General features: G+C 70.5%; 51 protein-coding genes, 7 tRNA genes and 3 pseudogenes (2 of these 61 cut by a window edge). 44 read left to right on the top strand and 17 right to left on the bottom strand.

Going from position 1 to position 55912, the window contains the following annotated elements; translation table 11 throughout:
- The 4 genes from cbiE to ACWD2L_RS16885 form a co-directional block, all read left to right on the top strand.
- Window positions 1-1035: the 3' portion of a precorrin-6y C5,15-methyltransferase (decarboxylating) subunit CbiE gene (gene cbiE, locus ACWD2L_RS16900; RefSeq protein ID WP_351342998.1), read on the top strand. 180 nt of this gene lie to the left of the window's left edge; only the last 1035 of its 1215 coding nucleotides appear in the window; its start codon lies off the left edge, out of view; the stop codon is at window positions 1033-1035.
- Window positions 1036-1410: 375 nt separating this feature from the next.
- Window positions 1411-5151, top strand: a complete 3741-nt coding sequence (gene cobT, locus ACWD2L_RS16895; protein WP_451189965.1) for a nicotinate-nucleotide--dimethylbenzimidazole phosphoribosyltransferase — start codon at window positions 1411-1413, stop codon at window positions 5149-5151.
- Window positions 5152-5333: 182 nt separating this feature from the next.
- Complete coding sequence (gene cobA, locus ACWD2L_RS16890) at window positions 5334-6560, top strand: uroporphyrinogen-III C-methyltransferase (protein WP_351341297.1); 1227 nt, start codon at window positions 5334-5336, stop codon at window positions 6558-6560.
- Window positions 6561-6624: 64 nt separating this feature from the next.
- Complete coding sequence (locus tag ACWD2L_RS16885) at window positions 6625-7458, top strand: TrmH family RNA methyltransferase (protein WP_351341294.1); 834 nt, start codon at window positions 6625-6627, stop codon at window positions 7456-7458.
- A 7-nt stretch (window positions 7459-7465) separates the two neighbouring features.
- On the opposite strand, the gene ACWD2L_RS16880 is transcribed toward ACWD2L_RS16885, so the two are convergent.
- Window positions 7466-8770, bottom strand: coding sequence for a serine/threonine-protein kinase (locus ACWD2L_RS16880; protein ID WP_351341307.1), 1305 nt, complete (start codon window positions 8768-8770; stop codon window positions 7466-7468).
- 199 nt (window positions 8771-8969) lie between these two features.
- On the opposite strand from ACWD2L_RS16880, the gene ACWD2L_RS16875 reads away from it, so the two are divergent.
- The 4 genes from ACWD2L_RS16875 (at window position 8970) to ACWD2L_RS16860 (ending at window position 11183) form a co-directional block, all read left to right on the top strand.
- Window positions 8970-9248, top strand: coding sequence for a hypothetical protein (locus ACWD2L_RS16875; RefSeq protein ID WP_351341292.1), 279 nt, complete (start codon window positions 8970-8972; stop codon window positions 9246-9248).
- A gap of 232 nt (window positions 9249-9480) precedes the next feature.
- Window positions 9481-9687: a hypothetical protein gene (locus tag ACWD2L_RS16870; protein WP_351341290.1), complete on the top strand. Its 207-nt coding sequence runs from the start codon at window positions 9481-9483 to the stop codon at window positions 9685-9687.
- Between the two features lie 179 nt (window positions 9688-9866).
- On the top strand, window positions 9867-10826 hold the full coding sequence (locus tag ACWD2L_RS16865) for an aminoglycoside phosphotransferase family protein (protein ID WP_351341287.1): 960 nt from the start codon (window positions 9867-9869) through the stop codon (window positions 10824-10826).
- A gap of 69 nt (window positions 10827-10895) precedes the next feature.
- The gene (locus ACWD2L_RS16860) at window positions 10896-11183 is read left to right on the top strand and encodes a TFIIB-type zinc ribbon-containing protein (protein ID WP_351341284.1); all 288 of its coding nucleotides are present in this window, start codon (window positions 10896-10898) and stop codon (window positions 11181-11183) included.
- A 53-nt stretch (window positions 11184-11236) separates the two neighbouring features.
- Here ACWD2L_RS16860 and ACWD2L_RS16855 read toward each other — a convergent pair.
- The 5 genes from ACWD2L_RS16855 to ACWD2L_RS16835 all read right to left on the bottom strand — a co-directional run bounded on the left by ACWD2L_RS16855 (window position 11237) and on the right by ACWD2L_RS16835 (window position 11683).
- Window positions 11237-11311, bottom strand: a tRNA-Val gene (locus ACWD2L_RS16855).
- Between the two features lie 19 nt (window positions 11312-11330).
- Window positions 11331-11402: transfer RNA gene (locus ACWD2L_RS16850), tRNA-Val, on the bottom strand.
- Between the two features lie 24 nt (window positions 11403-11426).
- Window positions 11427-11498: transfer RNA gene (locus tag ACWD2L_RS16845), tRNA-Val, on the bottom strand.
- A 1-nt stretch (window position 11499) separates the two neighbouring features.
- Window positions 11500-11573 (bottom strand) — tRNA-Cys (locus tag ACWD2L_RS16840).
- Window positions 11574-11610: 37 nt separating this feature from the next.
- Window positions 11611-11683, bottom strand: a tRNA-Gly gene (locus ACWD2L_RS16835).
- A gap of 155 nt (window positions 11684-11838) precedes the next feature.
- Between ACWD2L_RS16835 and ACWD2L_RS16830 the strand changes: the two genes are divergently transcribed.
- The 3 genes from ACWD2L_RS16830 (at window position 11839) to ACWD2L_RS16820 (ending at window position 14678) form a co-directional block, all read left to right on the top strand.
- Entirely contained in the window at window positions 11839-12876 is a 1038-nt protein-coding gene (locus ACWD2L_RS16830; protein ID WP_351341281.1) for a chorismate-binding protein, read from the top strand.
- Between the two features lie 13 nt (window positions 12877-12889).
- Window positions 12890-13714, top strand: a complete 825-nt coding sequence (locus ACWD2L_RS16825; protein ID WP_351341278.1) for an aminotransferase class IV — start codon at window positions 12890-12892, stop codon at window positions 13712-13714.
- Window positions 13715-13853: 139 nt separating this feature from the next.
- Window positions 13854-14678, top strand: a complete 825-nt coding sequence (locus ACWD2L_RS16820; protein ID WP_351341276.1) for a GNAT family N-acetyltransferase — start codon at window positions 13854-13856, stop codon at window positions 14676-14678.
- A gap of 3 nt (window positions 14679-14681) precedes the next feature.
- Here ACWD2L_RS16820 and ACWD2L_RS16815 read toward each other — a convergent pair whose 3' ends face one another.
- Window positions 14682-15191 (bottom strand): DsbA family protein, encoded by a 510-nt coding sequence (locus tag ACWD2L_RS16815; protein ID WP_351341274.1) that lies wholly within the window; start codon window positions 15189-15191, stop codon window positions 14682-14684.
- A 177-nt stretch (window positions 15192-15368) separates the two neighbouring features.
- Here ACWD2L_RS16815 and ACWD2L_RS16810 point away from each other — a divergent pair, with 177 nt between their 5' ends.
- Window positions 15369-15794, top strand: a complete 426-nt coding sequence (locus ACWD2L_RS16810) for a hypothetical protein (protein ID WP_351341271.1) — start codon at window positions 15369-15371, stop codon at window positions 15792-15794.
- Window positions 15795-15935: 141 nt separating this feature from the next.
- The gene (locus ACWD2L_RS16805; protein ID WP_351341269.1) at window positions 15936-16154 is read left to right on the top strand and encodes a hypothetical protein; all 219 of its coding nucleotides are present in this window, start codon (window positions 15936-15938) and stop codon (window positions 16152-16154) included.
- A 6-nt stretch (window positions 16155-16160) separates the two neighbouring features.
- Here ACWD2L_RS16805 and ACWD2L_RS16800 read toward each other — a convergent pair whose 3' ends face one another.
- Window positions 16161-16721: a CGNR zinc finger domain-containing protein gene (locus tag ACWD2L_RS16800; protein WP_351341267.1), complete on the bottom strand. Its 561-nt coding sequence runs from the start codon at window positions 16719-16721 to the stop codon at window positions 16161-16163.
- 244 nt (window positions 16722-16965) lie between these two features.
- Window positions 16966-17379: an SsgA family sporulation/cell division regulator gene (locus tag ACWD2L_RS16795; RefSeq protein ID WP_257850025.1), complete on the bottom strand. Its 414-nt coding sequence runs from the start codon at window positions 17377-17379 to the stop codon at window positions 16966-16968.
- A 190-nt stretch (window positions 17380-17569) separates the two neighbouring features.
- On the opposite strand from ACWD2L_RS16795, the gene ACWD2L_RS16790 reads away from it, so the two are divergent.
- From ACWD2L_RS16790 to ACWD2L_RS16760, 7 genes and pseudogenes are all read left to right on the top strand, one after another.
- Window positions 17570-18049, top strand: coding sequence for a TIGR02611 family protein (locus ACWD2L_RS16790; protein ID WP_351341264.1), 480 nt, complete (start codon window positions 17570-17572; stop codon window positions 18047-18049).
- A gap of 75 nt (window positions 18050-18124) precedes the next feature.
- Window positions 18125-18196: transfer RNA gene (locus tag ACWD2L_RS16785), tRNA-Val, on the top strand.
- A gap of 123 nt (window positions 18197-18319) precedes the next feature.
- Window positions 18320-18744 (top strand): annotated as a pseudogene (locus ACWD2L_RS16780) (extracellular solute-binding protein); the annotation flags it as partial.
- A 21-nt stretch (window positions 18745-18765) separates the two neighbouring features.
- Window positions 18766-19374: pseudogene (locus ACWD2L_RS16775) on the top strand (transposase); the annotation flags it as partial.
- Window positions 19375-19704: 330 nt separating this feature from the next.
- A pseudogene (locus tag ACWD2L_RS16770) lies at window positions 19705-20140 on the top strand (exo-rhamnogalacturonan lyase family protein); the annotation flags it as partial.
- An 18-nt stretch (window positions 20141-20158) separates the two neighbouring features.
- Complete coding sequence (locus ACWD2L_RS16765; protein WP_351341261.1) at window positions 20159-20614, top strand: SRPBCC family protein; 456 nt, start codon at window positions 20159-20161, stop codon at window positions 20612-20614.
- Window positions 20615-20696: 82 nt separating this feature from the next.
- Window positions 20697-20768: transfer RNA gene (locus tag ACWD2L_RS16760), tRNA-Val, on the top strand.
- Between the two features lie 76 nt (window positions 20769-20844).
- Here ACWD2L_RS16760 and ACWD2L_RS16755 read toward each other — a convergent pair.
- Window positions 20845-21570 carry a 3'-5' exonuclease gene (locus ACWD2L_RS16755; protein WP_351341258.1) on the bottom strand — a complete coding sequence of 242 codons (726 nt, stop codon included), beginning with the start codon at window positions 21568-21570 and terminating at the stop codon, window positions 20845-20847.
- 219 nt (window positions 21571-21789) lie between these two features.
- Between ACWD2L_RS16755 and ACWD2L_RS16750 the strand changes: the two genes are divergently transcribed.
- On the top strand, window positions 21790-22356 hold the full coding sequence (locus ACWD2L_RS16750; protein WP_351341302.1) for a DUF4365 domain-containing protein: 567 nt from the start codon (window positions 21790-21792) through the stop codon (window positions 22354-22356).
- A 36-nt stretch (window positions 22357-22392) separates the two neighbouring features.
- The gene (locus ACWD2L_RS16745; RefSeq protein ID WP_351341256.1) at window positions 22393-23610 is read left to right on the top strand and encodes a hypothetical protein; all 1218 of its coding nucleotides are present in this window, start codon (window positions 22393-22395) and stop codon (window positions 23608-23610) included.
- On the opposite strand, the gene ACWD2L_RS16740 is transcribed toward ACWD2L_RS16745, so the two are convergent.
- On the bottom strand, window positions 23607-24173 hold the full coding sequence (locus ACWD2L_RS16740) for a DinB family protein (protein WP_351341254.1): 567 nt from the start codon (window positions 24171-24173) through the stop codon (window positions 23607-23609). The two genes, ACWD2L_RS16745 and ACWD2L_RS16740, sit on opposite strands and share 4 nt — an antisense overlap.
- A 148-nt stretch (window positions 24174-24321) precedes the next feature.
- Between ACWD2L_RS16740 and thrS the strand changes: the two genes are divergently transcribed.
- Window positions 24322-26301, top strand: a complete 1980-nt coding sequence (thrS, locus tag ACWD2L_RS16735) for a threonine--tRNA ligase (protein WP_351341251.1) — start codon at window positions 24322-24324, stop codon at window positions 26299-26301.
- Between the two features lie 13 nt (window positions 26302-26314).
- Here thrS and ACWD2L_RS16730 read toward each other — a convergent pair whose 3' ends face one another.
- Entirely contained in the window at window positions 26315-27007 is a 693-nt protein-coding gene (locus ACWD2L_RS16730) for a potassium channel family protein (RefSeq protein WP_351341248.1), read from the bottom strand.
- Window positions 27008-27074: 67 nt separating this feature from the next.
- Here ACWD2L_RS16730 and ACWD2L_RS16725 point away from each other — a divergent pair, with 67 nt between their 5' ends.
- A complete protein-coding gene (locus ACWD2L_RS16725; protein WP_351341245.1) occupies window positions 27075-27638 on the top strand; it encodes an HIT family protein in 564 nt (187 codons plus the stop codon).
- A 9-nt stretch (window positions 27639-27647) separates the two neighbouring features.
- Here the strand turns inward: ACWD2L_RS16725 and ACWD2L_RS16720 are convergent, their stop codons facing one another.
- Entirely contained in the window at window positions 27648-29396 is a 1749-nt protein-coding gene (locus ACWD2L_RS16720; protein WP_451190010.1) for a hypothetical protein, read from the bottom strand.
- Between the two features lie 186 nt (window positions 29397-29582).
- Window positions 29583-31799, bottom strand: coding sequence for an elongation factor G-like protein EF-G2 (locus tag ACWD2L_RS16715; RefSeq protein WP_351341240.1), 2217 nt, complete (start codon window positions 31797-31799; stop codon window positions 29583-29585).
- Window positions 31800-32007: 208 nt separating this feature from the next.
- Here ACWD2L_RS16715 and pgsA point away from each other — a divergent pair, with 208 nt between their 5' ends.
- The 15 genes from pgsA (at window position 32008) to ACWD2L_RS16640 (ending at window position 47288) form a co-directional block, all read left to right on the top strand.
- Window positions 32008-32721 carry a phosphatidylinositol phosphate synthase gene (gene pgsA, locus ACWD2L_RS16710; RefSeq protein ID WP_351341299.1) on the top strand — a complete coding sequence of 238 codons (714 nt, stop codon included), beginning with the start codon at window positions 32008-32010 and terminating at the stop codon, window positions 32719-32721.
- Entirely contained in the window at window positions 32718-33632 is a 915-nt protein-coding gene (locus ACWD2L_RS16705; RefSeq protein ID WP_351341238.1) for a phosphatidylinositol mannoside acyltransferase, read from the top strand. The genes pgsA and ACWD2L_RS16705 overlap by 4 nt, the downstream gene beginning before the upstream one ends.
- Window positions 33629-34789 carry a glycosyltransferase family 4 protein gene (locus tag ACWD2L_RS16700; protein ID WP_351341235.1) on the top strand — a complete coding sequence of 387 codons (1161 nt, stop codon included), beginning with the start codon at window positions 33629-33631 and terminating at the stop codon, window positions 34787-34789. The genes ACWD2L_RS16705 and ACWD2L_RS16700 overlap by 4 nt, the downstream gene beginning before the upstream one ends.
- Window positions 34790-34824: 35 nt before the next feature.
- Window positions 34825-35370 carry a LemA family protein gene (locus tag ACWD2L_RS16695; RefSeq protein ID WP_351341233.1) on the top strand — a complete coding sequence of 182 codons (546 nt, stop codon included), beginning with the start codon at window positions 34825-34827 and terminating at the stop codon, window positions 35368-35370.
- 108 nt (window positions 35371-35478) lie between these two features.
- The gene (gene pdxS / locus ACWD2L_RS16690; protein WP_351341230.1) at window positions 35479-36378 is read left to right on the top strand and encodes a pyridoxal 5'-phosphate synthase lyase subunit PdxS; all 900 of its coding nucleotides are present in this window, start codon (window positions 35479-35481) and stop codon (window positions 36376-36378) included.
- Window positions 36378-36983: a pyridoxal 5'-phosphate synthase glutaminase subunit PdxT gene (gene pdxT, locus ACWD2L_RS16685; protein WP_351341227.1), complete on the top strand. Its 606-nt coding sequence runs from the start codon at window positions 36378-36380 to the stop codon at window positions 36981-36983. The genes pdxS and pdxT overlap by 1 nt, the downstream gene beginning before the upstream one ends.
- Window positions 36984-37032: 49 nt before the next feature.
- Complete coding sequence (locus tag ACWD2L_RS16680; protein ID WP_351341224.1) at window positions 37033-37785, top strand: YebC/PmpR family DNA-binding transcriptional regulator; 753 nt, start codon at window positions 37033-37035, stop codon at window positions 37783-37785.
- Between the two features lie 115 nt (window positions 37786-37900).
- Window positions 37901-38455: a crossover junction endodeoxyribonuclease RuvC gene (ruvC, locus tag ACWD2L_RS16675; protein ID WP_351335466.1), complete on the top strand. Its 555-nt coding sequence runs from the start codon at window positions 37901-37903 to the stop codon at window positions 38453-38455.
- Window positions 38452-39063 (top strand): Holliday junction branch migration protein RuvA, encoded by a 612-nt coding sequence (gene ruvA / locus ACWD2L_RS16670; protein WP_351335469.1) that lies wholly within the window; start codon window positions 38452-38454, stop codon window positions 39061-39063. The genes ruvC and ruvA overlap by 4 nt, the downstream gene beginning before the upstream one ends.
- A gap of 47 nt (window positions 39064-39110) precedes the next feature.
- Window positions 39111-40205, top strand: coding sequence for a Holliday junction branch migration DNA helicase RuvB (gene ruvB, locus ACWD2L_RS16665; RefSeq protein ID WP_351335471.1), 1095 nt, complete (start codon window positions 39111-39113; stop codon window positions 40203-40205).
- A gap of 163 nt (window positions 40206-40368) precedes the next feature.
- Window positions 40369-40878 carry a preprotein translocase subunit YajC gene (gene yajC / locus ACWD2L_RS16660; RefSeq protein ID WP_351335473.1) on the top strand — a complete coding sequence of 170 codons (510 nt, stop codon included), beginning with the start codon at window positions 40369-40371 and terminating at the stop codon, window positions 40876-40878.
- Between the two features lie 140 nt (window positions 40879-41018).
- A complete protein-coding gene (gene secD, locus ACWD2L_RS16655) occupies window positions 41019-42773 on the top strand; it encodes a protein translocase subunit SecD (protein WP_351335476.1) in 1755 nt (584 codons plus the stop codon).
- A gap of 1 nt (window position 42774) precedes the next feature.
- Window positions 42775-43905, top strand: a complete 1131-nt coding sequence (gene secF / locus ACWD2L_RS16650; protein WP_351335479.1) for a protein translocase subunit SecF — start codon at window positions 42775-42777, stop codon at window positions 43903-43905.
- Between the two features lie 150 nt (window positions 43906-44055).
- A complete protein-coding gene (locus ACWD2L_RS16645; RefSeq protein ID WP_351335481.1) occupies window positions 44056-44595 on the top strand; it encodes an adenine phosphoribosyltransferase in 540 nt (179 codons plus the stop codon).
- 170 nt (window positions 44596-44765) lie between these two features.
- A complete protein-coding gene (locus ACWD2L_RS16640; protein WP_351335484.1) occupies window positions 44766-47288 on the top strand; it encodes a RelA/SpoT family protein in 2523 nt (840 codons plus the stop codon).
- Window positions 47289-47443: 155 nt separating this feature from the next.
- On the opposite strand, the gene ACWD2L_RS16635 is transcribed toward ACWD2L_RS16640, so the two are convergent.
- A complete protein-coding gene (locus ACWD2L_RS16635; RefSeq protein WP_351335486.1) occupies window positions 47444-48676 on the bottom strand; it encodes a DUF349 domain-containing protein in 1233 nt (410 codons plus the stop codon).
- A 202-nt stretch (window positions 48677-48878) separates the two neighbouring features.
- A complete protein-coding gene (locus tag ACWD2L_RS16630; RefSeq protein WP_351335489.1) occupies window positions 48879-49658 on the bottom strand; it encodes a peptidylprolyl isomerase in 780 nt (259 codons plus the stop codon).
- A 151-nt stretch (window positions 49659-49809) separates the two neighbouring features.
- Here ACWD2L_RS16630 and ACWD2L_RS16625 point away from each other — a divergent pair, with 151 nt between their 5' ends.
- The 5 genes from ACWD2L_RS16625 (at window position 49810) to rpsD (ending at window position 55016) form a co-directional block, all read left to right on the top strand.
- Window positions 49810-50520: an MBL fold metallo-hydrolase gene (locus tag ACWD2L_RS16625; RefSeq protein WP_351335492.1), complete on the top strand. Its 711-nt coding sequence runs from the start codon at window positions 49810-49812 to the stop codon at window positions 50518-50520.
- A gap of 12 nt (window positions 50521-50532) precedes the next feature.
- Complete coding sequence (hisS, locus tag ACWD2L_RS16620; protein ID WP_351335495.1) at window positions 50533-51795, top strand: histidine--tRNA ligase; 1263 nt, start codon at window positions 50533-50535, stop codon at window positions 51793-51795.
- 174 nt (window positions 51796-51969) lie between these two features.
- Complete coding sequence (locus ACWD2L_RS16615; protein WP_351335497.1) at window positions 51970-52611, top strand: vitamin K epoxide reductase family protein; 642 nt, start codon at window positions 51970-51972, stop codon at window positions 52609-52611.
- Between the two features lie 60 nt (window positions 52612-52671).
- A complete protein-coding gene (locus ACWD2L_RS16610; RefSeq protein WP_351335500.1) occupies window positions 52672-54039 on the top strand; it encodes a replication-associated recombination protein A in 1368 nt (455 codons plus the stop codon).
- A gap of 362 nt (window positions 54040-54401) precedes the next feature.
- On the top strand, window positions 54402-55016 hold the full coding sequence (gene rpsD, locus ACWD2L_RS16605) for a 30S ribosomal protein S4 (RefSeq protein ID WP_351335503.1): 615 nt from the start codon (window positions 54402-54404) through the stop codon (window positions 55014-55016).
- A 39-nt stretch (window positions 55017-55055) separates the two neighbouring features.
- On the opposite strand, the gene ACWD2L_RS16600 is transcribed toward rpsD, so the two are convergent.
- A protein-coding gene (locus tag ACWD2L_RS16600) for an ATP-binding protein (protein WP_351335505.1) crosses the window boundary here: on the bottom strand, window positions 55056-55912 show its 3' portion. Its footprint extends 1414 nt past the window's final position; the window shows 857 of its 2271 coding nt (coding positions 1415-2271); the start codon falls outside the window, past its right edge; the stop codon is at window positions 55056-55058.

The following is a 55912-nucleotide window of genomic DNA, read 5'->3' as shown; positions in this document are numbered from 1 at the left end:
GCGGGCCACCGCGGCACGGCCGTCGTGTTCGCGGACGGTGACCCCGGCTTCTTCGGCGTCGTACGCACCCTGCGCGCGCCCGAGTACGGCCTTGAGGTCGAGGTCGTACCCGCCGTGTCCTCGGTCGCCCAGGCGTTCGCCCGCGCGGGCATGCCATGGGACGACGCACAGGTGGTCGTCGCACACCGCCGCACCCTGCGACGCGCGGTGAATGTGTGCCGCGCCCACGCCAAGGTCGCCGTCCTCACCTCGCCGGGCGCGGGCCCCGCCGAACTGGGTCTGCTGCTGGAGGGCGTCCACCGCACCTTCGTCATCTGCGAGGAGCTCGGCACCGACCGCGAACAGGTCACCGTCGTCACCTCCGACAAGGCCGCCGACCACGCGTGGCGCGACCCCAATGTCGTCATCGTCATCGGGGGGCCCGTCACCGGCGCCCCGGGGAGCGGCAACTGGCTGGCAGGCGGCGACCCCGACGCGGGCCCGCGCGGCTGGGCGCTCCCGGCGGGGGAGTACGCGGGCCCCTTCGGTGAAGGCGAGACGGAACAACTCCGCTCCGCCCAACTCGCCCGCCTCGGGCCGCGCGCGGGCGACCTCGTGTGGGACATCGGCTGCGGCAGCGGAGCGTTCACGGCGGAGGCCGGGCGGTTCGGCTCCGCCGTCATCGCCGTCGACCGGAACGCCGACGCCTGCGCCCGCACCCTCGCCGTCGCCCGCCGCTTCGGCGTCCAGGTCCAGATCGTGAACGGCACCGCCCCGTACGCCCTCGAAGACCTCCCGGAGCCCGACGTCGTCCGCGTCGGGGGCGGGGGAGCGGCCGTCGTCTCGGCCGTCGCGGACCGGCGCCCCGCCCGGATCGTCACGCACGCCGCGACACGCGACGACGCCGAACTCATCGGCAGGGACCTGACGGAGCACGGATACGACGTCGAATGCGCCCTCCTGCAATCCGTCGAACTGGACACTCGCGCCTGGACGGAGAAGGAGCGGAACGTGGGGTTCCTCCTCTCCGGGCGGCTGCCCGTACGCCACCCGTGACCCTGGCGGCACGCCGCGCGCGGTAGGCTGACCGATCGTTGTACCGCACCGGGAAGTCGGTTTCTTCGTACGCCAATGTCCCGAAAACGCCCCACTTTTGAGGTGCGTGTGGTACGGCAGCGACCGGAGGACGCGCAACGTGGCGCAGTCCACAGAAGGCCATGGTCGAACTACGTTCCGTGGCCGCGGTCCGACCGGGACAATGCCTGTTGTCCGGAGCGGTTCGTGCCGCGCGGCGCGCACGCTCGTTCTTGTTGACGGGCGGTCGACGCGTCGCCCCCGGACAGCGAAACAGTGGATCGTGAAGCTGCTCGCAGTTCCGGCGGACGGCCGGGGGCGGCCAGGAAGTTCTCATTCGATGGGCGAGGGGTAGGCATGACCGACACCGGTCAAGTTCCGGGCGAAGGGCTGCCGGAGGATGCAGGCACGGCGGAGCCGCCGGGCGTTCCCGCACCCGGCGCGTACACCTACCTCGACCCCGCGGACGCCACGGCCGAGGAGGACGAGATCCTCCTGATGCCCGGTTCGCAGGGGGCCTGGGGCCAGCCGCAGGCGCAGTCGGCGGACCAGGGCCACAGCCAGGGGCAGGGCCAGCAGTACGCCCCGGCCCAGCCCCGGCGTCCGCTGCACATGGGTCCTGCTGTCCCCGACACCAACGGCAGCCCCGTCCGCTCGCTCGCCGACCGCGGCCCCGCCCAGCAGACCCCGATGCCGGCCCGCCAGTCGGGCCCGCCCACCACGGGACCGGAGTACCTGGACATTCCGCCGCAGGGCGCGGCCCCGTGGCAGCCGGCCCAGGCGCAGCAGCAGCCGCCGGCGGCCGCAGAAACGGTCGCTCCGCAGTACGCGCAGCCGGAAACGCCCGCGCACGCCCAGGAGTTCGCTCAGGTCGGCGCGTACGCCGCGCACGATCAGGGCCAGGGCGGCCACAGCTACCCGCAGCCGTCGGACTACGCGTCGTACGGCTATGCCCAGCAGCCCGCCGCGGACCAGACACTCGGCCAGTTCATCCCGGTGGACGGCATCGTCCCCACGACCCCGCACCTGGCGCCGACCCCGCCGCAGGCGATGGTGGTCCCCCCGCTCCCGGAGGAGCAGGACGCCGGGGCCGACCAGCCGGGTGCCGTGGGGCCGCAGGACGCCCCTGACGGGCAGACCGGCGCCGACCACGAGCCCGTGGCCGTGCAGCAGGCCCCCCACACGGAGCCCGGCAACGATCAGCAGAACGCTGCGGTGCAGCAGGCTGCCGCTGCCGAGCAGGAGGGCGCGACCACTGGTCAGGGCGCTGCGGACCAGCAGGGCGTACCCGGTCAGCAGGCCACCGGCGGCCGGCAAGTTGTTGACGACCACCACGTCGTGGCCGATCCGCAGGCCGCTGCCGATCAGCAGGTTGTTGGCGACGGGCAAGGTGTGGCCGACTCGCAGGTCGTCGCCGACCAGGAGGCAGCGGGCGACCCTCGCGTCGCGGCCGACTCGCAGGTCGCTGCCGGTCAGCAGGTTGTTGGCGGCGCGCAAGGTGTGGCCGACTCGCAGGTCGTCGCCGACCAGGAGGCAGTGGGCGACCCTCGCGTCGCGGCCGACTCGCAGGTCGCTGCCGGTCAGCAGGTTGTTGGCGACGCGCAAAGTGTGGCCGACTCGCAGGCCGCTACCGGTCAGCAAGTCGTAGGCGACGGGCAAGGTGTGGCCGACCAGGAAACCGCAGGCGACCACCACGTCGTGGCCGACCCGCAGGGTCCGCACGGCATGGCCGAACCCCAGCCCGCCGAACACACCGCTACCGGGTGGCAGGCCGTTGACGACCAGCAGGTCTCGTCCGGCCACCAGGCGGTGGCGGCCGATCACCAAGCCGTCGCCGACCACCAGGCGGTGGCGGCCGATCACCAAGCCGTCGCCGACCACCAAGCCGTGGCGGCCGATCACCAAGCCGTGCCATCCGGCCACCACCCCCTGCCCGACCAGCAGGCCGCAGCCGACCAGCAATCCGTCACCGGTGACCGCGGAATCGCCACCGGTGACCGCGGAATCGCCACCGGTGACCGCCGAATCGTTACCGGTGGTCGGCAATCCGCCCCCGGTGACCAGGTCGCCGCCCACGCCGTCACCGACCCGCAGGACCCGTACGCCATGGCCAACCAGCAGTCCGCAGAGCAGGCGCCCGCGGGTGACGAGGCAGTCGCCCCCGAGCACGTCACGGAGTGGGGCTCCCCGGGCCCCGAGTCCGCCGAGATCCCCCCGGAGGGCACCGCAAGCGTTCCCGCCCCGCGGGACGGCGACTCCGGCGCGCTCGCCGACACCGAGGACCCCGCGGAGCAGACCGTCACGCCCGCCGAGCTGACGGGCGAGCCCGAACACCTGACGTCGGAGGCCGAGAGCGGCGAGGCGAACCCCGCCGCTCCCGGCTACGACGACGCCGAGCGCGAGGCCGTGCTGCGCGTGATGCGCGAGCGCCGCGACATCCGCAACGGCTTCCGCAACGACCCGATCCCGCACGAGGTACTGCTCCGCGTCCTGGAGGCGGCCCACACCGCGCCGTCCGTGGGCCACTCGCAGCCCTGGGACTTCGTCGTGATCCGCTCCGCGGACACCCGCCGCGCCATGCACGAACTGGCCGTACGCCAGAAGGACGCGTACGCCAAGTCCCTGCCCAAGGGCCGCGCGAAGCAGTTCAAGGAACTGAAGATCGAGGCCATCCTCGACACCCCGGTGAACATCGTCGTCACCGCCGACCCGACCCGCGGCGGCCGCCACACCCTCGGCCGCCACACGCAGCCGCAGATGGCCCCGTACTCCTCCGCGCTCGCCGTCGAGAACCTCTGGCTCGCGGCCCGCGCCGAGGGCCTCGGCGTCGGCTGGGTCAGCTTCTTCGACGAGCGCGAGATGGTCCGCTCCCTCGGCCTCCCGGAGCACCTCGAAGTCGTCGCGTACCTCTGCGTCGGCTACGTCGACGAGTTCCCGGCCGAGCCGGAGCTGATGCAGGCCGGCTGGTCCAAGCGCCGCCCGCTGTCGTGGGTCGTGCACGAGGAGACGTACGGCCGCCGCGCCCTGCCCGGCGAGGAGCCGCACGACCTGCTCGCGGAGACCGTCTCCAACATCCGCCCGCTGGACGCCAAGGCGCTCGGTGAGGCGTGGGAGCGGCAGAAGCGGATGACGAAGCCCCCGGGCGCGCTCGGCATGCTGGAGATCATCTCCGCCCAGCTGTCCGGCCTGTCCCGCGTGTGCCCGCCGCCGATCCCGGAGCCCGCCGCCGTAGCGATCTTCGCCGGGGATCACGGCGTGCACGCCCAGGGCGTCACCCCCTGGCCGCAGGAGGTCACCGGCCAGATGGTCGCGAACTTCCTGGGCGGCGGCGCGGTCTGCAACGCGTTCGCGAACCAGGTCGGCGCCGAGGTCTGCGTCATCGACGTCGGCGTGGCCGGCGAACTCCCCGCCACCCCTGGCCTGTTGCCCCGCAAGGTCCGCGCAGGCACCGCCGACATGACGACGGGCCCCGCCCTGACCCGCGAAGAGGTCAAGGAGGCCATCGAGGTCGGCATCGAGACGGCCCGCGACCTCGTGGCGGCCGGCAACAAGGCGCTGCTCACCGGCGAGATGGGCATCGCGAACACCACCGCGTCCGCCGCCCTGATCTCCGTCTACACCGAGGTCGACCCGGCCGAGGTGACCGGTCGTGGCACCGGCATCAACGACGAGACACACGCCCGCAAGGTCGAGGTCGTGCGCCGCGCCCTCGACGTGCACAAGCCCGACCCGGCCGACCCGATCGGTGTCCTCTCGGCGGTCGGTGGCCTGGAGCACGCGGCGATGGTGGGTCTCCTCCTCGGCGGCGCCTCCCTGCGCACGCCGGTCATCCTGGACGGTGTCAGCGCAGGTGCGGCCGCCCTGGTCGCCCGCGCTGTCGCGCCCGAGGTCCTCGCGGCCTGCATCGCGGGGCACCGCAGCGCCGAGCCCGGCCACGTAGCGGCCCTGAACAAGCTGGGCCTGCGCCCGCTCGTCGACCTGGACCTTCGCCTCGGCGAGGGCACGGGAGCCCTCCTGGCCCTCCCGATCGTCCAGAGCGCGGCTCGGGCCATGCACGAGGTCGCGACCTTCGACTCGGCGGGCGTAACAGAGAAGTAGCCCCCACCCCACCCCTTCCTGAAACTCCTCAATCGCCGGAGGGGCTGAATTTTCAGCCCCTCCGGCGATTGAGGAGGCCCGTCCGGCAGGACTTTCGGGAAGGGGCGGGGTGGGGAAGAAACCTGCCGGTCACGCCCACGACGTACGCTCACAAACAACACCCGCACGCCAGAGGACACCGCATGCCCGCCGCCGACCACCCCGCCTACCCCGTAGGGCTCCGTCTGACCGGCCGCCGAGTCGTCGTCCTCGGCGGCGGCCAGGTAGCCCAGCGCAGGCTCCCCGCCCTGATCGCCGCGGGCGCGGACATCACGCTGATCTCCCCCTCCGCGACCCCGTCGGTCGAGGCGATGGCGACCGCCGGCGAACTGACCTGGGTCGAGCGCCGCTACGAGCCGGGCGACCTCGCCGACACCTGGTACGCCCTGGTGGCCACCAGCGACCGGCAGACGAACGACGACGCCTCCGCCGAAGCGGAGCGCACCCGCACCTGGTGCGTACGCTCCGACGACGCGGACGAGGCGACCGCCTGGACCCCGGCGACGGGCCGCGCGGACGGCGTGACCGTGGCCGTCCTGACGACCACCGCCGCGGACCGCGACCCCCGCCGCACCGCCGCGATCCGCGATGCCATCGTCGAGGCCCTCCACGACGGCACCGTCGCCGTCCAGCGCGAGCACAAGCCCGGCGTGGCCCTCGTCGGCGGCGGCCCCGGCGACCCGGACCTGATCACGGTGCGCGGCCGCCGCCTCCTCGCCGAGGCCGACGTCGTGATCGCCGACCGGCTCGGCCCGCGCGACCTCCTCGACGAACTCCCGCCGCACGTCGAGGTGATCGACGCCGCGAAGATCCCGTACGGCCGCCAGATGGTCCAGGAGGCCATCAATCAGGCGCTCATCGACCACGCCAAGCAGGGCAAGGCCGTGGTCCGGCTCAAGGGCGGCGACCCGTTCGTCTTCGGCCGCGGCATGGAGGAGGCCCAGGCGCTCGCCGCCGAGGGCATCCCGGTCACGGTCGTCCCCGGCATCTCCAGCTCCATCAGCGTCCCCGGCGCCGTCGGCATCCCGGTCACGCACCGCGGCGTCGCCCACGAGTTCACCGTCGTCAGCGGCCACGTGGCGCCGGACGACGAGCGCTCCCTGGTCGACTGGGAGGCGATGGCGAGACTGACCGGCACCCTCGTGATCCTCATGGGAGTCGACAAGATCGCAAAGATCGCCGAGGCCCTCGTCTCGTACGGCAAGAGCCCCGAGACGCCCGTCGCGCTCGTCCAGGAAGGGACGACGGCGGCCCAGCGCCGCGTCGACGCCACCCTCGCGACGGTCGGCGAAACGGTCGTCTCCGAAGGGGTCAGGCCGCCGGCCGTCATCGTGATCGGTGACGTGGTGCGAGAGGGCCCCGATAAGTAACCAGCGGTAACACAACCCGCTCCGCACCGTTGGCACCACACCAAGAACAAGGCAGTATCGACCCGTGGCTGAAGCTGAATCCCGAGGGCTCATCACCATCGATGACCCCGACGACCCGCGCCTGTCCGACTACACGGGCCTGACCGACGTAGAACTGCGTCGCAAACGCGAACCGGCCGAGGGCCTGTTCATCGCCGAGGGCGAGAAGGTCATCCGGCGCGCCAAGCTCGCCGGGTACGAGATGCGCTCGATGCTGCTGTCCGCGAAGTGGGTCGACGTCATGCGCGACGTCATCGACGAGGTCCCCGCCCCGGTCTACGCGGTCGCCCCCGACCTCGCCGAGCAGGTCACCGGCTACCACGTGCACCGCGGCGCCCTCGCCTCCATGCAGCGCAAACCGCTGCCGACGGCCGACGAACTCCTCGCCACCGCCCGGCGCGTGGTCGTCATGGAGTCGGTCAACGACCACACCAACATCGGCGCCATCTTCCGAAGCGCCGCCGCCCTCGGTATCGACGCGGTCCTGCTCTCGCCCGACTGCGCCGACCCGCTCTACCGCCGCTCCGTGAAGGTCTCCATGGGCGCGGTCTTCGCCGTGCCGTACGCGCGCCTGGAAGCCTGGCCGAAGTCCCTGGAGACGGTCCGCGACGCCGGTTTCGAACTCCTCGCGCTGACCCCGGCCGAACAGGCCAAGTCCCTCGACGAGGTGGCACCGCACCGCATGGAACGCGTCGCGCTGATGCTCGGCGCGGAGGGCGACGGACTCTCGACCAAGGCCCTGATGGCGGCGGACGAATGGGTCCGCATCCCGATGGCCCACGGAGTCGACTCGCTCAACGTCGGCGCGGCGGCCGCCGTCGCGTTCTACGCGGTGGCGACGGGCCGCCCGGAGCTCTAGAGCTCCTCTAGGACTCCGAGGGGCTCCCCGGAAGCGGCAGCGCCCGCGCGGAAGCGGACGTCGTCTTCTTTACGTGGCTGTCACCGAGGCCGCGCGTCGGCCCCTGGCAGCCCTGCGCCGCCGCGATCGCCAGCGCCACGAGCAGCGTCACGACGACGAACACGAAGAGCCGCTGCCGCAGCAGCCGCGGATTCGCGGGCCGCAGCTTCTTGCCCGAACCCGTGCCGTTCGTCCGCGGCGCCGGGCGTCCCGCACCACTGCGCGGCCCCGGCCTGCTGTTGCTGCCCGACCGGCTGTTGGTGTTCCGGGCGGGCCCCGACCCGTTGCTCCTGCCGTTGCTGGGGCGCGACGTCGGAGTCCCCGGCTGCGTACGCCGCTGGGTGCGCTGCCCCTCGTACGAGGCGTGTGCGTCGGCGATGCGCCCCGTCGGCCGGTCCTGCTCGGCGGTGCGCGGCGCGGGCGGGCGCGGCTCCGCGACGATGCCCTGCGCCTCACGGGCCGCGATCTCCTTGAGCCGCAGCGACAGTTGCAGCGTGCTGGGCCGCTCCTCCGGGTCCTTCGCGAGGCACGCGCGCAGCAGCGGGGAGAGCGCGTCCGGCACCCCGGCCAGCTGCGCCTCCTCGTGGACCACGCGGTAGAGCATGACCTCGGAACTGCCGTGCCCGAAGGGCGAGTCACCCATGGCCGAGTACGCGAGCGTGGCCCCCAGGGCGAACACATCGGTCGCTGGCGTCACGGCGGCGCCCCGCACCTGCTCGGGCGCGAGGAAGCCGGGGGAGCCGACGGCGGTGCCGACATGGGTCAGCGTCGAGGCGCCGGTCGCCCACGCGATACCGAAGTCGATGATCCGCGGCCCCTTCGGGGACAGCAGAATGTTGGACGGCTTGAGGTCACGGTGCACGACCCCGGCCTCATGGACGGCGACGAGCCCCTCGGACAGCGCGGCGCCGACGGCCGCCACGTCCGATGCGGCCAGCGGACCCTCCTCGGCCACCTTGTCGTGCAGCGAGGGACCCGGCACGTACTGCGTCGCGAACCACGGGCGCTCCGCCTCCAGATCGGCCGCGACGAGCCGGGCGGTGCAGCCGCCGCGGATCCGCCGCGCGGCGGACACCTCGCGCGCGAACCGCGAGCGGAACTCCTGGTCCTCCGCCAGATCAGGCCTGATCACCTTGAGCGCGACCCGCTGGCCGCGCCGGTCGGACCCGAGGTAGACCACGCCCATCCCGCCGGCCCCGAGGCGTCTGTGAAGCCTGAACGAGCCGACGACGCGCGGGTCCTCGCGCCTGAGGCGCATCATCGCCATGTTCATCCCCGCTGCTGCCCGGTCCGTCTGACGAGCCACAGCTTACGTTTTCGCGCACGGCGGCGCGCAAAGGCCGCGCCCTCGCCGCCGATTCGATTGTCAGTGCCCGGTGCGAAACTTGAAGAGTGGTCAGGGGGCGCGGGAGCGGGGCGGCTTGTCGCGGGCCCGCGATCCAACAGGGCGGCGCTGAAGGGGGATTGGACGCATGAAGGGTGACCGGGTCGAGATAGTCGTGGATGCCGGGGACACGACGCGTACGTACGAGGTGACGGCGGGCCGGGCGGGCCGAAGGGTGGAGACGGCGGTGCGCAGAGGGGTGGTGGAAGTGAGCGAAGTCACCCGATCCGGATCCGTGGTGCGCACCGCGCGCTTCATGGCCACCAGGGTGTTGGCCCTGGTGGAACACCCGGTCCCGCGCGAGGAGCCCGCCGAGCGCGAGGCCCGGATCGGCCGCCCCCTGGGGGATGACCCCGAGGCCGAGTAGGTCGTCGGGCCTTCGTCTCCACCCAGGGGAGTACGCCGGTCGCAGGTGGTCATCCTCGGGGAGGCCCGGCAATCGGTACGAGGGCATGACGTCTCGGGCGCCCGGTACTCATAGATTTGAGGTCAAGCGGCGGGTACGGCACTCGTCCCCCGAGGTCAGGTACCCGCCGCTTGCCAAGACGCAAGAACTGAAGACCGACGCAAGAACTCAAGATTTCGACCGGGAGAGGACCATGGCGGACACAGCACCGCGGACGACAGCGTTCCGCACAGCGGCCCGCAGGGCGGGCCTTTTCGGTGGCCCCGCGACCGACCGCCGGCATCCGCTGGTGGCCGCGGCCATGGTTCTCCCTCTCGCGGCCCTTCTCGTCGTCGTATTCGGCGGCTGGGACGCGATGGTCACACAGGCGTCGTCCGTGGGTGTGATGCTGGGGCGCTGAGCGGCGCTCCCAGGCCCGGATGAGCGGTCCGGGCGGGGACATCCGACCATGAAACCCCGTGGGGACGGGGGTGCGGCGGACGGCACAAATGCTGCGCGCAGCTGGGGAGCTGCGCGCAGCATTATTTTGTGCCTGCCGCACCCGTAATCTTGTGCCTGCCGCACCCGTAGGCTGCCGCCGTGACCACGCTCATCGTTCCCGCGCTCAGGGCCGAGGCCCGGGGCGCGGCCCATCCGTCGGGGATCGCCTGCGTCTGTGGCGCCACGACCCTCGCCGACCGCCCCGACGCCACGGTGGTCCGGCACGGCGACACCGTCGCCAAGGCGCACGCCCCCGACACCGACCCGGCCGAGCTGAACCTGCGCCTGGCCGTGGCCGCACACCCCGCCCTGGCCGGCGTACTGCTGCACCCACTGCGCCCGACGGCGGCATCCCTGGACGACCGGCTCGTAACGTTCTGGCCGCACGGCACCCCCGTGGACCCGGACCACCCGGAGCACGCCCCCTGGGAAGCCGTGGGTGCCCTCCTCGCCCGCCTGCACCGCACGCCCGCGCACGAACTGCCGCCCGCGCTCCCGCCCATGCGCGGCCCGCTCAAGGCGGCGCGCGCCGTGGCCCGCCTCCATGCATCGGCTCCCGCCCACCCGGCCGGGCGCCCGATCCTCGACGCCTGGCGAACGCTGCCGCCCTGGGCCCGCGCCGAAGCCCCGTACGCGCACGCGAGCGCCCTCTGCCACGGAGATCTGCACCTCGGCCAGCTGGTCCGCCACCCCGCAGCCTCCGCCGACCCTGCCGCGTGGACGCTGATCGACGTCGACGACCTCGGAATCGGCGACCCCGCCTGGGACTTGGCCCGCCCCGCCGCCTGGTTCGCCTGCGGTCTGCTGTCCGGCGAGGACTGGACCCGCTTCCTCGGCGCGTACCAACGCACAGGCGGCGCAAAGGAACTGAGCGTCCCCGACCCCTGGCCCGCCCTGGACGTTCCGGCCCGCGCCCTGGCCGTGCAGACCGCCGCGCTCGCCGTCGCGAAGGCCGCCGACGCGGGCCGCACGCTCGACGAGGTGGAGGAGTCGGTCGTCGACGCCTGCGCCCGAATGGCATCGGTGCCACCGCAGTTCGAGGACGTACCGGCCAAGTAGGGTGCGGGGGACCGAAGCCGGGAAGCGTTCCGGCGAAGCAGCACCGAACGGCAAGGAGTTGAGCCGAGCATGCAGTGCCCGAAGTGTCACGCACCGATGCACACGTACAACCGCAATGGCGTCCAGATCGAGCAGTGCAGCGGGTGCCGCGGGATATTCCTGGACTACGGCGAGCTGGAGTCGCTGACTCGCATGGAGTCGCAGTGGCAGCAGCAGGCGCCACCGCCCCCGCCCGCCCCACAGGGCTACCCGGCCCCCGCGGCCCCGGCCTGGGGAGCCCCGCACCACGGCGGTCACCATGGCGGCCACCACGGCCACCACAACCGTGGCTTCGGCCGGATGCTGTTTTCCTCCTGAGGAGCCGCCCGGCACGAAGAAGCCCCCGGCCACGAGGACCGGGGGCTTCTTGCTGGTGCGCGATACTGGGATTGAACCAGTGACCTCTTCCGTGTCAGGGAAGCGCTCTCCCGCTGAGCTAATCGCGCGGGAACCCACAGGGGGCAGTGGACGATACTGGGATTGAACCAGTGACCTCTTCCGTGTCAGGGAAGCGCTCTCCCGCTGAGCTAATCGTCCGGGAAGGAAGCCTTGCGGCCTCAGTGCGCGATACTGGGATTGAACCAGTGACCTCTTCCGTGTCAGGGAAGCGCTCTCCCGCTGAGCTAATCGCGCTTGGAGGTGGAGACGGGATTTGAACCCGTGTAGACGGCTTTGCAGGCCGTTGCCTCGCCTCTCGGCCACTCCACCAGGAGCGTAGGGGTTCGGGAAGATCCCCCACATCCTGAGCGAACGACCGGGTTCGAACCGGCGACCTCAACCTTGGCAAGGTTGCGCTCTACCAACTGAGCTACGTTCGCGTGTCATTCCGGTCGGCTTCCGCGTCCCGGCGACGTGTTGAACTCTAGCGGATTCCTGGGGGAGGTCCAAAACGCGTTTGCGCAGCGTGCTGCGGTGCGATCGGCGAAGGTCCTGCTCAGATGGGCCGGTCGGCATCAGCCATAGACTCGAAGGTGTGCACGACCTCCCTGCTCTGGCCCGCTTCGGCGGGCTCGTCGCGACCGACCTGCGCGACGTCACCAGCGATCCCGCGGCCCTCGACGGCGCCGGCTTCTGGGCGGTCTGCGCCGATTTCGAGGGGCGCCTCGTCTGCGCCCGCTTCGGCAACGTGCGCGAGGAAGCCGTGCCCGCCCCGCGCCCCGGCGCATGGCCCGGACCTGCACCTATGGACTGGACGTCGTCGCTCGACCACGCCGCGTACACGGACGGCGTGCGGCGCATCCGCGCGCACATAGCGACCGGCGAGGTCTACCAGGCGAACCTCTGTCGCGTGCTGTCCGCGCCCATCTCCCCGTACGCGGATGTGGACGCCCTCACCGCTCTCCTCGCGCGCGGGAACCCGGCGCCGTACGCGGGCACGATCCGGCTCCCGGGCCATGGCGTGGAGGTCGCGACGGCCTCGCCCGAGCTGTTCCTGCGCAGGGACGGCCGGGTCGTCGAATCCGGGCCGATCAAGGGGACCGGGCGCACCGAGGCGGACCTCCTCGACAAGGACCACGCCGAGAACGTGATGATCGTCGACCTGGTCCGCAACGACCTGGGCGTCGTCTGCGCCACCGGCAGCGTGACCGTGCCCGAACTGTGCGTGGTCGAGAAGCATCCGGGCCTCGTCCACCTCGTCTCCACCGTGCGCGGCGAACTGCCCGAGGCGGCCGGCTGGCCGGAACTGCTCGACGCGGCGTTCCCGCCCGGCTCCGTCACCGGCGCCCCGAAGTCCAGCGCCCTGCGGATCATCGACGACCTGGAGACGGCGCCGCGCGGCCCGTACTGCGGCGGTATCGGCTGGGTGGACGCGGACCGGGGGACCGGGGAACTGGCCGTCGGGATCCGCACGTTCTGGATCGACCGCGGCGCCGACGGCGACTTCCTGCGCTTCGGCACCGGCGCCGGAATCACCTGGGGCTCCGACCCGGAGCGGGAGTGGCGCGAGACCGAGCTGAAGGCGGCGCGGCTGCTGGGGGTAGCGTCGGGAACGTACGCACTCGAACAGTGAGAGGCAAGAACCCGTGAAGATCTGGCTCGACGGCCGGCTGCAGGACACCGAGGCGGCGCGCGTCTCCGTCTTCGACCACGGGCTCACCGTGGGCGACGGCATCTTCGAGACGGTGAAGGCCGTCGAAGGCAGGCCCTTCGCGCTCACCCGCCACCTCGACCGACTCGCCCGCTCGGCCCGCGGGCTCGGCCTGCCCGAGCCCGACCTCGACGAGGTGCGCCGCGCCTGCGCCGCCGTCCTCGAGGCCAACCCGATGGCGCTGGGCCGCCTGCGCATCACCTACACCGGCGGCTTCTCGCCGCTCAGCTCCGACCGCGGCGACCAGGGCGCCACGCTCGTCGTCGCCCTCGGCGAGGCCAAGCGGCGCCCCGACAGCACCGCCGTGATCACCGTGCCGTGGACCCGCAACGAGCGCGGCGCCCTCGCGGGCCTGAAGACCACCTCGTACGCGGAGAACGTCGTCGCCCTGGCCCGCGCCCACGAACACGGCGCTTCCGAGGCCCTGTTCGCGAACACGGTGGGGCAGCTGTGCGAGGGCACGGGCTCCAACGTCTTCGTCGTCCTGGACGGCGAGATCCACACCCCGCCGCTGACGGCGGGCCCGCTGGCCGGCATCACGCGCGCCCTCGCCGCCGAGTGGACCGGCGCGAAGGAGACGGACCTGCCGCTCTCGGTGCTCGCGGAGGCCGACGAGGTGTTCCTGACGTCGACGCTGCGCGACATCCAGGCCGTGCACCGCATCGACGACCGGAACCTGACGGACGCACCGGGCCCCGTCACCACGAAGGCGATGCGGGTATGGGCCGAGCGGGAAGCAGACCAGCTCGACCCGTGCTGATTTCTTTCGGGGGGCGCCCCCCCCGAACCCCCAGCCGGAACAACAGCCCACCCGGAGCGGCCGGGACGGGCGGGCAGCAAACCGGCTCGACCGTAAATCCGTTGTCGCGTCGGGGGTGCGCGCGGGTACAACACCCGTGATGACCACGACCCTGCGGCCGACCGAGCCGCTCCAGCGCACCCCCGACGGCGCGCGCTCCCGTCGCTACGCGGTATGCGTGAACAGCCGCCCCGTGGGCGCCCTGCACCTCGCCACGCACCCGGTCTTCGGCCCGTCCGTCGCCCAGATACTCGAACTGAGCATCGAGGACAAGGACCGGGGGCGCGGCCGCGGCACCGTCGCAGCGCTCGCCGCCGAGGAGGTCGCCCGCTCCTGGAACTGCCGCCGCATCGAGCTGACCGTCCCCGCCGACGCACAGGCCATGCTCCGCCTCGCCAGCGCCCTCGGCTACGTGGAACGCAACCGGAACATGGCGAAGACCCTGCCCGAACAGCCGCCGACCCTCCCCGAAGGCAGCGTGGGCCGGCGCATGACGGAGGCCGAGTACGGGCCGTGGCTCGTGTACGCCAAGGCCGAGTACGCGCGCTCCTGGGTCGAGCGCGGCGCCACCGAGGAAGAGGCGCACCAGAAGGCGGACCACGACTACGCCGCGCTGCTCCCGGACGGCGTCGCCACCCCGGACGTCCTGCTCGGCGTGCTGGAGCAGGACTGCGAGCGGGTCGGAACGCTCTGGGTGGCGCAGCGCCCCGACGGGGCGTTCGTCTTCGACGTCGAGGTGTCGGCCGAGCACCGGGGGCGCGGCCACGGACGCTCCCTGATGCTGCTCGCCGAGGCCGACTCGATCGCCGCGGGCACCACCCGGATCGGCCTCAACGTCTTCGCGGGGAACGCGACCGCGCTGCGCCTGTACGACTCGCTCGGCTACGAGCCGACCGGCCACTACCTCTACAAACAGCTGCTCTGAGCGTCAGGCCTGCCCGGCCTCGGCGAGCAGCCGGTCCGCGATCTCCTCGATCCGCCCGCGCAGCCCCTCCTGGCTCTTCCCGCCGTGCAGGAGCTCCCCGCCGATCTCGTACGTGGGCGTGCCGGTCACGCCGATGACCTTGCCCTCGGCCTGGTCGGCGTCGACGATCAGGATGTGCCGGCCGTCGACGAGCGCGGTGTCGAACTCCTCGGCGTCCAGGCCGAGTTCACCCGCCACCTCGACGAGGAACTGCTCGCCCTTGCGGTCGAACTCCTCGACCCGACCGAGCACCGCCTCCACGTACGGCCACCCCTTGCCCTGCGCGAACGCCTCCTCGGCGGCCTGCGCGCCGGCGAAGGAGTGCTTGTGCTTCTCGAGCGGGAAGTGCCGCAGGCGCAGCTCGACGCGGTCGCCGTAGCGCTCGCGCAGCGCGCGGAGGTCGTCCAGGGCCGAGCGGCAGTCGGGGCACTGCAGCTCGCACCACACGTCAAGGATGGGGTTCGGGGCGTTCATGGGTGCCAGTGTCCCAGGAGCGTCCGCCGGGCCCAACCTGGACCTGCGGAGGAGCGGCGACCCCGAGATGTCCCCCAGATCTGGCCGAGGACGGCCCCGGGCGTGGCCCGCGGGCCCCCGGGCGGTGCAGGATGGGAGGGGGAAGCGCCCCACGATGTCCGAACTCGGGAGGACCGGATGATTGCCGAGACCGTGTGTTCCGCCGTTGCCGTGGCGGGCCTGGGCATCGCCGGGGTTCTCGCCTTCCGCAAGCGGTTCCTCAAGGCCGCCCGCACCACCGCCTACGCGCTCGTACCGCTGGGCCTGGTGATGACGGGCGCGGTGGAGTGGATCGTGGACACGGCGTTCAGTCCGACCGCCTGGGCAGGCTTCGGCGTGCTCGGCGCCGCCTGGCTGATGTTCATGGGGACGCGGGCCGTCGAGCGGCGCCGCTCCGGCCGCCCCGGCAAGGAGGGCAAGGCCGCTGTCGCCCCGGCGGCGTCGGCGCCCTCGCTCGGCGAGGGCCGGCGCCCCACGCCCGCGGCGCAGCCGAAGCAGGCGAAGGCCGCGCCCGCGGAGGACTTCAGCGACATCGAGGCGATCCTCAAGAAGCACGGCATCTGAGGTAGCGCGGGCCGGAAAGCGGCACGGCATCTGGCGCCAACAGGCGCACGCGGTCCGCTGTCACGGGTTCCCGCGAACTGCCCCTCGAAAGTGGTGGGTTGAGTGCCCGTCACCCGATAAGTGCGCCATCATCACGACGAGATGCTGGACACACCGCAGCTGCCCGACCAGCTGGACGCCGACCAGGGGCAGGCGCCTCACATCGAGCCCGCGCCGCCCGTTCCCGTACGAACCGAGAAGCGGACCGAGAGCCCGCGCGGCTGCCTCTTCGCGCTCTCCCAACCCCCGTTGATGATCTTCCTGGGGGTGATCGGCAGCCTGCTCCTGATGGCCGCGCTGCACGACCTCCTGCTGCTGTGAACGGATTCAGCCCGCGGCTTCCTTGCGGCGGGCCCGGTAGGCCGCGACGTGCAGCCGGTTCCCGCACGTACGGCTGTCGCAGTAGCGGCGCGAACGGTTGCGGGACAGGTCGACGAACGCGAACCGGCAGTCGGGCGCCTCGCAGCGCCGCAGCCGCTCCTGCTCCCCGGCGACGACGAAGAACGCCAGGGCCATCCCGCAGTCGGCCGCCAGGTGGTCGGCGACGGAGGCGCCGGGCGCGAAGTAGTGCATGTGCCAGTCGTAGCCGTCGTGGTCCGTGAGGCGCGGCGTGGTGCCCGCCTCCGCGACCAGCTCGTTGATCACGGTCGCCGCCGCCCGCTGGTCACTCGCCGCGAACACGGCCGCGAAGCGGTCACGCACCGCACGCACCGAGCGGAGATCATCTTCGGTGATCACGCCGACATCGCTGACATCGTTCTTTCGTACGAAATCTGTCAGCGCGGCCGTGCTCGCGAGCCCGTCCGCCACCGCGTCGCCGTCCGGCGTCGTGTTCACCAGATCGACCACGGTGTCGAGCGCGCACCGGGTGTCGTGGGTGATCAGCACGATTCGCTCCCTGGCCTGGAGTAGGGCTCCCGCCCACCAATGCCGCCCGAGCCTAGTACCTGCTACCCCCTGGGAACGCACCTGCGCCGCCGCCATGGAAACTCCCACGGCGGCGGCGCCGGTGTATGCCGTATGCGGTTGTCCCGACCATGAAGCCGTGCCGTTCCCCGAGTGGACGGCACGGCACGCTCTCGCACTGCTCACGCCGACCGGGTGCCGGCGCGGGCCTCCTTGTTCCGCGGCGCTAACTTTCCGCGAGGATGTGCGAGAGCTCCTGGTCGAGGTCGAAATGGCGATGCTCCGTGCCGGGTGGCACGGCGGCGTCCGTTCGCTTGAGGAACGACTCGAGGGCCCGCGCCGGGGCCTCGAGCAGAGCCTCACCCTCGGGGGAGCTCAGGGCGATGCAGACAACGCCCTGACCGTGGCTACGGGACGGCCAGACTCGGACGTCTCCTGTGCCGGTCGGCCGGTGAAGGCCTTCGGCGAGGAGATCGCGGGCAAACACCCATTCGACTGTCTCCTCGGCTCCGGTGTGGAAGGTGGCGTGCACGGCATAGGGATCGGCCGTGGCATACCGCAGACCTGCGGGAACAGGCAGTGAAGACTCGCTCGACACAACGAGGCGCAGGTGCAGCTCGCAGCTGACCGTGGTGTTCATAAGCGCCAGGGCCTTTCGCTCAGTGTGCGCTCGGGGATTCGCACGTCGGCGAAATCGACATGCCACCTACGGTGCCGTTGTAAACCCCTCTGAGTGTTTTGAGCGCCTTTAGGTAGCTCGTACGGCCGAGTCTTATCTGCGGGAGAACGCCCATTCCGGTGACGCGAAAGAGTCGGGTAGGTTTGAGCACATGAATACGGGGAGTGACAAGGGGGCCAAGCAGCCCGAGGCGCCCGAGACGGCCTCCGATGCCGATGCCGATGCCGATGCCGGTGCCGGCGGCGGGGCGCCGGACGAGAAGCCGCTCGGGTCGCGGGCGCCGGGGTTCATCCAGGCCAGGAGGACACTGCACCTGAGCTGGCAGGTCGGCGTCTTCGTCGTGGGCCTCGCGGTCGTGGTGGGCGGCGTGATCATGCTTCCGCTGCCGGGTCCCGGCTGGCTGGTGATCTTCGGCGGCATGGCGATCTGGGCGACCGAGTTCGTCTGGGCGCAGTTGGTTCTGCGCTGGACGAAGCGGAAGGTCACGGAGGCGACGCAGCGCGCGCTCGACCCGAAGGTGCGGCGGCGGAACATCATCCTGACCACGATCGGCGTGGTGATCATCGCGGCGCTCGGCGGGGTCTACCTGTGGAAGTTCGGGCTCGAGATGCCTTGGAACATCAAGCAGTGACGGTGTGGTGCGCGCGAGGGGCGCGGGCGTGGTCCCAGGCACCGCCTGACATGGGGTAATGTTCTTCCTGCGTCCGGGCGATTAGCTCAGTGGGAGAGCGCTTCGTTCACACCGAAGAGGTCACTGGTTCGAACCCAGTATCGCCCACCCGGACCGAGGGCCCCGGAGACATCGAGTCTCCGGGGCCCTCGGCGTCGGTGGCGGCGCTCGGCCGGGTGCGGTGGTGACGGTGGGTCAGGGGATGCGGGGAGCGCGGACGGTCCGGCGACCCTGCGGTTCGCCTGGTGGGGCGGCGAACCGCGCGCCGTGAAAATCAAGAAGGCGATCGCGCTCTTCGAGAAGAAGAACCCGAAGATCAAAATAAAACCGGAATTCACCGATTACCAGGCATTCTGGGAGAAGTTCCAGACGCGGCCTCGGGTGGAAATCCTCCGGATGCATTCCTCAACTCCGTTGCCTTCCTTGCGAAGTACGACAAGCGCGGAGTTCTGCTCGACCTCAAGTCCCAGGTGGACGCCGGGAATCTGAGCCTGAAGAACTTCCGCGGCGGCGTCGAGACGGCCGGCCAGGTCTCCGGCGGCAAGCAGGTCGCGGTTCCGGTCGGCGCCAACACCATGTCGCTCGTCATCGACGAGAAGGCATGGGCCAAGGCGGACGTGGAGCCCAAGTTCGGCTGGACCTGGGACGATTACTTCACCTGACTGCGGAGTCGTCGCATGGCTGCTCGACGGAGTCGAGAAACGCAATCAGTTCCGAGGTGGTCCACCAGGACGGGTGAACATCGGGGGAGTCCTGGTCGGGCGTTCGTCTGTCGGACTACCGTCCGATGCCATGAAGCTGGTGGTGCAGGTGAAGGACCGCAACGGCTGCAGAAAGTCCTCTACGCGGACGTGAAGGCGACGTTCGGGCTGTCGGCGCAGCCGTTCGACGACCGGTGCCTGTCCTGGCAGTACGACGCCCGCACGGTGTCGATCTGGACGGTTGACGGCCGCATGAAGAACGTCAGGTACACCGGTTCTGCCGACCAGTTGAAGACCTTGACGTCGTTCCGCAAGGGCGAGAGCGATCCGGTCCAGCGGCACGGCACGTGGTACCTGATCGCCACCTGCGACATCCCGGATCCGGACGTGCACGAGCCGGTGGACTGGATCGGGGTGGACCGCGGCATCGTGAACCTGGCGACCACCAGCGACGGCGCCAACTACCAGGGCCGGCGCCTGACCCGCTACCGACGGTGGCAGGCCCGCAAACGCGCCGAACTCCAGAAGAAGCAGACCCGGTCGGCCACCCGCCGCCTCGCGCGGCGCAGCCAGAAGGAGCACCGGCATGCCACGTACATGAACCACAAGATCAGCAAGGAGATCGTGTCCGTCGCGCAACGCACCGGTCGCGGGGGCGCCGTCGAACAACTCGACGGGATCCGCGACCAGGTACGGCTACGACGCGACCAGACGCGACCAGAGGGACACCCTCTCCTCCCGGCCCTTCCACCAGCTCGGAGCGCACTTGAAGTACAAGGCCCGCCAGGCCGGGGTCCCGTTCCTGGAAGTGGATCCGGCCTACACCTCGCAGCGCTGCCCGCGCTGCGGACACACCGCCAAGGCCAACCGGCCCGACCGGGATCATTTCTGTTGTCATCGGTGCGGCGTCGCTGGCCGGTCGTCGGCGTCTCCCACCTGTCGGCGGTCTTCGGCCTCAACGAGCTGTGCGCGGAACTGATCGACCAGGTCGACATGCCGGAGTTCGAAGAGGCGTACTACGACTACTTCCGCTACTTCAACGCCCCGAAGGCGGAACAGAAGGCCAAGTACGGCTCGGACCTCGGCTCGCTCATCCTCTTCCAGGGCCACTCACGGCTCGACGCCTACGCCGCCTACGCACCGGCGACGACAAGCTGGCCAAGCGGGCCTGGGGAAGTTCTTCGAGAGTGACGGCTACACCGAGGCGTCGCCCTGGAAGACGGAGAAGGTGGAAGGCCCGGTGACGCTCGTCGCGGGCACGGAGGCCAACTGGGTCTACACCAACGACACGGCCCTGTACGGACTCGCCGCCATTGAGAACCTGGCGCTGGTCGGGGACAAGATGCCCTGACCCCGGCAGACTCTGGCCATGGACTGGAACCGGTACCGCTTTCGCAGCGTGTGGGAACTGCCCGCCCCGCCGGGCGCCGTGTACGCGGTGCTCGAGCGGGCCGAGGAGTATCCGCGGTGGTGGCCCCAGGTCCGCTCGGTGACGCCGCTGGACGGGAGCGCGACCAGCGGCGACGCCGTCTTCCGGTCCTTGCTCCCCTACGAGCTGCACGTCTCGGCCCGCGAGACGCGCCGCGACCCGACCGCCGGGATCCTGGAGATCGCGATGACCGGGGACCTGGAGGGCTGGGCGCGCTGGTCGCTGCGCGAGGGGGAGGGCGGCGGGACGGTCGCCGTCTACGACCAGGAGGTCGAGGTGAGCAAGCCGCTGATGCGGCGGTTCGCGGTGGTGGGGCGGCCGGTGTTCCTCGCGAACCACGCGTGGATGATGCGCGGCGGGCGGCGGGGTCTTGCCGCCTACGTGCGGCCGGTTTGAGCGCAGCCGGTTTGAACGCGACCGGTGATTGCTTCCGGTTTGAACACTGGGCGCCGCGACCTGTATTGTTCAACGCGTTCCCGGGCGATTAGCTCAGTGGGAGAGCGCTTCGTTCACACCGAAGAGGTCACTGGTTCGAACCCAGTATCGCCCACCCGGAGAAGGACCGGTCCGCCGTACAGGCGGGCCGGTTTTTCGTTTCTGCTTCCGGGGCCCCGACGGGGGAACGATCAGGCCGCCGCCGGAAGTTCCGGGCGCAGCGGCCACGCCGGGTCCACCATCTCCGGAGTGCCGCTGCGGGCGAACCAGGCCTGTAGGCCGCGGGCCTGCGCCGCGTGCCAGACCGCCTGCAAGGTGTGCAGTTCGGCGGGGGAGAGGCGCTCGAGGCGGGACGCGAACCGGCGGCCCACCTCCCGCACCACGTCGAGGGACGCCTGCGCGTCCGCCGCCGCGTCGTGCGCGCCCGCAAGCTCCACCTCGTAGTGCTCGCACAGGTCGGTCAGCGTACGGCGGCCCTTGCGGTAGCGGTCCAGGTGCTTGTCCAGGACGCGCGGGTCGATCACGCACAGGGACGCGGTCGCCAAGTAGAGGGCGAGCGACGAGGCCCGGTGCCGCTTCAACTCGCGGTCCAGCAGCGTCAGATCGAACGGGGCGTTCATCACGACCAGCGGTCGGCCCGCCGCGGCCTGCTCGGCGAGCGCACGCCCGACCTCCTCCATCACCGGCGCCGGCCAGCGCCCGTAGCGTTGCAGATGCTCGTCCGTCAGGCCGTGAATCTCGGTGGCGCCGGGCGGCACCGACACCCCGGGGTTCACCAGCCAGCGCGACACCCGTGGCCGCGTTCCCGCCGCGTCCTGCACCACGATCGCGGCGGACACGATGCGGTCGTTCTCCACGTCCACGCCGGTCGTCTCGGTGTCAAAGGCGGCCAGGGGGCCTTCGTACCAGCACGTCATGATCTCTCAACTCCTGCTTCCCGCACGGCAGATGACGTCACATCGATTGGTCGTCCCCGCCCCAAGCCGTGATACCCGCACTGTTTGCGTCGTACGCCGAGCGGTGCTGTTCGCGCTGTTTGCGTCGTACGTGCAGCGGTGACAACACAGGTACGAGTCATGGCAGTTCAGCGGGGTGCCATCGGCGTGAACCCGCTTTCCCGGAAGGTCAGTCGGCCCATGGCGCTCGCGCGGCCCGAACAAGGCGGGCTGCTGCCCGAGCGGATCGCACCGCCGCGCGGCACCCTCGCCACCACCGCCTGCATGGAGACCTTGCAGGTGGGCTATTTGCACGCCGTGGCCGCCGCCGCGGGGTGCTCGCTCTCGCAGCCCTTTCCGGACAACGGCATCGACTGGCACGTCAGTCACAGCTCACCCGGGCACGCGGTCGACGACGAGGTCACCATCAAGGTGCAGCTCAAGGCGACGTACCAGGTCGCGCCCGACCCGCCGGGTCCTTCGTTCGCCTTCACGCTCGACAACGCGCACCTGGTGAAGCTCGCCCGCACCCCGGTCTCGGTGCACAAGATCCTCGTCGTGATGCTCGTGCCGCGGTCCCAGGACGACTGGCTGCGGGCCGCCCACGACCGGCTCGATCTGCGGCACTGCTGCTACTGGATGAACCTCGCCGGACACCCGGTCACCGGCCGGCGCAGGACCACTGTGCGGGTCCCCACGGCACGGATCTTCGACGACCGCGCGCTCTGCGAGATCATGGCCAGGGTGGGCGCGGGTGGACGGCCCTGACGGTCCGACTCGGCCTGGGCCGAAGGGAGTTGTGTGATGCAGCATCGTCCGATCGAGGAACCCCTGCGGCCGCTCGGTGTGGGGCGCGGCCACCCCGTCGACCTCGTCGGACCGGAGCCGGGGCAGGTCGACCCCGCGGTGCTCGGCGCCCTGCTCGACCGGCACGGCTGGCGGCGGCGCGGCGGGGCCGCCGGGCGGTACGCGCGCTGGACGCTGCCGGGGGCCGGGAGCCGTACCAGCCTGCTCGTGCCGGAGAGCCGGGCCTTTCCGGACAGCGAGGAACTGATCGGTGAAGCGCTCGTCGCCCTTGAACGCAGCGGTACGCCGTCCGCGCGCGAGGTCCTCGTCTCGCTCGCCGTGCCCAGCGACGAGATCCGCTGGACGCGCGACGTCCCGGCGGGGCCCGCGGGCGCCCCGACCTGGCCCGCCGAGGAGCAACTGCGGGGCGCGGCGCGGCAGATGCTCCTCGCGGGCGCCCTCGCCGCGCGCGGTCGCGCCGGGTACTACGGCGCCAGGCATCGGCGGCCCGCGGCCGCGGCCCTGGAGAACGTACTGGTGCAGACGGCGTCGGGCGGGCGCCGGCTCACCGCGTTCGTGCCCGTCGCCACGGGGCGGGCGCTGGCCGTCCGGCTGCACCAGGCGCTGTACGCGGTGCGGGAGGCCATCGACTACCGGCGGGCCACCGGCGGCATGGACGCGTTCGTGAGCGCGATCGAGGCGGGCGTCAGCCATGAACTGACCGAGGCGCTCGTCGCGTTGGTGCGCGGCACCGAGGGCGCGCGCGTCGGCGTGGCCTGGGCGCCCGCCGCGGGGGTGCCGCAGGAGTGCACGGACGGCGATGCGCCCGTCGAGTTCTCACCGGGCGACCTCGACGTGCTGCGCGAGGCAGGCGCCCGCTTCCTCTACGCCGAGCCGGCCGTCTCCGTCCGCGTCACCGGCACCGTCATCCGCATGCGCAGAGCGGGGCCGCGCGGTGCGGGCACGGTGCGGCTGCGGGTCCTCGCGGGCGTCGAGGTGCCGCACGTACGGATGGCGCTGGACGAGGAGGCGTACCGGATCGCGGGGCACGCGCATCTGGTGGGCCTGCCGATCCGCGTGCACGGGCGCTTGGAGAGCCGGGGCGGATTCCGCCGCCTCACCGGCGCGACCGGTGTCGTACCCGTGCAGGTGGAGGAGGCGGAGCGGGACCGGATGATGAAGTCGCTCCAGGAGAACCTGGACTTCTTCGAGGAGGCGTGCGCGGGGGAGGACTAGTCCTGCGGGGAGCGGTGCGCGTACAGGTCTCTGAGGAGGGCGATCTCCGCGCAGTGGTGGATCATCTCGCGGTTGATGTGCAGCACCAGCGTCGCCATCTGCTCCTTGTCGAACGGGGCCTCGGCCGGGCCGCACGCGCGGTCCAGGGCCGCCTCGTCCAGGCCGCGCACGCCCGCGATCCACCGCGCGTACGCGGCGTCGAGACGGTCCAGGGCCTCCGCGGCCGTGCCCGGATAGTCGTACGACATGTAGTCCACGGGCTCCGCCCCGAAGTGCGACGCGTTCCGGGCGCCGAGCACGCCCACCAGGATGTGGCCGAGGCGCCACGCGATCGTCGTCACCGGGGTGGGGACCGGCTCCGGGTATTCGAAGTCGATCGTGAGGTCGCCGGAGCCGCCCTGGACGGCGGCGGTGCCGGTGCCGCGCGGGTGCAGCGTCCAGCAGTCCGGCACGGGCTCCCAGAAGTACTCGTCGTCGGTGAGCCCCGACAGGCGGTCGCGGAGCTGGTGTCGCCAGTGCCAGTCGAGCTGCTCGGCGAGGAGCGTGTTCCAGTCGAGTGTCATACGTCTCACGCTAGAGCCGACCACTGACAGTCGCCCGCCCGTCACGCGCTTAACCGTTTCGCGAGCGGCCCTGGTGACTCGGTACGATCGTTGCTGCGCGCGTCACAGGTAATGGCGCGGCGTTCCATCTTCAGGTAGGAGAAGTCCGGTGTCTGACGTCCGTGTGACCATCCAACGCGATTCCGAGCGGGAAGAGCGCGTGGTGACGACGGGCACTACGGCCGCCGAGATCTTCGCCGATGAGCGCAGCATCGTCGCGGCCCGCGTGGCCGGTGAGCTGAAGGACCTCGCGTACGAGGTCGCCGACGGCGAGACCGTCGAGCCCGTAGAGATCACGTCCGAGGACGGCCTGAACATCCTGCGGCACTCGACCGCGCACGTCATGGCGCAGGCCGTGCAGGAACTGTTCCCCGACGCCAAGCTCGGTATCGGCCCGCCCATCAAGGACGGCTTCTACTACGACTTCGACGTCAAGGAGCCGTTCACCCCCGAGGACATCAAGCGCATCGAGAAGAAGATGCAGGAGATCCAGAAGCGGGGGCAGCGCTTCTCGCGCCGCGTCACCAGCGACGAGGCCGCCGCCGTCGAGCTCGCCGACGAGCCGTACAAGCTGGAACTCATCGGCCTCAAGGGCAACGCGGCGCAGGCCGCCGACGGCGCGGACGCCGAGGTGGGCGGCGGTGAGCTGACCATCTACGACAACGTCGACGCCAAGACCGGGGAGCTGTGCTGGAAGGACCTCTGCCGAGGCCCGCACCTGCCCACCACCCGGAACATCCCCGCGTTCAAGCTGATGCGCTCGGCCGCCGCCTACTGGCGGGGCAGCGAGAAGAACCCGCAGCTCCAGCGCATCTACGGCACCGCGTGGCCGTCGAAGGACGAGCTGAAGGCGTACCTGGAGTTCCTCGTCGAGGCCGAGAAGCGCGACCACCGCAAGCTCGGCGCCGAGCTCGACCTGTTCTCCTTCCCGGACGAGCTGGGCCCCGGCCTCGCGGTCTTCCACCCGAAGGGTGGCGTCGTCCGTAAGGTCATGGAGGACTACTCGCGGCGCCGCCACGAGGTCTCCGGCTACGAGTTCGTGAACACCCCGCACATCTCGAAGGAGGCCCTCTTCGAGACCTCGGGGCACCTGCCGCACTACGCGGAGGGCATGTTCCCGCCCATCCAGTTCGACGAGCAGAACTACCGCCTCAAGGCGATGAACTGCCCGATGCACAACCTGATCTTCAAGTCCCGTGGCCGTTCCTACCGTGAACTGCCGCTGCGGCTCTTCGAGTTCGGCACCGTGTACCGCTACGAGAAGTCGGGCGTCGTGCACGGACTGACCCGCTCGCGCGGCTTCACGCAGGACGACTCGCACATCTACTGCACCAAGGAGCAGATGGCGGAGGAGCTCGACACGCTCCTGACCTTCGTGCTCGACCTGCTGCGCGACTACGGCCTGACCGAGTTCGAGCTGGAGCTGTCCACCCGTGACGACTCCCCGAAGTTCATCGGTACGGACGAGGACTGGGCCGAGGCCACCGAGGCGCTGCGCTCCGCCGCCGAGAAGCAGGGCCTGCCGCTCGTGCCCGACCCGGGCGGCGCCGCGTACTACGGGCCGAAGATCTCCGTGCAGGCCAAGGACGCCATCGGCCGCTCCTGGCAGATGTCGACCCTCCAGGTCGACTTCAACCAGCCGAAGCGGTTCGGCCTGGAGTACACCGCCGCGGACGGCTCGCGGCAGCAGCCCGTCATGCTGCACCGCGCCCTGTTCGGCTCGATCGAGCGGTTCTTCGGCGTCCTCCTGGAGCACTACGCGGGTGCGTTCCCGGCGTGGCTCGCCCCGGTCCAGGCCGTCGGCATCCCGATCGGCGACGGCCACGTGACGTACCTGGAGGAGTTCGCCGAGAAGGCGCGCGCCCTGGGCCTGCGCGTCGAGGTCGACAAGTCCTCGGACCGCATGCAGAAGAAGATCCGCAACCAACAGAAGGCCAAGGTGCCCTTCATGGTCATCGCGGGCGACGAGGACATGAACGCCGGTTCGGTGTCCTTCCGTTACCGCGACGGCTCGCAGGAGAACGGCATCCCGGTCGACGAGGCCATCGCGAAGATCGCGAAGGTCGTCGAGGAGCGGGCGCAGGTCTGACCCACTGACCCGGTCAGTCCGTACGGTGTGAGGCCCCTGGGGGATCCCCCGGGGGCCTCTCCGTTTCCTGGTCCCCCTCCCGCGCGAACACCTGCAGCAGCCACGAGGAGAACGAACCCGTGACCGCGCCGAGCAGGGCCAGGCCGCAGGCCATCACACCCACCGCCACGAGCCGGCCGAGCGGGGTCACCGGCGCCAGATCCCCGTAGCCGACGGTCGACAGCGTCGTGCACGTGAACCACACCGCGTCGCCGTAGGTACGAAGGTCCGCGCCGGGCGCCGTGTGCTCCTGCTGGTACAGGGCCAGCGACCCCGCGAAGCCGAGCAGCGTCACCGAGAGGCCCGCGTACGCGATCACGCGCGCGTGCAGCGAGAGCCGCGGTGCGTTCTGCCGGCGCTGCACCGCCTCGTAGGTCTGCACGAGCTGTACGGGACGCAGCAGCGGAAGCAGCAGGACCAGCGTGTCCAGCCAGTGGGTGCGGACGAAGCGCGGCCAGCGCTGTCCGCTCAGGTGCCGACGCACCACGTAGTCCACGATGAACACCGCCCACGCGGCGAGCGTGAGCACGAGGCACAGGGTGCGCAGGGCTTCGGGCAGGGCCCCGCCGAGGACCCGGACCGCGTACCCGGCGAGGTAGACGAGCGAGGCCACCGCCAGGACGATGCCGTTGCGCCGTTCCCAGCGGGCGAGTGGGGTGTCGGTCATCCCGACAGCATCGCCCGCGCCGACCTGGGGCGGTACCCGCCGACACGCCTCTGTGAGGCGACGCCATATGCTGCATTGCATGACGAGTGAGCCGGAGCAGCAGGTCGGTCCAGTGGGTGAGCCGGACGGATTCGGGCGTCTGTGGACCCCGCACCGCATCGCGTACATCCAGGGCGAGGGCAAACCGAGCGGCCCCGGGGCCGACGACGGCTGTCCCTTCTGCGCGGCTCCCGGCAAGTCCGACGAGGACGCGCTGATCGTGGCCCGCGGCAACCGCGTCTTCGCGATCCTCAACCTGTACCCGTACAACGGCGGGCACATGATGGTGCTGCCCTACCGGCACGTCGCCGACTTCACCGATCTCGACCTGGACGAGACCGCGGAGCTCGCCGACTTCACCAAGCGCGCCATGAGTGCGCTGCGCTCGGCCTCCGGTGCGCACGGCTTCAACATCGGCATGAACCAGGGCGCGGTCGCGGGCGCGGGCATCGCGGCGCATCTGCACCAGCACGTCGTTCCGCGCTGGGGCGGCGACACCAACTTCATGCCGGTCGTCGGCCACACCAAGGTGCTGCCGCAGATGCTCGCCGACACCCGCACGGCCCTGGCGAAGGCCTGGCCGAGCGAGTAGGCGAGCGTCCTACGCGTTGTACGTGTCCGCCTTACCCGGTGTCGGGTCCTGGACCGCGCCGCTGAGGAAGCCCGAGCGGTTGCCGAACTTCTCGGTGTCCACGCCGTTCTCATCGAGCACCCTGATGGCCGCCGCGTGCACCACGCGCAGCACGGGCGTCGCTGTGCGCAGCGCGTCGTCCGCCATGAAGCGGTGCCGCCACGGCTGGTCCGCCCAGGCGTGGCGCAGGCCGAACGGCTCGGGCAGCACCAGCTTGCCGCCGAGGTGGTCCAGGAGCGGCGGATACCAGGTGAAGGGGGCGCGGACCGCGATCCGGACCGCCTCGTCCGAGGTGATCAGCGGGAGCGTCTTCTCCGTGGTCTCCCAGAACCGTATGGGCTTGGAGATCTCCTTCTTCTTCGGCTCGGGCTTCGACGTGAACAGGGAGTGCACCGGACCGAGCGCGTGCCCGGTCACCTCTATCCGCAGCGTCTGGTGCAGCACCGTCACCGTGATCAGCATCGTGATCACCAACTGGCCGTCCCAGAGCGTGAACTGGACGCCCAGATAGTGGCGGCTGCCGCCGCCGAACTGCTGCTCGTTGCAGATCCGCTCTATCTCGTGCGTCCTGGTCTCGAACGCCTCCACGTTCACGCCCGAGGGGCGGGTCACGCTCTTCGCGTTCTCACCGATCGGCGAGACGATCCAGTGCTTGACCGAAGGCGTGGGGAAGCCTCCCGTGTGGATGGGCTTGCGCTCCAGGAGGCGGAGCTGGTCGTGGATCGCGCGGATCACGTCCCAGCTGCGGAACGGGTGGATGTCCTTGCCGGGCTCCTTGGACACCAGGTCCTCGGCCAGCTGCCAGCCACCCCAGCGTGTGCCCATGCCCAGGATGCCCTTGGGGCCCGCGTAGAACACCGAGTTCGAGGCCTGCTCGGCGGTCAACTTGGCGAGGTTCTGCCGCAGTTGCTCGGCCGAGGTCTCGCCGGGACTGCCGGGAACCGCCTCCGGGATCTTCGCGCCGACCCCGCCGCCGGACAGCAGCCCGCCCCACCGGTCCCGCAGGTCCCGCGCGGTGCTCTCGCAGATCCGCCGCGCCCAGAAGCCGCCGACCACGGGCGCCACGAAGGAGGCGCGCAGATACCAGGTCCAGCCGTTGCTGGACGGAAGCTTGACGAGCACGATCACGGCGGCGACGAACACCACGGCGATCACCGCCATGGTGAGGGCGGCCCGGCCGCGCGCCGCGCGTTCCCGCTTCTTGGCCTCGCGCTTCTCCTTGGCGCCCTTGCTCTCGGCCTCCTTGACCTCCTTCTCGGCCTGGGCCACCCGGATGTTGTCCCTGCGGCGGATCTCGAACGCGATCACCCAGAGCAGGAAACCGGGCAGGAACAGGAAGCCGAACACCACCGTCACCAGTGTCAGCAGGCTGTCGCGCTGGCGCCGGATCCGATTGGACGCGAGGCAGTGCTCCACGACGACCTGCGGTTCCGTGCCGAACGACTGGATGAGCGGCTTGCGGGCGCCGCCCAGCATCCGCATCTGCACCGCCCGCGCGAAGGCCTCACCGAGATTCGGCGCGAACAGTGACCACATGCCCTTCTTCATCTGGGACTTGTGCCACTCGTTGTTGGTCTCCTCGATCTTCACCGCCGGATCGTCCCGGTAGGCGGCCGAGGCGATGGCGAACGTCGCGGCGGTCTGGCCCGCGGACCCCTGCAGCGGGATCTGCGCGCCCGGTCGGAAGTCGAATACTCCGTCGGCCGAAGCCGGCTTCATCGTGTCCGCCATTGCCACCCCCATCACCGCACGCCGTCGCTGCGGCTTTTCCCGACTTGCCCGCCCCGCACACCTGTTGGGCGCGCTGTCGGCCGGAACCGGCTGATCTTCGACCAGCGTAGCGGCCGCCACCGACACCGGCCCCGAGGAACGGGAAGCCGGGGCCGGTGCGCGGCCACGGCCCGACTAGGGGACGTCCTGCGCCTGTTCGCGGATCCGCTCGCTCAGCTGGGCCGGCATCGGTTCGTGCCGGGCGTACGCGCGGCTGAAACGCGCCGTGCCGTGCGACAGCGAGCGCAGGTCCACGGCGTACCGGCCGATCTCGATCTCCGGCACCTCGGCCCTGATCAACGTCCGCCCGCCCGCTGCCTGTTCGGTGCCGACGACACGGCCCCGCCGCCCGGACAGGTCGCTCATCACGGCCCCCACGTAGTCGTCACCGACGAGGACCTCGACCTCTGCCACCGGTTCCAGGAGATGGATGCGTACATCGGCCGCCGCCTCGCGCAGCGCGAGCGCCCCCGCCGTCTGGAACGCCGCGTCGGACGAATCCACCGAGTGTGCCTTGCCGTCGAGCAGCGTCACCCGTACGTCGATGAGCGGATAACCGGCCGCGACGCCCTTCGTCGCCTGAGCCCGCACGCCCTTCTCCACGGACGGGATGAACTGCCGGGGCACCGCGCCGCCGACGACCTTGTCCACGAACTCGATTCCCGAGCCGCCGGGCAGCGGCTCCACCTCGATCTCGCAGATCGCGTACTGGCCGTGGCCACCGGACTGCTTCACGTGCCGGCCGCGCCCCGCCGATTTGCCCGCGAACGTCTCCCGAAGGGAGACCCGGTGCGCCACGACGTCGACCTGCACCCCGTACCGGCTGCGCAGCCGTTCCAGCGCGACGTCCGCGTGTGCCTCGCCGAGGCACCACAGCACCACCTGGTGCGTGTCCTGGTTCTGTTCCAGACGCATCGTCGGGTCCTCGGCGACCAGGCGCGAAAGGCCTTGCGAGAGCTTGTCCTCGTCGGCCTTGCTGTGTGCCTGGATGGCCAGCGGAAGCAGCGGATCGGGCATCTCCCACGGGGACATGAGCAGCGGCGCCTCCTTCGCCGAGAGCGTGTCCCCGGTCTCCGCCCGGCTCAGCTTCGCGACGCACGCCAGATCGCCGGCGACGCAGTGCGTCAGGGTGCGCTGCTGCTTCCCGAAGGGGGCCGAGAGCGCCCCGATCCGTTCGTCCGCCTCGTGCAGGGCGCGGGTCTCGTGCCCGTGGTCGGAGAGCCCGTGGCCCGACACGTGCACCGTCTCGTCGGGCCGCAGGGTGCCGGAGAAGACGCGGACGAGCGAGACCCGCCCCACGTACGGGTCGGACGCCGTCTTCACTACCTCCGCCACCAGTGGCCCCTGCGGGTCGCAGGCGTGGATGTCGAGCTCCTTGCCGTCGCGCCCGCGCACATCGGGAGCGGCCCGCTCCAAGGGTGTCGGGAAGCCGCCGGTGATCAGCTCGAGGAGTTCGACGGTGCCGATGCCCTGCCGTGCGTCCTCCGCCGCCGGGGCCGCCGCGAGTACCGGGTGGAAGACGCCACGCGCGACGGCCCGCTCCAGGTCGTCGATGAGCGTCTTGACGTCGATCTCCTCGCCGCCCAGGTAGCGGTCCATGAGGGTCTCGTCCTCGCTCTCGGCGATGATCCCCTCGATGAGCCGGTTGCGGGCCTCCTCGATCAACGAGGCCTGGTCGGCGCCCGGTTCCGACTCCTTGCGTTCGCCCGACGCGTAGTCGAAGAGGCGCTGCGAGAGCAGTCCGACCAGACCTGTCACGGGCGCGTGCCCGTCCGGCGCCCGTTCGCCGCGCAGCGGGAGGTACAGCGGGAGCACGGCGTCGGGGTCGTCGCCGCCGAAGATCTCCGCGCAGGTCCGCGTCACGTCCTCGAAGTCGGCGCGCGCCGCCTCCAGGTGCGTGATCACGATGGCCCGCGGCATGCCGACGGCCGCGCACTCCTCCCACACCATGCGCGTCGCGCCGGACATCGTCTCGGGCCCGTCGGCCGCAGAGACGACGAAAAGGGCCGCGTCCGCGGCCCGCAGCCCGGCCCTCAACTCCCCGACGAAATCGGCGTATCCGGGGGTGTCCAGGAGATTGATCTTGAAGCCGTCCCACTCCAGCGGGACGAGGGAGAGCTGGACCGAGCGCTGCTGGCGGTGCTCGATCTCGTCGTAGTCGGAGACGCTGGTGCCGTCCTCGACGCGCCCCGCCCTGTTCACCGCCCCCGCGGTCAGCGCGAGGGCCTCCACCAGGGTCGTCTTGCCCGAGCCGCTGTGGCCGACCAGCACCACATTCCGTACGGACGCGGGGTGGTCGGCCGTCGCTGCCCTGCCGGCGGCTCCGGGGTGTCCGTTGTTCTTGTCGCCCATGCCTTGCCTCCCGGTTGATTGCTCGGTGAGGTCCTAGGTCGTCATCGGCCTGTGGGCGCGGACACGCGAATCCGCGTGCGGAGGCGGCTTCGGCGACGCCCGCGGTGTCTTCGAGCTTTCCACTCGGGTCACTGTGCGTCCATACGTCGTACGGGATCGCACGCGCACGTGGCGGCCCGTCGGCGGTTCGGACCTGTGCGTGGCTACGATGGGCCAGCCGGTGGCCAGAGGGGCCGCGCGGCCACCGACCCTCGGGAAGGCCATGCTGAACAAGTACGCGCGTGCATTCTTTACGCGTGTCCTCACACCGTTCGCCGCGTTTCTCATCCGCCGCGGAGTCAGCCCCGACGCGGTCACGCTCCTGGGCACCGCCGGAGTCGTGGCCGGTGCGCTGGTCTTCTATCCGCGCGGTGAGTTCTTCTGGGGAACCGTCGTCATCACGCTGTTCGTCTTCTCGGACCTCGTGGACGGCAATATGGCGCGCCAGCTGGGCCGCTCCAGCCGCTGGGGCGCCTTCCTGGACTCCACGCTCGACCGCGTCGCCGACAGCGCCATCTTCGGCGGACTGGCGCTCTGGTACGCCGGAGGCGGGAACGACAGCGTCCTGTGCGCCGTGTCGATCTTCTGCCTCGCCAGCGGCCAGGTCGTGTCGTACACGAAGGCACGTGGCGAAGCGATCGGCCTGCCGGTCGCCGTGAACGGGCTCATCGAGCGCGCCGAGCGGCTCGTCATCTCGCTCGTCGCCGCGGGCTTCGCCGGGCTGCACAAATTCGGCGTGCCGGGCATCCAGTACCTGCTGCCGGTCGCCCTGTGGATCGTCGCCGTGGGCAGCCTCGTCACGCTGATCCAGCGCGTTGTCACGGTGCGCCGCGAGTCCGCCGAGGCCGACGCGGCGGCCTCCCAGGAGGGGGCCGCCTCGTGAGCGGGACGCAGGAGCGGATCACCGACGCGCTGTACGGGCTCGGCTGGGCGACCGTCAAGAAGCTTCCCGAGCCGGTCGCGCGGCGCGTCGGTCGCACCATCGCCGACGCGGCCTGGAAGAAGCGCGGCAAGGGCGTGCAGCGGCTGGAGGCCAACCTCGCGCGCGTGGTGCCCGATGCCACTCCACAGCGCCTGCAACAGCTCTCCAAGAAGGGCATGCGCTCGTACCTGCGCTACTGGATGGAGTCCTTCCGGCTCCCCGCCTGGAGCAAGGAGCGCATCCGGGAGGGCGTGTCGATCAAGGACGTCCACTACCTCACCGAGGGCCTGGACGCCGGCAAGGGTGTCGTCCTCGCGCTGCCCCACATGGGCAATTACGACCTGGCGGGCGCCTGGGTCACCACCGAGCTGGACACCCCGTTCACGACCGTCGCGGAGCGGCTCAAGCCGGAGACCCTGTACGACCGGTTCGTCGCCTACAGGGAGGGCCTCGGCATGGAGGTGCTGCCCCACACGGGCGGCGCCGCCTTCGGGACGCTCGCACGGCGGCTGCGGGCGGGCGGCCTGGTCTGCCTGGTAGCTGACCGGGACCTGTCGTCCTCCGGCGTGGAGGTCAAGTTCTTCGGCGAGACGACGCGGATGCCCGCGGGGCCCGCGATGCTCGCCCAACAGACCGGCGCGCTGCTGCTTCCGGTCACCCTCTGGTACGACGACTCGGCCATAATGCGTGGTCGCGTCCACCCACCCGTCGACGTGCCGGAGACAGGTACGCGGGCCGAGAAGACGTCTGTCATGACGCAGGCGCTGGCCGATGCCTTCGCCACAGGGATCGCGGACCATCCGGAGGACTGGCACATGCTGCAGCGCTTGTGGCTCGCCGACCTCGACCATTTCGAAGAGAGGTCGGCGTGAGGATCGGAATCGTCTGCCCGTACTCCTGGGACGTGCCGGGCGGCGTCCAGTTCCACATCCGCGATCTGGCGGAGCACCTCATCGGCCTGGGACACGAGGTCTCCGTCCTCGCCCCCGCGGACGACGAGACCCCGCTGCCGCCGTACGTCGTGTCGGCGGGCCGCGCGGTTCCCGTGCCGTACAACGGCTCGGTGGCGCGCCTGAACTTCGGCTTCCTGAGCGCCGCGCGGGTACGCCGCTGGCTGAGCGACGGCATGTTCGACGTCGTGCACATCCACGAACCGGCGTCGCCCTCGCTCGGCCTCCTGACGTGCTGGGCCGCGCAGGGCCCCATCGTCGCGACCTTCCACACGTCCAACCCGCGCTCGCGCGCCATGATCGCCGCGTATCCGATCCTGCAGCCCGCCCTGGAGAAGATCAGCGCGCGCATCGCGGTGAGCGAGTACGCGCGCCGTACGTTGGTCGAACACCTGGGCGGCGACGCGGTCGTCATCCCGAACGGTGTCGACGTCGACTTCTTCGCCCGCGCCGAGCCCAAGCCCGAGTGGCAGGGGGACACGATCGGCTTCATCGGCCGCATCGACGAGCCCCGCAAGGGCCTTCCGGTGCTCATGAAGGCGCTGCCGAAGATCCTCGCCGAGCGCCCGCGGACCCGGCTCCTGGTCGCGGGGCGGGGCGACGAGGACGAGGCGGTGGCCTCACTGCCCAAGGAGATGCGCGACCGCGTCGAGTTCCTCGGCATGGTCAGCGACGAGGACAAGGCGCGCCTGTTGGCGAGCGTCGACGTGTACGTCGCGCCCAACACCGGAGGCGAGAGTTTCGGCATCATCCTGGTGGAGGCGATGTCGGCGGGCGCGCCCGTGCTCGCCTCCGACCTGGACGCCTTCACCCAGGTCCTCGACCAGGGCGCGGCCGGTGAACTCTTCACCAACGAGGACGCGGACGCCCTCTCCGTCGCGGCCCTGCGCCTCCTGGGCGACCCGGACCGCCGCGAGGAACTGCGCGCGCGTGGCAGCAAGCACGTCCGCCGCTTCGACTGGTCCACGGTCGCCGCGGACATCCTCTCGGTCTACGAGACGGTGACCCAGGGCGCGGCCGCGGTGGCGGCGGACGAGCGGACGGGCCTCAGGGCGCGCTTCGGGCTGGCGCGGGACTGAGAGCCTGTGTCATATCCCCGGTAGCCTTGCCGCCCGTGACCGTCACCCTCATCTGGATCGCCGTAGGCCTCTTCGCGATCGGGCTCTACCTGAGCTGGACCGCAGGACGCCTCGACCGCCTGCACGCCCGGATCGACGCGGCCCGCGCCGCCCTGGACGCCCAACTCCTGCGCCGTGCCTCGGTCGCCCAGGAACTGGCCACGTCGGGTGTGCTCGACCCGGCCGCGTCGATCGTGCTGTACGAGGCGGCACACGCCGCGCGTCAGGCCGAGGAGGAGCAGCGCGAGGTGGCGGAGAGCGAGCTCAGCCAGGCGCTCAGGGCGGTCTTCAGCGAGCCCGACCAGGTCGAGGTGGTCCGCGAGGCCCCCGGCGGCGAGGAGGCCGCGGAGGAGCTCGCCCAGGCGGTCCGCCGGGTCCCCATGGCCCGCCGCTTCCACAACGACGCCGTACGCGCCGCCCGCGCGCTGCGCCGGCACCGCACGGTCCGCTGGTTCCGGCTCTCCGGGCACGCCCCGTTCCCGCTGGCCTTCGAGATGGACGACGAGCCGCCGGTGGCGCTGGCCGACCGCGCCACCAAGTAGTTCCCAGGCCAAAAGGATCCACCGGCTGTTCATTGGCCCTTGTAGTGGCCTGTTCCCCAGAGGTTTCCTCGGTACTGAAAGAGCCTTCTTCACCGAGTGAGGTCACCCGTGTCCACTTCTGAAAACACCGCCACCGGCACCGCCCGCGTCAAGCGCGGCATGGCCGAGCAGCTCAAGGGTGGCGTCATCATGGACGTCGTCACGCCCGAGCAGGCGAAGATCGCCGAGGACGCCGGCGCCGTCGCCGTGATGGCCCTGGAGCGGGTGCCCGCCGATATCCGCAAGGACGGCGGCGTGGCCCGGATGTCCGACCCGGACATGATCGAGGGCATCATCGGCGCCGTCTCGATCCCGGTCATGGCCAAGTCCCGCATCGGCCACTTCGTCGAGGCCCAGGTGCTGCAGTCGCTCGGTGTGGACTACATCGACGAGTCCGAGGTGCTCACCCCGGCGGACGAGGTCAACCACAGCGACAAGTTCGCCTTCACGACCCCCTTCGTCTGTGGCGCGACCAACCTCGGCGAGGCCCTGCGCCGCATCGCCGAGGGCGCCGCCATGATCCGTTCGAAGGGCGAGGCCGGCACCGGCAACGTCGTCGAGGCCGTGCGCCACATGCGCCAGATCAAGGGCGAGATCGCCCGCCTGCGTGGCTACGACAACAACGAGCTGTACGCCGCCGCCAAGGACCTGCGCGCCCCGTACGAGCTGGTCAAGGAGGTCGCCGAGCTCGGCAAGCTGCCGGTCGTGCTGTTCTCCGCCGGTGGCGTCGCCACCCCCGCCGACGCCGCGCTGATGCGCCAGCTCGGCGCCGAGGGCGTCTTCGTCGGCTCCGGCATCTTCAAGTCCGGCGACCCGGCCAAGCGCGCCGCCGCCATCGTGAAGGCCACCACCTTCTTCGACGACCCGAAGATCATCGCGGAGGCGTCCCGCAACCTCGGTGAGGCCATGGTCGGCATCAACTGCGACACCCTGCCCGAGGGCGAGCGCTACGCGAACCGGGGCTGGTGATGACCACTCCTGTGGTCGGAGTGCTCGCACTCCAGGGCGACGTACGGGAACACCTCGTCGCCCTGGCCATGGCGGACGCGACCGCCAGGCCGGTGCGGCGTCCCGAGGAACTGGCCGAGGTCGACGGACTCGTCGTCCCCGGTGGTGAGTCGACCACCATCTCGAAGCTGGCCCACCTCTTCGGCCTGATGGAGCCCCTTCGCGCGCGTGTGCGCGAAGGTCTGCCCGTCTACGGGTCGTGTGCCGGACTGATCATGCTCGCCGACAAGATCCTGGACCCGCGCTCGGGCCAGGAGACCATCGGCGGCATCGACATGATCGTGCGGCGCAACGCCTTCGGGCGGCAGAACGAGTCGTTCGAGGCGGCCGTCGACGTGCGGGGCGTCGAGGGCGATCCTGTGGAGGGCGTCTTCATCCGCGCTCCCTGGGTGGAGTCCGTGGGCGCCGAGGTGGAGGTGCTCGCCGAGTACGAGGGGCACATCGTCGCCGTGCGCCAGGGCGCCGCCCTCGCGACGTCCTTCCACCCCGAGCTCACGGGGGACCACAGGATCCACGCCATGTTCGTGGACATGGTGCGGGCCAAGGCGGCTTCGGGATCCTTGTAGGATCGCTGACGTTCGTTATTGAGGTGGGTTACGCGAAGGAGACAGGCAGATGTCCGGCCACTCTAAATGGGCTACGACGAAGCACAAGAAGGCCGTGGTAGACGCCAAGCGCGGCAAGCTCTTCGCGAAGCTGATCAAGAACATTGAGGTCGCGGCCCGCTCCGGCGGCATCGACCCCGATGGAAACCCGACGCTCGTCGACGCCATCCAGAAGGCCAAGAAGAGCTCGGTCCCGAACAAGAACATCGACTCCGCGGTCAAGCGCGGCGGCGGCCTCGAGGCCGGCGGCGCCGACTACGAGACGATCATGTACGAGGGCTACGGTCCGAACGGTGTCGCGGTGCTCATCGAGTGCCTCACCGACAACCGCAACCGCGCCGCCTCCGACGTGCGCGTCGCCATGACCCGCAACGGCGGCAACATGGCCGACCCGGGCTCGGTGTCGTACCTGTTCAACCGCAAGGGCGTCGTGGTCGTCCCCAAGACCGGGCTGTCCGAGGACGACGTCCTGGGCGCCGTGCTCGACGCGGGCGCCGAGGAGGTCAACGACCTGGGCGAGTCCTTCGAGGTGCTCTCCGAGGCCACCGACCTGGTCGCGGTGCGCACCGCGCTCCAGGAGGCCGGGATCGACTACGACTCGGCGGACGCCAACTTCGTCCCGACCATGCAGGTCGAGCTGGACGAGGAGGGCGCGCGCAAGATCTTCAAGCTGATCGACGCGCTCGAGGACAGCGACGACGTGCAGAACGTCTTCGCCAACTTCGACGTCTCCGACGAGGTCATGGAGAAGGTCGACGCCTGACGCGGCATCAGCAGCGGGCCGGGGAGACACGTCTCCCCGGCCCGCCGTCGTTGTCGGTGGCAGCGGATAGCCTGGAGGGCGTTCGAAGATCACTCGCAGTCGGGAGGGGGCGCGCATGCGTGTACTGGGGGTCGACCCAGGGCTCACCCGCTGCGGTGTCGGCGTGGTCGAGGGGATCGCGGGGCGGCCGCTGACGATGTGCGGCGTCGGCGTCGTCCGGACGCCAGCGGACGCCGAGTTGGGGCACCGCCTCGTCGCCATCGAGCAGGGCATCGAGCAGTGGCTCGACGAGCACAGGCCTGAAGTCCTCGCCGTGGAGCGGGTGTTCAGTCAGCACAACGTGAGTACGGTGATGGGCACCGCCCAGGCCAGCGCCGTCGCCATGCTGTGCGCCTCGCGCCGCGGCATCCCCGTGGCCCTGCACACGCCCAGCGAGGTCAAGGCCGCCGTCACCGGCACGGGCCGCGCCGACAAGGCGCAGGTGGGCGCCATGGTGACGCGTCTGTTGAGGCTCGACGCACCGCCCAAGCCGGCCGACGCCGCCGACGCGCTCGCCCTCGCCATCTGCCACATCTGGCGCGCCCCCGCGCAGAACCGACTCCAGCACGCCGTGGCACAGCACGCCTCCCGCTCCTCCCGCCCCTCCACCGTGAAAGGCCGTACCGCATGATCGCCTTCGTCAGCGGCCCCGTCGCCGCCCTCGCCCCCGACGCCGCGGTGGTCGAGGTGGGCGGTGTCGGCATGGCCCTCCAGTGCACGCCGAACACGCTGTCCACGCTGCGGATCGGCCAGCAGGCCAAGCTCTCCACCTCGCTCGTCGTGCGTGAGGACTCGCTCACCCTGTACGGCTTCGCGGACGACGACGAGAAGCAGACGTTCGAGCTGCTGCAGACGGCGAGCGGCGTCGGCCCGCGCCTCGCGCAGGCGATGCTCGCGGTGCACAGCCCGGACGCGCTGCGCAGAGCCGTCTCCACGGGTGACGAGAAGTCGCTCACGGCCGTCCCCGGCATCGGCAAGAAGGGCGCCCAGAAGCTGCTCCTCGAGCTGAAGGACCGGCTCGGCGCACCCGTCGGCACAGGTGGCCCCGCCATCGGTACAGCCGTCGCCGGCGGCTGGCGCGAGCAGCTGCACGCCGCGCTGATCGGCCTCGGCTACGCCACCCGCGAGGCCGACGAGGCGGTCGACGCGGTCGCCCCGCAGGCCGAGGCCGCGGAGGGCACCCCGCAGGTGGGGCAGCTGCTGAAGGCGGCCCTGCAGACGCTCAACCGCACCCGCTAGCCGACCGGCCCACCACCCGCACCCACCCGTAACGCGAGGCACCACACATGAACTGGGACGAGACCACCGACGACGCCGCGACGCCGCAGGCCGACCGGCCCGCCGCGGAGCGTCTTGTGGACTCCGTCGCCGACGGTGAGGACCAGGCCGTAGAAGCGGCCCTGCGCCCCAAGGACCTGGGCGAGTTCATCGGCCAGGAGAAGGTCAGGGAGCAGCTCGACCTGGTCCTGCGCGCCGCCCGCGCGCGTGGCGCCACGGCCGACCACGTCCTGCTCTCCGGCGCCCCCGGCCTCGGCAAGACCACCCTGTCCATGATCATCGCGGCCGAGATGGGCGCCCCGATCCGGATCACCAGCGGCCCCGCGATCCAGCACGCGGGCGACCTCGCGGCGATCCTCTCCTCGCTCCAGGAGGGCGAGGTCCTCTTCCTCGACGAGATCCACCGGATGTCGCGGCCCGCCGAGGAGATGCTCTACATGGCGATGGAGGACTTCCGGGTCGACGTCATCGTCGGCAAGGGCCCGGGCGCCACCGCCATCCCGCTGGAGCTGCCGCCCTTCACCCTCGTCGGCGCGACCACGCGCGCGGGGCTGCTGCCGCCGCCGCTGCGCGACCGCTTCGGCTTCACCGCGCACATGGAGTTCTACGAGCCCGCCGAGCTGGAGCGGGTGATCCACCGCTCGGCGAGCCTCCTCGACGTGGAGATCGACACGGCGGGCGCCGCCGAGATCGCCGGACGCGCCCGCGGCACGCCCCGTATCGCCAACCGCCTGCTGCGCCGCGTCCGCGACTACGCGCAGGTCAAGGCCGACGGGCAGATCACCAGGGACATCGCGTCCGCCGCGCTCAGCGTCTACGAAGTGGACGGCCGCGGCCTCGACCGCCTGGACCGCGCCGTCCTTGAAGCCCTGCTCAAGCTGTTCAGCGGCGGACCTGTGGGGCTTTCGACACTCGCCGTCGCCGTGGGGGAGGAGCGTGAGACGGTGGAAGAGGTCGCCGAGCCCTTCCTCGTCAGAGAGGGACTCCTGGCGCGTACCCCCAGGGGACGCGTGGCGACTCCCGCCGCGTGGGCCCACCTGGGACTGACCGCACCCCAAGGCAGACCTGGGGCGGGCGGACAAGCGGGCCTCTTCGGGGCATGACGCCACGCGTGGTCGCCGGGGCTGGAACCCCGGTGCCATGCTGAGCGTTGTTCCCACAGTGCGGACTCGCTTAGACTCCGCCGACGTCGCCTATACGACGGCGTATACCCCATCATCGACAAGGCCGCCTCCTTTCGCGGTCGTATGAAGGAAGTTCCTACCCGTGAGTCCTGTGACACTCCTCCCGTTCGTCGTGCTCATCGGGGCCATGTTCCTGATGACCCGGTCTGCCAAGAAGAAGCAGAAGCAGGCCGCGGACATGCGCAATGAGATGCAGCCCGGTTCCGGCGTCCGCACGATCGGGGGCATGTACGGCACGGTCAAGGAGGTCCACGATGACGCGGTCCTTCTCGACGCCGGCCCCGGCGTGCACCTCATGTTCGCGAAGAACGCCATCGGCGCCGTGCTCTCCGATGACGAGTACAACCGCATCGTTCACGGCGAGGAAGTCGTTGATGATGACGAACTGACCAACGGCGCCGTCGTGCCGGACGACGCGTCCTCCCTCACCGAGACCGATGAGGCCGCCGCCGCTGACGACTCGCGCATCGACCTCGGCAAGAAGGACGAGCCTGCCGAGGACGTGGAGGTCGACCAGGCCGAGGACGTGAAGGCTGACAAGGCCGACGACGTCGAGGTGAAGAAGACCGACGGCGAGTCCGACGCGAAGTAGTACGGCCGGAACCGTGGGGCGTCCGCTCGATGTGCCCTGCGGTTCCTGTTCGTGCGTGACGCGCGCGGACTCTCGACCATTTCATGGCCGCCCGGGCACCCAACCCCGATGCAGGGCGGATGGAGAGGGAGTACGAGAAGGTGGCCACACCTAGCAAGAGCCGAGGGGCAGGTGCCCAGTCGAAGCCGGGGCGCGCCCTGGGCCTGATCGTGATCATCATGGTCGCGCTCGTCGGGGGGATGTTCGCCTCCGGCACGTTCACCCCGCGCCTTGGTATCGACCTCGCGGGCGGCACCAGCATCACGCTGGAGGCCAAGAACGAGCCGGGCAAGCCCAACGCGATCAACAAGACCAACATGGACACGGCGGCGGACATCATCAACCGCCGTGTCAACGGCATGGGTGTCTCCGAGGCCGAGGTCCAGACGCAGGGCAAGAGCAACATCATCGTCAACATCCCGCGAGGGACGAACGAGAAGCAGGCCCGCGAGCAGGTCGGCACGACCGCGCAGCTCTACTTCCGTCCGGTGCTCACGATGACCACCGGTCAGCCGACCGGCAAGGGCGACACGTCGGCCACCCCGTCCCCGAGCGCCTCGACCGGCGACAAGGCGTCCGACAAGACCACCGGCTCGGACAAGGCGACCGACAAGTCGACGGTCACGCCGTCCCCGACCGCCACGACGCAGGGCCGCCCCGTCACCGACAGCCTCAAGGCCGACGCGACGCCGAGCGCCTCCGCGAAGACCGGCGAGGACGCCCAGGCGACCCCCAGCGCCAGCACCGACCCGGCGACCGCCGCGCTGCAGAAGAAGTTCACGCAGCTCGACTGCACCGACAAGGCGGCCCGCACCAAGATCAACGAGGGTGCGAAGTCCTCCGACCCGATCATTGCCTGCGGTCAGAGCCAGGGGCAGTGGCAGAAGTACGTTCTCGGCCCGTCCGAGGTCGGCGGCAAGGACGTCAAGAAGTCCCAGGCGACCATCAACCAGCAGTCCGGCCAGTGGGTCGTGAACATGGAGTTCACGGGCGCGGGCTCGAAGAAGTTCGCCGCGACGACGGGCAAGCTCAAGAGCCAGCAGTCGCCGATGAACCAGTTCGCCATCGTGCTCGACGGCGACGTGGTCTCCGCACCCAGTGTCAGCTCGACCCTGAGCCAGAACGCCGAGATCTCCGGCTCCTTCACCCAGGAGTCCGCCCAGGACCTCGCGAACGTGCTGTCCTACGGCGCCCTGCCGCTGACCTTCCACGAGCAGAGCGTCACCTCGGTGACCGCCGCGCTCGGCGGTGAGCAGCTCGACGCCGGTCTGATCGCGGGCGCCATCGGCCTCGCGCTGGTCATCATCTACCTGGTGGTCTACTACCGGGGCCTGTCGGTCATCGCCCTCGCCTCGCTGCTCACCTCCGGCATCCTCACGTACACCCTGATGACGCTGCTCGGCCCGGCCATCGGCTTCGCGCTGAACCTGCCGGCCGTCTGTGGTGCCATCGTGGCCATCGGTATCACCGCGGACTCGTTCATCGTGTACTTCGAGCGAATCCGGGACGAGATCAGAGAGGGGCGCTCCGTGCGTCCCGCGGTGGAGCGTGCCTGGCCGCGGGCCCGACGCACCATCCTCGTCTCCGACTTCGTGTCGTTCCTCGCGGCCGCGGTGCTGTACATCGTGACCGTCGGCAAGGTGCAGGGCTTCGCGTTCACACTCGGCCTGACCACCCTCCTCGACGTCGTCGTGGTCTTCCTCTTCACGAAGCCGCTGATGACGCTCCTGGCCCGCACCAAGTTCTTCACGGGCGGGCACAAGTGGTCCGGCCTCGACCCGAAGCGCCTCGGCGTGCAGCCTCCGCTGCGTCGCACCCGCCGCGCCACCCGCCCTGTCGACCCGAAGGAGGCGTGAGATGTCGAAGCTCGGCAATCTCGGCGCCAGGCTGTACCGAGGTGAGGTCGGTTACGACTTCATCGGCAAGCGAATGATCTGGTACGGCGTCTCGATCCTCATCACCATCACGGCCATCGTCGGCCTCGGGGTGCGCGGCCTGAACATGGGCATCGAGTTCGAGGGCGGCGCGATCTTCACGACGCCCAAGACCAGCGTCTCGGCCAACAAGGCCGAGGAGTACGCGGCGAAGGCCTCCGGCCACGAGGCGCTCGTCCAGGAGCTCGGCTCGGGCGGTCTGCGCATTCAGGTCGCGGGCGTCGACACCGGCAAGTCGGACCAGATCAAGGCCGAGCTGTCCAAGGACATGGACATCAAGGCCGACGACATCAACGCCGACCTGGTGGGCCCCAGTTGGGGCGCCTCGATCGCCAACAAGGCGTGGCAGGGCCTGGCCGTCTTCATGGTCCTCGTCGTGATCTATCTGGCGATCGCCTTCGAGTGGCGCATGGCGCTCGCGGCCCTCGTCGCGCTCATCCACGACATCACGATCACCGTCGGGATCTACGCCCTCGTGGGCTTCGAGGTCACGCAGGGCACGGTGATCGGTCTGTTGACCATCCTTGGCTATTCGCTCTACGACACGGTCGTCGTCTTCGACTCGCTCAAGGAACAGACGAAGGGCCTGGAGAAGCAGACCCGCTTCACGTACAGCGAGGTCGCCAACCGGTCGATCAACAGCACCCTGGTCCGCTCGATCAACACCACGATCGTGGCGCTCCTCCCGGTCGGCGGCCTGCTGTTCATCGGCGGCGGCTTCCTCGGCGCGGGCATGCTGAACGACATCTCGCTGTCGCTCTTCGTGGGCCTCGCCGCCGGTGCGTACTCGTCGATCTTCATCGCCACTCCGCTGGTCGCCGACCTCAAGGAGCGCGAGCCGAAGATGAAGGCGCTCAGGAAGCGGGTGCTCGCCAAGCGGGCCGCCGCCGCGGCCAAGGCCGAGGAGCCGGCGGTCGTGGGGCACCAGGCGGGCGGCACCCAGGCCGGCCCGGCGGAGGACGTTCCTTCGGACGCCGCTCCCGCGGGCGCGGGACCGCGCAACCAGCCGGCCCGTAACCGCGGCCGCGGCCGCCCCTCGGGCAAGCGCCGCTGACGCGGTCCGTCACCGTCGCCACAAGGGCGCCAGGAGCCGTCGAGGCCCTGGCGCCCTTCGCGTGCGGCGCCCGCGGAGACTGTCGCGACTTCGGCGACTGCTACGGTTGGCGGGTTGAAAATCGCCTGACACACACGCTGAGGTGCAGAAATGACCGACATCAAGGAGCTGCTCCTCAGCCGCATCCGTGATGTGCAGGACTATCCGGAGCCCGGCGTCCTGTTCAAGGACATCACCCCGCTGCTCGCGGACCCGGCGGCCTTCACGGCCCTCACCGACACACTCGCGGAGCTCTGCGTCCGCCACGGCGCCACGAAGGTCGTCGGCCTGGAGGCGCGCGGCTTCATCCTGGGCGCCCCCGTCGCGATCCGCGCGGGCCTCGGCTTCATCCCCGTACGCAAGGCGGGCAAGCTCCCCGGTGCGACGCTCACGCAGTCGTACGACCTGGAGTACGGATCCGCCGAGATCGAGGTGCACGCCGAGGACCTCGGCGCCGACGACCGCGTCATGGTGATCGACGACGTGCTGGCCACCGGCGGCACCGCCGAGGCCGCGGTGCATCTGATCCGCCGCGCGGGCGCCGAGGTCGCGGGCTGCGCCGTCCTCATGGAGCTGGGCTTTCTCCCGGGCCGGGGGCGACTGGAATCCGCCCTTCAGGGTGCGCCCCTCGATGCCCTGCTCGTGGTGTAAAGCCGCAGGCCACAGCCTTGGAGGTGGGCTCGGAGGAATCCGGTGCCCGCCTCTGGTGTTTCACCAGTACGAAGGCGTACCAGCAGCCCAGGGCGAGCCGAGCGCGCCGGATCGATACCATGGGCTCTCCGGGACCTGAACGGGGGACCCGTCGCGCACGAGGAGCGCCGTTGCCAGACGAGGCCAAGCCACTCTCCGCCGCCACGCATGACGAACAGGCCACGCGCGCCGCGGCTCCTTCCGGCACGCCCGAGAAGGACGCGAAGACGGCGAAGCCCGCGCCGCCGAGCGCCAAGGCGGCCGAGCAGCCACGCACCAAGCCCCCCGCCAACCAGCCGCGCGCCACACCCCCGCCGGCGATCCGTGCGGCCTCGAACCAGCCGGCCGCGCGCTCCGGCTCCTCCAACCGCGTCCGCGCCCGCCTGGCCCGCCTCGGCGTGCAGCGTTCGAACCCGTACAACCCGGTCCTGGAGCCGCTGCTGCGGATAGTGCGCAGCAACGACCCGAAGATCGAGACGTCCACGCTGCGCCAGGTCGAGCGCGCCTACCAGGTCGCGGAGCGCTGGCACCGCGGTCAGAAGCGCAAGAGCGGCGACCCGTACATCACGCACCCGCTCGCGGTGACGACGATCCTCGCCGAGCTGGGCATGGACCCCGCGACGCTGATGGCGGGCCTGCTGCACGACACGGTCGAGGACACCGAGTACGGCCTGGACACCCTCAAGCGCGACTTCGGCGACCAGGTCGCGCTGCTCGTCGACGGCGTCACCAAGCTGGACAAGGTCAAGTTCGGCGAGGCCGCGCAGGCCGAGACGGTGCGCAAGATGGTCGTCGCGATGGCCAAGGACCCGCGCGTCCTGGTCATCAAGCTCGCCGACCGCCTGCACAACATGCGCACCATGCGCTACCTCAAGCGCGAGAAGCAGGAGAAGAAGGCCCGCGAGACGCTGGAGATCTACGCTCCGCTGGCGCACCGCCTGGGCATGAACACCATCAAGTGGGAGCTGGAGGACCTCGCCTTCGCGATCCTCTACCCCAAGATGTACGACGAGATCGTGCGGCTCGTGGCCGAGCGCGCGCCCAAGCGCGACGAGTACCTGGCCATAGTGACCGACGAGGTGCAGAGCGACCTGCGCGCTGCCCGCATCAAGGCGACCGTCACAGGGCGCCCGAAGCACTACTACAGCGTCTACCAGAAGATGATCGTCCGTGGCCGTGACTTCGCGGAGATCTACGACCTGGTGGGCATCCGCGTCCTTGTCGACACGGTTCGGGACTGTTACGCCGCTCTCGGTACGGTCCACGCGCGATGGAACCCGGTCCCCGGCCGGTTCAAGGACTACATCGCGATGCCCAAGTTCAACATGTACCAGTCGCTGCACACGACGGTGATCGGCCCCAACGGCAAGCCTGTTGAGCTCCAGATCCGTACGTTCGACATGCACCGCCGCGCCGAGTACGGCATCGCCGCGCACTGGAAGTACAAGCAGGAGCCCTCCGCCGGAGCCTCCAAGGTGCGCACCGACGCGCCCAAGTCGTCCGGCAAGGGCAAGGACGACCACCTCAACGACATGGCGTGGCTGCGCCAGTTGCTCGACTGGCAGAAGGAGACCGAGGACCCGGGCGAGTTCCTGGAGTCCCTGCGCTTCGACCTGTCGCGCAACGAGGTCTTCGTGTTCACGCCGAAGGGCGACGTCATAGCGCTCCCGGCCGGGGCGACGCCGGTGGACTTCTCGTACGCGGTCCACACGGAGGTCGGCCACCGCACCATAGGAGCACGCGTCAACGGACGCCTGGTGCCCCTCGAATCGACCCTGGACAACGGCGACTTGGTGGAGGTCTTCACCTCCAAGGCCGAGGGCGCGGGTCCGTCCCGCGACTGGCTCGGCTTCGTCAAGTCGCCGCGCGCGCGCAACAAGATCCGGGCCTGGTTCTCCAAGGAGCGCCGCGACGAGGCGATCGAGCAGGGCAAGGACGCCATCGTCCGCGCCATGCGCAAGCAGAACCTGCCGATCCAGCGGATCCTCACCGGGGACTCGCTCGTCACGCTCGCGCACGAGATGCGCTACCCGGACATCTCGTCCCTGTACGCCGCCATCGGCGAGGGGCATGTCACGGCGCAGTCCGTCGTGCAGAAGCTCGTGCAGGCGCTCGGTGGCGAGGAGGCGGCCAACGAGGACATCGCGGAGAGCGCACCGCCCTCGCGCGGCCGCTCCAAGCGCCGCTCGAACGCCGACCCGGGCGTGGTGGTCAAGGGCGTCGACGACGTCTGGGTGAAGCTGGCGCGCTGCTGCACCCCGGTGCCCGGCGACCCGATCATCGGCTTCGTCACGCGCGGCAGCGGCGTATCGGTTCACCGCAGCGACTGCGTCAACGTGGACTCGCTGTCCCGCGAGCCTGAGCGCATCCTCGAGGTCGAGTGGGCGCCCACGCAGTCGTCCGTCTTCCTGGTCGCCATACAGGTCGAGGCCCTCGACCGCTCGCGGCTGCTGTCGGACGTGACCCGGGTCCTGTCGGACCAGCACGTGAACATCCTGTCCGCGGCGGTACAGACGTCCCGCGACCGGGTGGCCACGTCCCGCTTCACATTCGAGATGGGCGACCCGAAGCACCTGGGCCACGTCCTCAAGGCGGTCAGGGGCGTCGAGGGCGTCTACGACGTGTACCGGGTGACGTCGGCGCGCCGGCCCTGATCAAGCCTCACGGCTCAAGCCCCTGCGGCGGGTGGGCATTTCAAGCCCCGCTCTTGGACGAGAGCCCGCGGGGTCCGGGGCGGAGCCCCGAGACGTGAGAACGGCCCCCGAGTCGATACTCGGGGGCCGTTCTCACGTTGCCGCATCGGGCCCGGCTACCCCCCGAACTCGTGCAACCCCTTCACGGCCTGGTCAAGAAGCGCCTGACGACCGTCCAGTTCCCGCTGAAGCTTGTCCGCCTTGGAGCTGTTCCCCTGTGCACGGGCCTGCTCAACCTGACCGCTCAGCTTGTCGACCGCCGCCTGCAACTGGCCGGTGAGGCCCTCCGCACGCGCGCGTGCCTCAGGGTTCGTGCGACGCCACTCCGCTTCCTCGGACTCCTGGAGGGCCCGCTCCACGGTGTGCATCCGGCCCTCGACCTTCGGGCGGGCGTCCCGCGGGACGTGACCGATGGCCTCCCACCGCTCGTTGATCGAGCGGAACGCGGCACGTGCCGACTTCAGATCCTCGATCGGCAGCAGCTTCTCGGCCTCGTCGGCGAGCACCTCCTTGAGCTTGAGGTTCTCGCCCTGCTCGGCGTCGCGCTCGGCGAACACCGCACTGCGGGCCGCGAAGAAGACATCCTGGGCGCCGCGGAAGCGGTTCCACAGGTCGTCCTCGTGCTCACGCTGCGCGCGGCCCGCGGCCTTCCAGTCCGTCATCAGGTCGCGGTAACGGGCCGCCGTGGCGCCCCAGTCCGTCGAGTTCGACAGCGACTCGGCCTCCGTGACCAGCTTCTCCTTGGTCTTGCGGGCCTCCTCGCGCTGCGCGTCAAGGGACGCGAAGTGGGCCTTGCGGCGCTTGGAGAACGCCGAGCGGGCGTGCGAGAAGCGGTGCCACAGCTCGTCGTCCGACTTGCGGTCCAGGCGCGGCAGACCCTTCCAGGTGTCCACAAGCGCGCGCAGCCGCTCGCCGGCCGCCCGCCACTGCTCGGACTGGGCCAGCTCCTCCGCCTCGACGACCAGCGCCTCCTTGGAGTGCCGCGCCTCGTCGGACTGCTTGGCCTTCTGGACCTTGCGCTCCTCGCGGCGCGCCTCGACGCTCTCCACCAGCTTGTCGAGCCGCTTGCCGAGCGCTTCCAGGTCGCCGATCGCGTGGGCGTCCGTGACCTGCGCGCGCAGATGCTCGATCGCCGTCATGGCGTCCTTGGCCGACAGGTCGGTCGTCTTCACCCGGCGTTCGAGGAGCCCGATCTCGACGACCAGGCCGTCGTACTTGCGCTTGAAGTAGGCCAGAGCCTCGTCGGGAGACCCCGCCTTCCACGAACCGACCTCTCGCTCGCCGCCGTCGGCCGTACGCACGTACACGGTCCCCGTCTCGTCGACGCGGCCCCACGGGTCGCTGCTCACAGCGCCTCCTCCACATGATGCCTGCGCGGGGCTCAGCACCCCTGGGCATCGTCCACAGTTTCCTGGCGGGCCCGGCCCGCCCTCCACAACGCGGCTCGAATCCGCGCCGCTCGAAGCCAATCTAGGCGACCGGCCACCCCACTGTCCGCACTCAGCGCGGCTCAATTCCGTGCCTACGCGCGCGTGGGGCGGCCCTGTGGCCTCACTCCTTGGTGACCGTGGCCTTGCTGATCTTGACGGCCTTCTTCGGCGCCCCGTCCTCCGAGCCGCCGGTGACGCCCTTCGCGGCGACGTCCTTGACGACCTTGAGGCCCTTCGCGTCCATCGTGCCGACGGGCGTGTACGTAGGCGTCAGCTTGCTGTCCTTGTAGACGAGGAAGAACTGGCTGCCGCCGGAGTCGGGCTGCCCGGTGTTCGCCATCGCGACCGTGCCCGCCTTGTAGGTCACCGAGCCGTCCTTGGCGGGCTTGCCGAGCCCGTCCAGGTTCTCGTCGGGGACCGTGTAGCCGGGGCCGCCCGCACCGGTGCCCTCGGGGTCGCCGCACTGCAGGACGTAGATGCCCTTGGTGGTGAGGCGGTGGCACTTCGTCCCGTCGAAGAAGCCCTTGTCCGCGAGGTGCTTGAACGAGTTCACGGTGTGCGGGGTCTTCGCCGCGTCCATGGCGACCGTGATGTCGCCGGCGCTCGTCTTGAAGGCCATGTCGTACGCGGCCTTCTTGTCGATCGCCATCTTGGGCTCCGACGCCTTCTTGCTCGCGGAGGGCGACGGGCTGGTCGCCGCGTCCGAGGTGTCCTTCTTGCCGTCACCGCTGAAGGCCCCGGCGGCGTACGCGCCGCCCGTGCCGAGGACGGCCACCGCGAGCACGGCGGCGATCACGGTGTTGCGGGTGCGCGCCTTGCGTCGAGCGGACTCGCGCCGCTGCTGCTGGCGCAGGAACTTCTCCCGGGCGAGCTGACGCTGCCGCTGATCCTTGCTGACCACCGGGTCTTCTCCTCGTACGTCTCGTGACCTTCAGGGGCCCCTGATAGTGCCCCGTACCGTATATGGGTTCGCTGTGGATTCGGCCGCGCCGGTAGGCTCTGATCCGCCGCATTCTGTTTGGACGACTTTCCACGACATACGAAGGACGATTGTGCTGATTGCCGGGTTCCCCGCAGGAGCCTGGGGCACCAACTGTTATCTGGTTGCCCCCGCCGCGGGTGAGGAGTGCGTGATCATCGACCCCGGCCACCAGGCCGCCCAGGGAGTCGAGGAAGCGCTCAAGAAGCACCGCCTCAAGCCGGTGGCGGTCGTCCTCACGCACGGGCACATCGACCATGTCGCCTCGGTCGTCCCGGTCTGCGGGGCGCACGACGTCCCGGCCTGGATCCACCCCGACGACCGCTACATGATGAGCGACCCGGAGAAGGGCATCGGCCGCTCCATCGGCATGCCGCTGATGGGCGAGCTGACCGTGGGGGAGCCGGACGACGTGCGGGAGCTGTCCGACGGCGCACAGTTGAAGCTCGCCGGGCTCGACTTCGGCGTCGCGCACGCGCCGGGCCATACCAAGGGGTCGGTGACCTTTCAGATGCCCGAGGCGGCGGACATCCCGTCCGTCTTCTTCTCGGGCGATCTGCTCTTCGCCGGCTCCATCGGACGCACCGACATGCCCGGTGGCTCCATGGACGACATGCTCGAATCGCTGGGCCGTGTGTGCCTGCCGCTCGACGACTCGACCGTGGTGCTGTCAGGACACGGCTCCCAGACGACCATCGGCCAGGAGCGCGCCACCAACCCGTATCTGCGGCAGGTGGCCGCCGGCCAGGGATCCTCCACCGAGGCTCCCCGACGAGGAATGTGACGAGAACCTCCCGTGAGTACCTTCCAGGCCCCCAAGGGCACCTACGACCTGCTTCCGCCGGACTCCGCGACGTATCTCGCGGTCCGCGAGGCGATCTCCGCCCCGCTGCGGAACTCCGGCTACGGCTACATCGAGACGCCCGGCTTTGAGAACGTCGAGCTCTTCGCGCGCGGTGTCGGCGAATCCACGGACATCGTCACCAAGGAGATGTACGCCTTCGAGACCAAGGGCGGCGACAGGCTCGCGCTGCGCCCCGAGGGCACCGCGTCCGTGCTGCGTGCCGCGCTGGAGGCCAACCTCCACAAGGCGGGCAACCTCCCGGTCAAGCTCTGGTACTCGGGCTCGTACTACCGCTACGAGCGCCCCCAGAAGGGCCGTTACCGGCACTTCTCCCAGGTGGGCGCGGAGGCGATCGGCGTCGAGGACCCGGCCCTGGACGCCGAGTTGATCATCCTGGCCGACCAGGCGTACCGCTCGCTCGGCCTGCGCGACTTCCGCGTCCTGCTCAACTCGCTCGGTGACAAGGAGTGCCGTCCCGTCTACCGGACTGCGCTCCAGGACTTCCTGCGCGGCCTCGACCTCGACGAGGACACGCTGCGCCGCGCCGACATCAACCCGCTGCGCGTCCTCGACGACAAGCGGCCCGACGTGCAGAAGCAGCTCACGGACGCGCCGCTGCTGCGCGACTACCTGTGCGACGCGTGCAAGGCGTACCACGCGCAGGTGCGCGAGCTGCTGACCGCCGAGGGCGTCGCCTTCGAGGACGACGAGAAGCTGGTCCGCGGTCTGGACTACTACACGCGTACGACCTTCGAGTTCGTCCACGACGGACTCGGCTCGCAGTCCGCGGTCGGCGGCGGCGGCCGCTACGACGGCCTGTCCGAGATGATCGGCGGCCCCTCGCTCCCGTCGGTCGGCTGGGCGCTGGGTGTGGACCGTACGGTCCTGGCCCTCGAGGCGGAGGGCGTCGCGCTCGAACTGCCCGCCACCACCAGCGTGTTCGCGGTGCCGCTCGGCGACGAGGCGCGGCGCGTGCTGTTCGCCAAGGTGACCGAGTTGCGCAAGGCCGGGGTCTCGGCGGACTTCTCCTTCGGCGGCAAGGGCCTCAAGGGCGCCATGAAGAACGCCAATCGGTCGGGCGCGCGGTTCACGCTCGTCGCCGGTGAGCGGGATCTGGCCGAGGGCGTCGTGCAGCTCAAGGACATGGAGTCGGGCGAGCAGGACGCCGTCGCGGTCGACGAGATCGTGAACGTGCTCACCGCGAAGCTGAAGTAGGCCGATTTACACAGTTGATGTTCGAGCCCCCGGAACAGGTTTCCGGGGGCTCGAACAATTTGGCCCCCTGAGGCGTACATGCTTATGCCCAACGAACGGTGGACTCAGGGGCCGGTGCGGCAGAATGAGCACGACCGCAGCACCCACTCGCGTACTCACCTACGGATCGGCGTGATGAGCAAGACGACGACAGTAAGCGACACCGTCTCCCGTGACGTCGGTGGCGACCCCGCACCGCGATCCGTCGGCGGCAGCCGGGCTTTCGGGCTGCTTCTGGTGATCACGGGGGCGGCCGGACTGCTCGCCGCGTGGATCATCACGCTCGACAAGCTCAAGCTGGCCGAGGACCCGAACTTCACGCCGGGCTGCTCCCTGAACCCGGTCATCTCCTGCGGCAACATCATGAAGAGCGAGCAGGCGACGGCCTTCGGCTTCCCGAACCCGTGGCTCGGCCTCGTCACCTACGCCATCGTGATCGGCGTCGGCATGAGCCTGCTGGCCCGCGCGCGGTTCCCGCGCTGGTACTGGCTGACCTTCAACTTCGGCTGCCTCTTCGGCGTCGGATTCGTGACCTGGCTGCAGTTCCAGTCCCTGTACCGGATCAACGCGCTGTGCCTGTGGTGCAGCCTCGCCTGGGTCGCCACGATCCTGATGTTCTGGTACGTCACGTCGTTCAACTTCCGCAACGGCTTCCTGCCGGCGCCACGCCCGGTCAAGACGTTCTTCGAGGACTTCACCTGGGCCCTGCCGGTGCTGCACATCGGCATCCTCGTCGTACTGATCTTCACGCGCTGGGGCTCCAGCCTCTGGGCCTGAGCGGCCCGGCACCGACCGGCGCCCGCGGCGTTGTCAGTGGCGTGACTTAGGGTTCTGATCGTGGAACCCGATCTGTTCACCGCCGCAGCCGAAGACCGCCAGGAGAAGGACCCGACCGCGAGCCCCCTGGCCGTCCGGATGCGCCCGCGCACCCTCGACGAGGTCGTCGGGCAGCAGCACCTGCTCAAGCAGGGCTCGCCGCTGCGCCGTCTCGTCGGGGAGGGCGGATCCGGCCCCGCGGGCGCCTCCTCGGTGATCCTCTGGGGCCCGCCGGGCATCGGCAAGACGACGCTCGCGTACGTGGTGTCCAAGGCGACGAACAAGCGGTTCGTGGAGCTGTCCGCGATCACCTCGGGCGTCAAGGAAGTGCGCGCCGTCATCGAGGGCGCCCGGCGCGCGATGGGCGGGCACGGCAAGGAGACCGTCCTCTTCCTCGACGAGATCCACCGCTTCAGCAAGGCCCAGCAGGACTCCCTGCTGCCCGCCGTCGAGAACCGCTGGGTGACGCTGATCGCGGCGACCACGGAGAACCCGTACTTCTCGGTGATCTCCCCGCTGCTGTCCCGATCCCTCCTGCTCACCCTCGAATCGCTCACCGATGACGACCTGCGCGGACTGCTCGCGCGGGCGCTCACCGAGGAGCGCGGCCTCGCCGGCGCGGTGACGCTCGCCGAGGACGCGGAGGGGCACATCCTGCGGGTGGCCGGCGGCGACGCCCGGCGCGCGCTCACCGCCCTGGAGGCGGCGGCCGGAGCGGCCATCGCCAAGGGCGAGGAGACCATCACCCTCGAAAGCGTCGAGGAGTCGGTCAACCGCGCGGCGGTGACCTACGACCGGGACGGGGACCAGCACTACGACGTGGCGAGCGCCCTCATCAAGTCCATCCGCGGTTCGGACGTGGACGCGGCGCTGCACTACCTGGCCCGCATGATCGAGGCCGGCGAGGACCCCCGCTTCATCGCCCGCCGCCTGATGATCTCCGCGAGCGAGGACATCGGCCTCGCCGATCCGACGGCCCTGCCGACCGCCGTCGCCGCCGCCCAGGCCGTCGCGATGATCGGCTTCCCGGAGGCGGCGCTCACCCTGAGCCACGCGACCATCGCCCTCGCCCTGGCCCCGAAGTCGAACGCGGCGACGACGGCGATCGGTGCCGCCATGGAGGACGTACGCAAGGGCCTGGCAGGACCCGTGCCGCCGCACCTGCGCGACGGGCACTACAAGGGCGCCGCCAAGCTGGGCCACGCGCAGGGCTATGTGTACCCGCACGATGTGCCCGGCGGGATCGCCGCCCAGCAGTACGCGCCGGACGCGATAGCGGGCCGCCGCTACTACCAGCCGACGCGCTACGGGGCGGAGGCCCGGTACGCGGACGTGGTGGAGCGGGTCCGCGAGCGGCTCGGGGGCCCTGGCGGCGAGGGGTCCGACTGATCCGGTAGACTGCCCCGAAGTGCTGTGTCCCGTGTCCGGCATCCCGAAAGGGAGACCGGCACCACCAGAGCGGGACATCAAGCCGGATCCCCCGAACCGTGCGGTCTCCGCACGGCACAGGAGATCCAGGAGCGTCGCGCACCGTCGAAGGTGTCGCGGGCAGCCCACCACCAGCCCGGCCCGCAAGGGCCCGGGGCCCGGTCGGTGGGCCACTCGCGTGCTGCACGTATGTGCCCAGACCTGGGAGCGGCTGCCTGCCGACCGTCCGCAAGGACAGCGGTGGGTTTCCCGGGCTGCGGATTGCGACCTCCCCGACCCCTGGTGAAGCCGTATTCGCATCAGAAACACGAGGTGTTTGGTTCATGCCGAACCAGTCCCGCCCCAAGGTCAAGAAGTCGCGTGCCCTCGGCATCGCGCTCACCCCGAAGGCTGTCAAGTACTTCGAGGCCCGCCCCTACCCGCCGGGCGAGCACGGCCGTGGCCGCAAGCAGAACTCGGACTACAAGGTCCGTCTGCTCGAGAAGCAGCGTCTGCGCGCGCAGTACGACCTGAGCGAGAAGCAGATGGCGCGCGCCTACGACCGCGCCAAGAAGGCCGAAGGCAAGACCGGCGAGGCCCTGGTCATCGAGCTCGAGCGTCGTCTCGACGCCCTGGTTCTGCGTTCGGGCATCGCCCGCACGATCTACCAGGCCCGTCAGATGGTCGGCCACGGCCACATCGAGGTCAACGGCCAGAAGGTCGACAAGCCGTCGTTCCGTGTCCGTCCCGACGACGTCGTGATGGTCCGCGAGCGCAGCCGCAACAAGCCGCTGTTCCAGGTCGCGCGTGAGGGTGGCTTCGCCCCCGACGGCGAGACCCCGCGTTACCTCCAGGTGAACCTGAAGGCTCTGGCCTTCCGCCTGGACCGTGACCCGAACCGCAAGGAGATCCCCGTGATCTGCGACGAGCAGCTCGTCGTCGAGTACTACGCCCGCTGATCTCCCTCACCGGAGAGCGGACGTAGTCCCACCTGCGTTTCAGCCCGCCGTCTCGCCGCCCTTCCAGGTGTGCGAGGCGGCGGGTTCGCGTGTGTCCCGGGCCGGTTCCGCAGGGCGCGCCGGATGCGGCACCGCTGGCGCCGGGCGCTGGCCCCGGCCGCGGCTCAGCGCGCGCGTCACCGCCTCGTCGTGCTCCAACTGCTCGCCCGAGCGCAGGAGTTCGGCGAATCGGGCGTCGCCGAGCACCTGCCGCGCCCGCGCCTCGCACAGCTCGTGCGGCCTGTTGTAGTGCACCGAGCCGAACAGCGGCAGCCCCACTGAGGACCACATCCGGGCAGCCGCCCCCTGCAGCACCGCGGCCTCGACGGCGTCCCCCTCCTCGACCGTGACCAGGGCCAGCAGCTCCATCGACAGCACCGTGCCCAGCAGATCGTGGAACTCGTGCCCGATCGCCAGGCACGCGTCGAGCATGTGCCGGGCCTGCGCGTAATCGGCCTCCGCCCACCGCGCGTATGCCAGCACATAGAGCGCGTACGCGAGGGTCCAGCGCTCCCCGTGGTCCTCGCACACCTGCTGGACATCCGCGCACAGCGCGACGGCCTCCGTCAGATCGCCCTGGAAGGCGAGCGCCATCGCCAACTCGACCTGGCCCATCAGTACGTTGCTGTTGAGCTCGCCGAGCTCCCGGTAGCCGGCCAGCGCGGTGCGCAGCAGGTCCTCGGCGCGCGGCAAGTCGTCGGTGACCAGGCCCAGGCAACCGGTGCGGTGCAGCGCGTACGCGAGCGCCGTCGCGTCGCCGGAGCGCTCCGCCTCCTCGCGGCACTCCTGCAGCGCGGCGAGCGCGGGCACCGTGTCACCTTGCAGGATCGCCACGTAGCCGAGCACCCACAGCGCCT

The organism is Streptomyces sp. NPDC002754, assembly GCF_053592315.1.
Note: the sequence above shows the minus strand (reverse complement) of the source record. Positions and strands in the feature narration are given on the sequence as shown.

What these genes read in the sequence shown, in the direction of transcription:
- ACWD2L_RS16750 (WP_351341302.1), top strand. Translation starts at nt 21,790, where the DNA reads ATGGCGCTCGCGCGGCCCGAACAAGGCGGGCTGCTGCCCGAGCGGATC.
- ACWD2L_RS16795 (WP_257850025.1), bottom strand. Translation starts at nt 17,379, where the DNA reads ATGAACACCACGGTCAGCTGCGAGCTGCACCTGCGCCTCGTTGTGTCG.
- ACWD2L_RS16860 (WP_351341284.1), top strand. Translation starts at nt 10,896, where the DNA reads ATGCAGTGCCCGAAGTGTCACGCACCGATGCACACGTACAACCGCAAT.
- ACWD2L_RS16645 (WP_351335481.1), top strand. Translation starts at nt 44,056, where the DNA reads ATGACCGACATCAAGGAGCTGCTCCTCAGCCGCATCCGTGATGTGCAG.
- cobT (WP_451189965.1), top strand. Translation starts at nt 1,411, where the DNA reads ATGACCGACACCGGTCAAGTTCCGGGCGAAGGGCTGCCGGAGGATGCA.
- ruvB (WP_351335471.1), top strand. Translation starts at nt 39,111, where the DNA reads ATGAACTGGGACGAGACCACCGACGACGCCGCGACGCCGCAGGCCGAC.
- ACWD2L_RS16715 (WP_351341240.1), bottom strand. Translation starts at nt 31,799, where the DNA reads ATGGGCGACAAGAACAACGGACACCCCGGAGCCGCCGGCAGGGCAGCG.
- cobA (WP_351341297.1), top strand. Translation starts at nt 5,334, where the DNA reads ATGCCCGCCGCCGACCACCCCGCCTACCCCGTAGGGCTCCGTCTGACC.
- ACWD2L_RS16875 (WP_351341292.1), top strand. Translation starts at nt 8,970, where the DNA reads ATGAAGGGTGACCGGGTCGAGATAGTCGTGGATGCCGGGGACACGACG.
- ACWD2L_RS16820 (WP_351341276.1), top strand. Translation starts at nt 13,854, where the DNA reads ATGACCACGACCCTGCGGCCGACCGAGCCGCTCCAGCGCACCCCCGAC.
- ACWD2L_RS16680 (WP_351341224.1), top strand. Translation starts at nt 37,033, where the DNA reads ATGTCCGGCCACTCTAAATGGGCTACGACGAAGCACAAGAAGGCCGTG.
- ACWD2L_RS16730 (WP_351341248.1), bottom strand. Translation starts at nt 27,007, where the DNA reads ATGACCGACACCCCACTCGCCCGCTGGGAACGGCGCAACGGCATCGTC.
- ruvA (WP_351335469.1), top strand. Translation starts at nt 38,452, where the DNA reads ATGATCGCCTTCGTCAGCGGCCCCGTCGCCGCCCTCGCCCCCGACGCC.
- ACWD2L_RS16810 (WP_351341271.1), top strand. Translation starts at nt 15,369, where the DNA reads ATGATTGCCGAGACCGTGTGTTCCGCCGTTGCCGTGGCGGGCCTGGGC.
- ACWD2L_RS16725 (WP_351341245.1), top strand. Translation starts at nt 27,075, where the DNA reads ATGCTGCATTGCATGACGAGTGAGCCGGAGCAGCAGGTCGGTCCAGTG.
- ACWD2L_RS16880 (WP_351341307.1), bottom strand. Translation starts at nt 8,770, where the DNA reads ATGAACATGGCGATGATGCGCCTCAGGCGCGAGGACCCGCGCGTCGTC.
- secF (WP_351335479.1), top strand. Translation starts at nt 42,775, where the DNA reads ATGTCGAAGCTCGGCAATCTCGGCGCCAGGCTGTACCGAGGTGAGGTC.
- ACWD2L_RS16805 (WP_351341269.1), top strand. Translation starts at nt 15,936, where the DNA reads ATGCTGGACACACCGCAGCTGCCCGACCAGCTGGACGCCGACCAGGGG.
- ACWD2L_RS16615 (WP_351335497.1), top strand. Translation starts at nt 51,970, where the DNA reads ATGAGCAAGACGACGACAGTAAGCGACACCGTCTCCCGTGACGTCGGT.
- ACWD2L_RS16745 (WP_351341256.1), top strand. Translation starts at nt 22,393, where the DNA reads ATGCAGCATCGTCCGATCGAGGAACCCCTGCGGCCGCTCGGTGTGGGG.
- ACWD2L_RS16720 (WP_451190010.1), bottom strand. Translation starts at nt 29,396, where the DNA reads ATGAAGCCGGCTTCGGCCGACGGAGTATTCGACTTCCGACCGGGCGCG.
- ACWD2L_RS16765 (WP_351341261.1), top strand. Translation starts at nt 20,159, where the DNA reads ATGGACTGGAACCGGTACCGCTTTCGCAGCGTGTGGGAACTGCCCGCC.
- pdxT (WP_351341227.1), top strand. Translation starts at nt 36,378, where the DNA reads ATGACCACTCCTGTGGTCGGAGTGCTCGCACTCCAGGGCGACGTACGG.
- ACWD2L_RS16790 (WP_351341264.1), top strand. Translation starts at nt 17,570, where the DNA reads ATGAATACGGGGAGTGACAAGGGGGCCAAGCAGCCCGAGGCGCCCGAG.
- rpsD (WP_351335503.1), top strand. Translation starts at nt 54,402, where the DNA reads ATGCCGAACCAGTCCCGCCCCAAGGTCAAGAAGTCGCGTGCCCTCGGC.
- ACWD2L_RS16740 (WP_351341254.1), bottom strand. Translation starts at nt 24,173, where the DNA reads ATGACACTCGACTGGAACACGCTCCTCGCCGAGCAGCTCGACTGGCAC.
- ACWD2L_RS16815 (WP_351341274.1), bottom strand. Translation starts at nt 15,191, where the DNA reads ATGAACGCCCCGAACCCCATCCTTGACGTGTGGTGCGAGCTGCAGTGC.
- ruvC (WP_351335466.1), top strand. Translation starts at nt 37,901, where the DNA reads ATGCGTGTACTGGGGGTCGACCCAGGGCTCACCCGCTGCGGTGTCGGC.
- pgsA (WP_351341299.1), top strand. Translation starts at nt 32,008, where the DNA reads ATGGGCCAGCCGGTGGCCAGAGGGGCCGCGCGGCCACCGACCCTCGGG.
- ACWD2L_RS16755 (WP_351341258.1), bottom strand. Translation starts at nt 21,570, where the DNA reads ATGACGTGCTGGTACGAAGGCCCCCTGGCCGCCTTTGACACCGAGACG.
- ACWD2L_RS16870 (WP_351341290.1), top strand. Translation starts at nt 9,481, where the DNA reads ATGGCGGACACAGCACCGCGGACGACAGCGTTCCGCACAGCGGCCCGC.